The sequence below is a fragment of the Ruegeria sp. CJ2 genome (genome assembly GCF_056536745.1).
In genome coordinates this window covers 335,968-388,205 of sequence record NZ_JBQFQF010000004.1, presented here as the reverse complement: position 1 = coordinate 388,205, position 52,238 = coordinate 335,968, and the positions used below count along the sequence as shown (strand labels likewise).

Annotated in this window: 57 protein-coding genes and 1 pseudogene (1 of these 58 running past the window's edge); 31 read left to right on the top strand and 27 right to left on the bottom strand. The window is 57.4% G+C overall.

Features of this window, described 5'->3' with window-relative positions:
- Together ACR0MS_RS08545 and ACR0MS_RS08540 are read right to left on the bottom strand one after the other, a co-directional pair.
- Positions 1–244: pseudogene (locus ACR0MS_RS08545) on the bottom strand (hypothetical protein); the annotation flags it as partial.
- Between the two features lie 54 nt (positions 245–298).
- Entirely contained in the window at positions 299–1,012 is a 714-nt protein-coding gene (locus ACR0MS_RS08540; RefSeq protein ID WP_480570901.1) for a uroporphyrinogen-III synthase, read from the bottom strand.
- A 96-nt stretch (positions 1,013–1,108) separates the two neighbouring features.
- Here ACR0MS_RS08540 and tsaD point away from each other — a divergent pair, with 96 nt between their 5' ends.
- From tsaD to ACR0MS_RS08520, 4 genes are read left to right on the top strand one after another with little or no spacing between them, the layout of a single operon-like run.
- A complete protein-coding gene (gene tsaD, locus ACR0MS_RS08535) occupies positions 1,109–2,206 on the top strand; it encodes a tRNA (adenosine(37)-N6)-threonylcarbamoyltransferase complex transferase subunit TsaD (protein ID WP_480570904.1) in 1,098 nt (365 codons plus the stop codon).
- On the top strand, positions 2,203–3,165 hold the full coding sequence (locus tag ACR0MS_RS08530) for an NAD(P)H-dependent glycerol-3-phosphate dehydrogenase (protein ID WP_480570907.1): 963 nt from the start codon (positions 2,203–2,205) through the stop codon (positions 3,163–3,165). The genes tsaD and ACR0MS_RS08530 overlap by 4 nt, the downstream gene beginning before the upstream one ends.
- Before the next feature lies 1 nt (position 3,166).
- Positions 3,167–3,436, top strand: a complete 270-nt coding sequence (locus tag ACR0MS_RS08525) for a YciI family protein (protein WP_170386865.1) — start codon at positions 3,167–3,169, stop codon at positions 3,434–3,436.
- A complete protein-coding gene (locus ACR0MS_RS08520) occupies positions 3,436–3,858 on the top strand; it encodes an EVE domain-containing protein (protein ID WP_480570910.1) in 423 nt (140 codons plus the stop codon). Before ACR0MS_RS08525 ends, ACR0MS_RS08520 begins: the two co-directional genes overlap by 1 nt.
- Before the next feature lie 200 nt (positions 3,859–4,058).
- Here the strand turns inward: ACR0MS_RS08520 and ACR0MS_RS08515 are convergent, their stop codons facing one another.
- On the bottom strand, positions 4,059–4,400 hold the full coding sequence (locus ACR0MS_RS08515) for a DUF2853 family protein (protein ID WP_480570913.1): 342 nt from the start codon (positions 4,398–4,400) through the stop codon (positions 4,059–4,061).
- Between the two features lie 178 nt (positions 4,401–4,578).
- On the opposite strand from ACR0MS_RS08515, the gene ACR0MS_RS08510 reads away from it, so the two are divergent.
- A complete protein-coding gene (locus ACR0MS_RS08510; RefSeq protein WP_480570917.1) occupies positions 4,579–5,226 on the top strand; it encodes a DUF899 family protein in 648 nt (215 codons plus the stop codon).
- 63 nt (positions 5,227–5,289) lie between these two features.
- Here ACR0MS_RS08510 and ahcY read toward each other — a convergent pair whose 3' ends face one another.
- Together ahcY and ACR0MS_RS08500 are read right to left on the bottom strand one after the other, a co-directional pair.
- Positions 5,290–6,678 carry an adenosylhomocysteinase gene (gene ahcY / locus ACR0MS_RS08505; RefSeq protein WP_480571940.1) on the bottom strand — a complete coding sequence of 463 codons (1,389 nt, stop codon included), beginning with the start codon at positions 6,676–6,678 and terminating at the stop codon, positions 5,290–5,292.
- 101 nt (positions 6,679–6,779) lie between these two features.
- Positions 6,780–7,100, bottom strand: coding sequence for a hypothetical protein (locus ACR0MS_RS08500; protein WP_480570921.1), 321 nt, complete (start codon positions 7,098–7,100; stop codon positions 6,780–6,782).
- A 205-nt stretch (positions 7,101–7,305) separates the two neighbouring features.
- On the opposite strand from ACR0MS_RS08500, the gene ACR0MS_RS08495 reads away from it, so the two are divergent.
- Positions 7,306–7,899 carry an HD domain-containing protein gene (locus ACR0MS_RS08495; RefSeq protein ID WP_480570923.1) on the top strand — a complete coding sequence of 198 codons (594 nt, stop codon included), beginning with the start codon at positions 7,306–7,308 and terminating at the stop codon, positions 7,897–7,899.
- Here the strand turns inward: ACR0MS_RS08495 and ACR0MS_RS08490 are convergent.
- The 9 genes from ACR0MS_RS08490 to ACR0MS_RS08450 form a co-directional block, all read right to left on the bottom strand.
- The gene (locus tag ACR0MS_RS08490; protein WP_171124018.1) at positions 7,896–8,267 is read right to left on the bottom strand and encodes a VOC family protein; all 372 of its coding nucleotides are present in this window, start codon (positions 8,265–8,267) and stop codon (positions 7,896–7,898) included. The two genes, ACR0MS_RS08495 and ACR0MS_RS08490, sit on opposite strands and share 4 nt — an antisense overlap.
- 84 nt (positions 8,268–8,351) lie before the next feature.
- The gene (locus ACR0MS_RS08485; protein ID WP_170771283.1) at positions 8,352–8,906 is read right to left on the bottom strand and encodes an ActR/PrrA/RegA family redox response regulator transcription factor; all 555 of its coding nucleotides are present in this window, start codon (positions 8,904–8,906) and stop codon (positions 8,352–8,354) included.
- Positions 8,907–9,154: 248 nt separating this feature from the next.
- A complete protein-coding gene (locus ACR0MS_RS08480) occupies positions 9,155–9,793 on the bottom strand; it encodes a TadE/TadG family type IV pilus assembly protein (RefSeq protein WP_480570929.1) in 639 nt (212 codons plus the stop codon).
- Position 9,794: 1 nt separating this feature from the next.
- Positions 9,795–10,409: a TadE/TadG family type IV pilus assembly protein gene (locus ACR0MS_RS08475; protein WP_480570932.1), complete on the bottom strand. Its 615-nt coding sequence runs from the start codon at positions 10,407–10,409 to the stop codon at positions 9,795–9,797.
- 21 nt (positions 10,410–10,430) lie between these two features.
- Positions 10,431–12,086, bottom strand: coding sequence for a TadE/TadG family type IV pilus assembly protein (locus ACR0MS_RS08470; protein WP_480570935.1), 1,656 nt, complete (start codon positions 12,084–12,086; stop codon positions 10,431–10,433).
- A gap of 411 nt (positions 12,087–12,497) precedes the next feature.
- Positions 12,498–12,869, bottom strand: a complete 372-nt coding sequence (locus ACR0MS_RS08465) for a cupin domain-containing protein (protein WP_480570938.1) — start codon at positions 12,867–12,869, stop codon at positions 12,498–12,500.
- A 92-nt stretch (positions 12,870–12,961) separates the two neighbouring features.
- A complete protein-coding gene (locus ACR0MS_RS08460; protein WP_480570941.1) occupies positions 12,962–13,474 on the bottom strand; it encodes a toxin-activating lysine-acyltransferase in 513 nt (170 codons plus the stop codon).
- Positions 13,471–14,436, bottom strand: a complete 966-nt coding sequence (locus ACR0MS_RS08455; protein ID WP_480570944.1) for a Hint domain-containing protein — start codon at positions 14,434–14,436, stop codon at positions 13,471–13,473. The genes ACR0MS_RS08460 and ACR0MS_RS08455 overlap by 4 nt, the downstream gene beginning before the upstream one ends.
- Positions 14,437–14,590: 154 nt before the next feature.
- Positions 14,591–15,211, bottom strand: coding sequence for an SCO family protein (locus ACR0MS_RS08450; RefSeq protein ID WP_480570947.1), 621 nt, complete (start codon positions 15,209–15,211; stop codon positions 14,591–14,593).
- A 92-nt stretch (positions 15,212–15,303) separates the two neighbouring features.
- Between ACR0MS_RS08450 and regB the strand changes: the two genes are divergently transcribed.
- The 10 genes from regB to ACR0MS_RS08400 all read left to right on the top strand — a co-directional run bounded on the left by regB (position 15,304) and on the right by ACR0MS_RS08400 (position 27,903).
- Positions 15,304–16,701 carry a sensor histidine kinase RegB gene (regB, locus tag ACR0MS_RS08445; protein ID WP_480570950.1) on the top strand — a complete coding sequence of 466 codons (1,398 nt, stop codon included), beginning with the start codon at positions 15,304–15,306 and terminating at the stop codon, positions 16,699–16,701.
- Between the two features lie 64 nt (positions 16,702–16,765).
- Complete coding sequence (locus ACR0MS_RS08440) at positions 16,766–18,274, top strand: PAS-domain containing protein (protein ID WP_480570953.1); 1,509 nt, start codon at positions 16,766–16,768, stop codon at positions 18,272–18,274.
- Positions 18,275–18,315: 41 nt separating this feature from the next.
- Positions 18,316–18,789: a tRNA (adenosine(37)-N6)-threonylcarbamoyltransferase complex ATPase subunit type 1 TsaE gene (gene tsaE, locus ACR0MS_RS08435; RefSeq protein WP_480570956.1), complete on the top strand. Its 474-nt coding sequence runs from the start codon at positions 18,316–18,318 to the stop codon at positions 18,787–18,789.
- The gene (locus tag ACR0MS_RS08430; protein WP_480570959.1) at positions 18,786–19,790 is read left to right on the top strand and encodes an aminoglycoside phosphotransferase family protein; all 1,005 of its coding nucleotides are present in this window, start codon (positions 18,786–18,788) and stop codon (positions 19,788–19,790) included. The genes tsaE and ACR0MS_RS08430 overlap by 4 nt, the downstream gene beginning before the upstream one ends.
- Entirely contained in the window at positions 19,787–20,473 is a 687-nt protein-coding gene (locus ACR0MS_RS08425) for a nucleotidyltransferase family protein (RefSeq protein WP_480570963.1), read from the top strand. The genes ACR0MS_RS08430 and ACR0MS_RS08425 overlap by 4 nt, the downstream gene beginning before the upstream one ends.
- Complete coding sequence (gene addB, locus ACR0MS_RS08420; RefSeq protein ID WP_480570966.1) at positions 20,466–23,393, top strand: double-strand break repair protein AddB; 2,928 nt, start codon at positions 20,466–20,468, stop codon at positions 23,391–23,393. Before ACR0MS_RS08425 ends, addB begins: the two co-directional genes overlap by 8 nt.
- Positions 23,390–26,749, top strand: coding sequence for a double-strand break repair helicase AddA (addA, locus tag ACR0MS_RS08415; RefSeq protein WP_480570969.1), 3,360 nt, complete (start codon positions 23,390–23,392; stop codon positions 26,747–26,749). Before addB ends, addA begins: the two co-directional genes overlap by 4 nt.
- A 60-nt stretch (positions 26,750–26,809) precedes the next feature.
- Positions 26,810–27,130 (top strand): thioredoxin, encoded by a 321-nt coding sequence (gene trxA, locus ACR0MS_RS08410; protein WP_039542610.1) that lies wholly within the window; start codon positions 26,810–26,812, stop codon positions 27,128–27,130.
- Between the two features lie 66 nt (positions 27,131–27,196).
- The gene (locus tag ACR0MS_RS08405) at positions 27,197–27,547 is read left to right on the top strand and encodes a Lin0512 family protein (protein WP_480570972.1); all 351 of its coding nucleotides are present in this window, start codon (positions 27,197–27,199) and stop codon (positions 27,545–27,547) included.
- A complete protein-coding gene (locus ACR0MS_RS08400; protein WP_480570975.1) occupies positions 27,544–27,903 on the top strand; it encodes a Lin0512 family protein in 360 nt (119 codons plus the stop codon). The genes ACR0MS_RS08405 and ACR0MS_RS08400 overlap by 4 nt, the downstream gene beginning before the upstream one ends.
- 58 nt (positions 27,904–27,961) lie before the next feature.
- Here ACR0MS_RS08400 and ACR0MS_RS08395 read toward each other — a convergent pair whose 3' ends face one another.
- Positions 27,962–28,156, bottom strand: a complete 195-nt coding sequence (locus ACR0MS_RS08395) for a DUF1127 domain-containing protein (protein WP_480570978.1) — start codon at positions 28,154–28,156, stop codon at positions 27,962–27,964.
- 197 nt (positions 28,157–28,353) lie between these two features.
- On the opposite strand from ACR0MS_RS08395, the gene hslV reads away from it, so the two are divergent.
- Positions 28,354–28,914, top strand: coding sequence for an ATP-dependent protease subunit HslV (gene hslV, locus ACR0MS_RS08390; protein ID WP_480570982.1), 561 nt, complete (start codon positions 28,354–28,356; stop codon positions 28,912–28,914).
- Here the strand turns inward: hslV and ACR0MS_RS08385 are convergent.
- Positions 28,903–30,144, bottom strand: coding sequence for an MFS transporter (locus tag ACR0MS_RS08385; protein ID WP_480570985.1), 1,242 nt, complete (start codon positions 30,142–30,144; stop codon positions 28,903–28,905). The two genes, hslV and ACR0MS_RS08385, sit on opposite strands and share 12 nt — an antisense overlap.
- 179 nt (positions 30,145–30,323) lie before the next feature.
- On the opposite strand from ACR0MS_RS08385, the gene hslU reads away from it, so the two are divergent.
- The 3 genes from hslU to ACR0MS_RS08370 all read left to right on the top strand — a co-directional run bounded on the left by hslU (position 30,324) and on the right by ACR0MS_RS08370 (position 34,045).
- Positions 30,324–31,631: an ATP-dependent protease ATPase subunit HslU gene (gene hslU, locus ACR0MS_RS08380; protein WP_170777173.1), complete on the top strand. Its 1,308-nt coding sequence runs from the start codon at positions 30,324–30,326 to the stop codon at positions 31,629–31,631.
- Between the two features lie 99 nt (positions 31,632–31,730).
- Complete coding sequence (locus ACR0MS_RS08375) at positions 31,731–32,828, top strand: alpha/beta hydrolase (protein WP_480570988.1); 1,098 nt, start codon at positions 31,731–31,733, stop codon at positions 32,826–32,828.
- Complete coding sequence (locus ACR0MS_RS08370) at positions 32,825–34,045, top strand: MFS transporter (protein WP_480570991.1); 1,221 nt, start codon at positions 32,825–32,827, stop codon at positions 34,043–34,045. Before ACR0MS_RS08375 ends, ACR0MS_RS08370 begins: the two co-directional genes overlap by 4 nt.
- Here ACR0MS_RS08370 and ACR0MS_RS08365 read toward each other — a convergent pair.
- The 3 genes from ACR0MS_RS08365 to ACR0MS_RS08355 are packed head-to-tail and all read right to left on the bottom strand — an operon-like array spanning position 34,042 to position 36,322.
- Entirely contained in the window at positions 34,042–34,629 is a 588-nt protein-coding gene (locus ACR0MS_RS08365; RefSeq protein WP_480570996.1) for a Smr/MutS family protein, read from the bottom strand. The two genes, ACR0MS_RS08370 and ACR0MS_RS08365, sit on opposite strands and share 4 nt — an antisense overlap.
- Positions 34,629–35,663 carry a murein transglycosylase A gene (mltA, locus tag ACR0MS_RS08360; protein ID WP_480570999.1) on the bottom strand — a complete coding sequence of 345 codons (1,035 nt, stop codon included), beginning with the start codon at positions 35,661–35,663 and terminating at the stop codon, positions 34,629–34,631. Before mltA ends, ACR0MS_RS08365 begins: the two co-directional genes overlap by 1 nt.
- A complete protein-coding gene (locus ACR0MS_RS08355; protein ID WP_171123768.1) occupies positions 35,660–36,322 on the bottom strand; it encodes a Tim44/TimA family putative adaptor protein in 663 nt (220 codons plus the stop codon). Before ACR0MS_RS08355 ends, mltA begins: the two co-directional genes overlap by 4 nt.
- A gap of 108 nt (positions 36,323–36,430) precedes the next feature.
- Between ACR0MS_RS08355 and ACR0MS_RS08350 the strand changes: the two genes are divergently transcribed.
- Positions 36,431–36,922: an FxsA family protein gene (locus ACR0MS_RS08350; RefSeq protein WP_170564535.1), complete on the top strand. Its 492-nt coding sequence runs from the start codon at positions 36,431–36,433 to the stop codon at positions 36,920–36,922.
- A 64-nt stretch (positions 36,923–36,986) separates the two neighbouring features.
- The gene (gene secB, locus ACR0MS_RS08345; RefSeq protein WP_480571004.1) at positions 36,987–37,484 is read left to right on the top strand and encodes a protein-export chaperone SecB; all 498 of its coding nucleotides are present in this window, start codon (positions 36,987–36,989) and stop codon (positions 37,482–37,484) included.
- Between the two features lie 27 nt (positions 37,485–37,511).
- Here the strand turns inward: secB and dnaQ are convergent, their stop codons facing one another.
- From dnaQ to ACR0MS_RS08325, 4 genes are read right to left on the bottom strand one after another with little or no spacing between them, the layout of a single operon-like run.
- On the bottom strand, positions 37,512–38,234 hold the full coding sequence (dnaQ, locus tag ACR0MS_RS08340; RefSeq protein ID WP_480571007.1) for a DNA polymerase III subunit epsilon: 723 nt from the start codon (positions 38,232–38,234) through the stop codon (positions 37,512–37,514).
- A complete protein-coding gene (gene coaE, locus ACR0MS_RS08335) occupies positions 38,227–38,820 on the bottom strand; it encodes a dephospho-CoA kinase (RefSeq protein WP_480571010.1) in 594 nt (197 codons plus the stop codon). The genes dnaQ and coaE overlap by 8 nt, the downstream gene beginning before the upstream one ends.
- Positions 38,817–39,650 (bottom strand): shikimate dehydrogenase, encoded by an 834-nt coding sequence (locus tag ACR0MS_RS08330; RefSeq protein ID WP_480571012.1) that lies wholly within the window; start codon positions 39,648–39,650, stop codon positions 38,817–38,819. Before ACR0MS_RS08330 ends, coaE begins: the two co-directional genes overlap by 4 nt.
- The gene (locus ACR0MS_RS08325; RefSeq protein ID WP_480571015.1) at positions 39,647–40,246 is read right to left on the bottom strand and encodes a Maf family protein; all 600 of its coding nucleotides are present in this window, start codon (positions 40,244–40,246) and stop codon (positions 39,647–39,649) included. Before ACR0MS_RS08325 ends, ACR0MS_RS08330 begins: the two co-directional genes overlap by 4 nt.
- Positions 40,247–40,650: 404 nt before the next feature.
- Here ACR0MS_RS08325 and ACR0MS_RS08320 point away from each other — a divergent pair, with 404 nt between their 5' ends.
- The 7 genes from ACR0MS_RS08320 to ACR0MS_RS08290 all read left to right on the top strand — a co-directional run bounded on the left by ACR0MS_RS08320 (position 40,651) and on the right by ACR0MS_RS08290 (position 48,035).
- Positions 40,651–41,100 carry a CopD family protein gene (locus ACR0MS_RS08320; protein ID WP_480571018.1) on the top strand — a complete coding sequence of 150 codons (450 nt, stop codon included), beginning with the start codon at positions 40,651–40,653 and terminating at the stop codon, positions 41,098–41,100.
- A 148-nt stretch (positions 41,101–41,248) separates the two neighbouring features.
- On the top strand, positions 41,249–42,520 hold the full coding sequence (gene rho / locus ACR0MS_RS08315) for a transcription termination factor Rho (RefSeq protein ID WP_170771337.1): 1,272 nt from the start codon (positions 41,249–41,251) through the stop codon (positions 42,518–42,520).
- 30 nt (positions 42,521–42,550) lie between these two features.
- Positions 42,551–43,837 (top strand): tRNA uridine-5-carboxymethylaminomethyl(34) synthesis GTPase MnmE, encoded by a 1,287-nt coding sequence (mnmE, locus tag ACR0MS_RS08310; protein ID WP_480571021.1) that lies wholly within the window; start codon positions 42,551–42,553, stop codon positions 43,835–43,837.
- Positions 43,838–43,849: 12 nt separating this feature from the next.
- Entirely contained in the window at positions 43,850–45,718 is a 1,869-nt protein-coding gene (mnmG, locus tag ACR0MS_RS08305; protein WP_480571024.1) for a tRNA uridine-5-carboxymethylaminomethyl(34) synthesis enzyme MnmG, read from the top strand.
- Positions 45,715–46,329, top strand: coding sequence for a 16S rRNA (guanine(527)-N(7))-methyltransferase RsmG (rsmG, locus tag ACR0MS_RS08300; RefSeq protein ID WP_480571027.1), 615 nt, complete (start codon positions 45,715–45,717; stop codon positions 46,327–46,329). The genes mnmG and rsmG overlap by 4 nt, the downstream gene beginning before the upstream one ends.
- Complete coding sequence (locus ACR0MS_RS08295) at positions 46,322–47,122, top strand: ParA family protein (protein ID WP_480571030.1); 801 nt, start codon at positions 46,322–46,324, stop codon at positions 47,120–47,122. The genes rsmG and ACR0MS_RS08295 overlap by 8 nt, the downstream gene beginning before the upstream one ends.
- Before the next feature lie 19 nt (positions 47,123–47,141).
- Positions 47,142–48,035, top strand: coding sequence for a ParB/RepB/Spo0J family partition protein (locus tag ACR0MS_RS08290; protein WP_480571033.1), 894 nt, complete (start codon positions 47,142–47,144; stop codon positions 48,033–48,035).
- Here the strand turns inward: ACR0MS_RS08290 and ACR0MS_RS08285 are convergent.
- Genes ACR0MS_RS08285 through rph form a run of 4 tightly spaced genes read right to left on the bottom strand, consistent with a single transcriptional unit; the run spans position 48,025 to position 50,850 of the window.
- Complete coding sequence (locus ACR0MS_RS08285) at positions 48,025–48,378, bottom strand: YbaN family protein (RefSeq protein WP_480571036.1); 354 nt, start codon at positions 48,376–48,378, stop codon at positions 48,025–48,027. The two genes, ACR0MS_RS08290 and ACR0MS_RS08285, sit on opposite strands and share 11 nt — an antisense overlap.
- 3 nt (positions 48,379–48,381) lie before the next feature.
- Positions 48,382–49,536 carry a radical SAM family heme chaperone HemW gene (gene hemW, locus ACR0MS_RS08280; RefSeq protein ID WP_480571039.1) on the bottom strand — a complete coding sequence of 385 codons (1,155 nt, stop codon included), beginning with the start codon at positions 49,534–49,536 and terminating at the stop codon, positions 48,382–48,384.
- On the bottom strand, positions 49,526–50,140 hold the full coding sequence (gene rdgB / locus ACR0MS_RS08275; RefSeq protein ID WP_480571043.1) for an RdgB/HAM1 family non-canonical purine NTP pyrophosphatase: 615 nt from the start codon (positions 50,138–50,140) through the stop codon (positions 49,526–49,528). Before rdgB ends, hemW begins: the two co-directional genes overlap by 11 nt.
- Positions 50,137–50,850 carry a ribonuclease PH gene (gene rph / locus ACR0MS_RS08270; protein ID WP_170412685.1) on the bottom strand — a complete coding sequence of 238 codons (714 nt, stop codon included), beginning with the start codon at positions 50,848–50,850 and terminating at the stop codon, positions 50,137–50,139. The genes rdgB and rph overlap by 4 nt, the downstream gene beginning before the upstream one ends.
- Before the next feature lie 112 nt (positions 50,851–50,962).
- On the opposite strand from rph, the gene hrcA reads away from it, so the two are divergent.
- Entirely contained in the window at positions 50,963–52,027 is a 1,065-nt protein-coding gene (hrcA, locus tag ACR0MS_RS08265; protein WP_480571045.1) for a heat-inducible transcriptional repressor HrcA, read from the top strand.
- 10 nt (positions 52,028–52,037) lie between these two features.
- A protein-coding gene (locus ACR0MS_RS08260; RefSeq protein ID WP_480571048.1) for a nucleotide exchange factor GrpE crosses the window boundary here: on the top strand, positions 52,038–52,238 show its beginning. Its footprint extends 363 nt past the window's final position; 201 of the gene's 564 nt are visible here — the first part of the coding sequence; the start codon lies at positions 52,038–52,040; the stop codon falls past the right edge of the window.

Sequence of the window (52,238 nt, the reverse complement as noted above, 5' to 3'; positions counted from 1 at the left end):
CGGCTTCGGCTTCGGCTTCGGCTTCGGCTTCGGCTTCGGCTTCGGCTTCGGCTTCGGCTTCGGCTTCGGCTTCGGCTTCGGCTTCGGCTTCGGCTTCGGCTTCGGCTTCGGCTTCGGAAACAGGCTTTTCTACAGGCTCAACGTCGTCAACCGGTGTTTCTTCGGTGGCCGTAACAGCATCGGTTACCTCGTCGACCTTGGGGTCATCCACCGGCTTTTGATCGGTTTTCTTACTACCAGCCAACGCAATATTCCCCTTATCGAATCCGAAATGACCTGAACTACAGACCCAACTAAGTTAATCTGTGGCCTCGTCGCCCTCAACCCGCAACGCATGTTTCACAAGCTTTTTAATGGCTTTCCGCATTTTCTTCGGAGTCGGTTCCTTGGCAATCTTCAGACGCTCATAGCCCAAGGAATAAAGGGGTTCAGCCGTCGCAGCGCTGATGGCAGCCAGCATCAAAGGCGCTGATCCATGCCAAATGTCGGCAAAATGTCGCGCTGTTCGGGGCGAAAAAATAGGGGCTAAGACCGGCGCTTTTCCCAACGCGGCGGCCTCGGCTTCGGATGTCAGCGGTAACAATCGCTGCTGATACACGGGCAGTTCGCGCACGGTCAGGCCGGATTCGGTCAACCGCTCGGCAACATTTCCGCGCGTATGCTCTCCGCGCAGGTGAAGAAGCGGGCTGTCGGGTCTGGCTTGCAGCAGGGCCGCAACCAGTTCTTCGGCGGTCTGGCCCACCATCTGCGCCTGCCACCCCGCACCTTTGGCCGTTCCGGTGGTCGCAGGACCAACGCAGTAAGCAGGCAGATCACGATCCACGCCCATGGACGCCGCGGCATTGACCGCGTTGGCCGACGTGAAAATCAACCCGCGCACATCCGTGTCGTTTGCCTGAACCGGCAAGGGCTTGATTTCGAGGATCGGGGAATAGATGACCTGAACCCGTGACCTGACCCGGGTTGGCAATTGCGCAACGAACCTTTCCGAGGCGGCGCGAGGGCGGGTCATCAACAAATACAACGGCGGTGCCCTTGGCCTTGGGATTGTTTGCATCCGCGCAGGGTGATACCCCGCTTTGCAATCAAGGTGTAACGGATCAGGCCAATGGTGCAAACACTTACTGTCCTCGGGCTGGAAAGCAGTTGTGACGACACAGCCGCCGCAGTCGTGCGCCAACGTGATGGTGCCGGGGCCGAGGTGCTGTCATCAGTTGTCTATGGCCAGACAGATCTGCACAGCGCATATGGCGGTGTCGTCCCCGAGATCGCCGCCCGCGCCCATGCCGAAAAGCTGGATACCTGCGTGTTGCAGGCGCTCGAATCCGCGGGAATGACCCTGAAGGACGTCGACGCCGTTGCCGTGACCGCCGGTCCGGGTCTGATCGGCGGGGTCATGTCCGGGGTCATGTGCGCCAAGGGCATCAGCGCGGCAACCGGCCTGCCCCTGATCGGAGTGAACCATCTGGCCGGTCACGCGCTGACACCGCGGATGACAGACGGGATCGCGTTTCCGTATCTGATGCTGCTCGTGTCGGGTGGGCATTGTCAGTATCTGATCGCCCATGGCCCGGAAAAGTTCACGCGGCTTGGCGGTACGATTGACGATGCACCCGGCGAAGCGTTCGACAAAACCGCGCGGCTTCTGGGCCTGCCGCAGCCCGGCGGCCCTTCGGTCGAAGCCGAAGCGCGGACAGGTGACCCGAAACGGTTCCGCTTTCCCCGGCCTTTGCTGGATCGGCCCGGCTGCGACCTGTCCTTTTCTGGCTTGAAAACGGCCCTTATGCGTATGCGCGACCAGATCGCCGCGGAAAAAGGTGGGTTGACCCGACAGGATCGGGCAGACCTATGCGCCGGATTTCAACAGGCGGTCGTGGACACGCTGGCCGAGAAAACCCGCAGGGCCATTGACCTTTACCTGCAACAAAGCCCACCTGACCCCGTTATCGCCGTTGCGGGCGGGGTCGCGGCCAATTCTGCCATTCGGTCCGCGTTAGAGACTGTTGCGGTCGAAAACGGCGCCCGCTTTACCGCGCCTCCGCTGCGCTTTTGCACCGACAACGCTGCAATGATCGCCTATGCCGGGATTGAACGATTTCGCACCGGTGCCCGCGATGGTCTGGACCTGACCGCGCGTTCGCGCTGGCCTCTGGACCAAACCAGCCCTGCCATGCTGGGCAGCGGTAAGAAAGGTGCCAAGGCATGAGTATTTCGGTTCTTGGGTCTGGTGCCTTTGGGACAGCGCTGGCGATTTCGTTAGCCGGGAACGGGCCAGTCACACTTTGGGCGCGCGACGTGGATCAAGCGCGTTTGATGCAAAGAGACCGCGAAAACGCGGCGCGTCTGCCGAATGTGCCGTTGCCCAGCGCAATCACCATTACCTCTGACATCGCAGAGGCGGCGCAGAACGAGATTCTGCTGATTTCCGTGCCCATGCAGAAACTGCGCGGGGCCCTATTGGACCATGCCGCTGTGGTGTCGGGAAAGACCTTGGTCGCTTGCTGCAAAGGTATTGAATTATCGACAGGGCTTGGGCCGATCTCGGTCATTCAGCAGGCCATCCCAGATGCGCGCCCTGCCCTGTTGACCGGTCCGAGTTTCGCCGACGATATCGCGCGCGGCTTGCCGACGGCCCTGACACTGGCCAGTGCCAACCACGAACTAAGCCAAACCCTGCAACACGCCCTGACAACATCCAACCTGCGCCTGTATCGCACGACGGACGTTACCGGGGCCGAACTGGGCGGGGCATTGAAAAACGTGATGGCCATCGGATGCGGGGCCGCCATCGGTGCGGGGCTTGGGGACAGCGCCCGTGCCGCGCTATTGACGCGGGGCTTTGCTGAAATGCAGCGATTTGCGCTTATGCGCGGCGCGCAAGTCGACACGCTGATGGGGCTGTCCGGTCTGGGCGATCTGGTCCTGACCTGCTCGTCCGAATTGTCCAGAAACTACCGTTTTGGCCTGTCTTTGGGTCGAAATCTGCCTTTTGACACAGCGACCACCGTGGAAGGCGTCGCCACCGCACGCGCGATGTCCGACATCGCGATACAAGAAGGGCTGGATATGCCCATAAGCGCAACAGTGGCGGACCTGAGCCGTGGCGCCTACAGTGTACCCGAGGCCATTCAATCCCTGCTAAACCGACCCCTGAAGGAGGAATAATATGCTCATTGCCCTTATCGCCCGCGACAAGGACGGCGCACTGCAAACCCGTCTGGACAACCGCGCCGCGCATCTCGGCTATATCGAGGAAACCGGCGTTGTCGCACAGGCTGGGCCTTTGCTGGACGGGGACGCGATGATCGGTTCGTTGATCATTCTCGAGGTCGAGGACATGGCCGCCGCCCAAGCCTGGGCCGACAATGACCCCTATGCCAAGGCCGGTCTGTTCCAGTCCGTTGACCTGATCGCCTGGAAAAAGGTCGTGGGCTGATGGCATATTGGCTGTTCAAATCCGAGCCATCGACCTGGAGCTGGGACCAGCAGGTTGCCAAAGGGGACGCAGGTGAAGAATGGGACGGCGTGCGCAACTATCAGGCGCGCAATTTCATGCGGCAGATGGCGGTCGGCGACAGGGGGTTCTTCTACCACTCGCAAAAAGACAAGGCGATCGTCGGCATCGTCGAGGTCTGCGCCGAGGCCCATCCCGACAGCACCACGGATGACGACCGCTGGGAGTGTGTGGACATCAAGGCGGTGCGGCCGTTCACGACACAGGTGACCCTGGACGATATCAAAGCGGATGAGCGTTTGGGCGAAATGGTATTGGTCAAGAACTCTCGACTGTCCGTTCAACCGGTCACCGAGGCGGAATGGCAGGTGATCTGCGATCTGGGTCAAACGCAAGCGGACTAATAAAGGGAAGGCTCTGACGGATGCAGAACCTTCCCTACCCCGCGTGCTCCCTACTCACCACACGCGTATGGAAATGTCTGGTTCTGACCGTCCTGGTCACACCCTGACACTAGCCGAAGTGCGGGGCTGGGTTCAAACCTCAAATATCTAAAATTTAAGTCGCCCTTTTGGTACGGCGGGCGCGACCGTGTCGCGGAAACTTATCCGTAAACAGACTCTTTCCCGAAATGCTTGGTCAGCATGTAATAAACGACCGCGCGATATTTATTGCGCTCGGACGTGCCGTAGGTTTCCAGAACCTTGTTGATGCCTTCCATCAATTCGGGGCCATCGGACAGGCCCAGTTTCTTGACCAGAAAGTTGTTCTTGACCGTTTCAAGCTCACCTTCCTGGGTGGCCGCTACCGTTGACGCGTCAGCGTCATAGATGGCCGGGCCGCAGCCGATGGTGACTTTGGTCAGCAAATCCATGTCCGCGTCCATGCCGCATTTGGATTTCAGGTCCTCTGCATACTTGGCGATCAGCTCATCGCGTTTTCCCATGGTCGTCTCCTGAATTGGGTAGATTTCAAATTCCCCATCACCCCAATCACGGTAATGGGCAGGGGGATTTGCACAAAGGGAAAAATCACCGGCTTTCCCCCCAAAAGGCAGTCCGGTCTTGATTTCAACTCATCCTTTATTTAACATTTAAGTTAAATTTATAAATCGGGAGTTTGCCATGACCGTTTCCTTGCCCAACGAAAGCCCCGCATATCGAGAAGCGCGCAACCGACTGCTGGCCGCCGAAGTGGAATTGCGCGCCAAGATAGAAAACGTCGCCAATCTGCGCCGCCAACTTCCATCGGGCGGCCAGATCCCACAGGACTACGCGTTTCGAAACCTTCAGGGCGGTGAGGCGCCTCTGTCCTCGCTCTTTGGCGAACATGACACGCTTGCCATTTATTCGCTGATGTATGGCCCAAATGCAGAGTTGCCCTGCCCGATGTGTTCGGCCTTTCTGGACGGGTTGAACGGGCAGATTGCTCACCTTTCAAAAAAGATCAGCTTTGCGGTGGTTGCCCAGAACACGCCGGAAAAACTGGCGGCACTGCAAGCAAAAATGGAATGGCACGACCTGCCGCTTTATTCCGCGCTGGGCACCGAATATCAGAGAGACTATCTGGCCGAGGCCGAAGACGGAAGCCAATTGCCCATCCTGAACGTCTTTCGACTCACGCAAGACGGGATTTGCCATTTCTGGAGTTCCGAACTTTTCTTCCAGCCCAGTGACTGGCACCCACGGCACGTAGATTCCGCATGGCCGCTTTGGAATATTCTGGACCTGACGCCCGAGGGTCGCGGCGATTTCTTTCCAGCCTTGCGCTGAGTATCAGGCACAAAAAAACGGCGGCCTGACAGACCGCCGTTTCACTTCCGTTTTTCGCCAAAATCAATAGCGGTAATGCTCCGGCTTGTACGGGCCTTCGGGTTTTACACCGATATACGCGGCCTGCTCGCTGTCCATCTGAGTCAGCTTCACACCGATACGGTCCAGATGCAGCCGGGCGACTTTTTCGTCCAAGTGCTTAGGCAGGATGTAAACCTTATTCTCGTACTCATCACCCTTGGTGAACAGCTCGATCTGCGCCAGCACCTGATTGGTGAAGGACGCCGACATCACGAACGAGGGGTGACCGGTGGCGTTGCCGAGGTTCAGCAGACGGCCTTCGGACAGCAGGATAAGACGATTGCCCGAGGGCATCTCGATCATGTCCACCTGTTCCTTGATGTTGGTCCATTTGTGGTTCTTCAGGCTGGCCACCTGAATTTCATTGTCGAAGTGGCCGATGTTGCCAACGATGGCCATGTCCTTCATCTCGCGCATATGCTCGATGCGGATCACATCCTTGTTGCCGGTGGTGGTGATGAAGATATCCGCGCTGGCAACTTCGTCTTCCAGCAAGGTGACTTCGAACCCGTCCATCGCGGCCTGCAGCGCGCAGATCGGGTCAACTTCGGTCACTTTCACACGGGCGCCTGCACCACGCAGCGAGGCCGCCGAGCCTTTGCCCACGTCGCCGTACCCGCAAACCACAGCAACCTTACCCGCCATCATGGTGTCGGTGGCGCGGCGGATACCGTCGACCAGCGATTCCTTACAGCCGTATTTGTTGTCAAATTTCGACTTGGTGACCGAGTCATTGACGTTAATCGCCGGGAACGGCAGGTGGCCGTCTTTGACCAGTTGATACAGACGGTTCACACCGGTGGTGGTTTCCTCGGACACGCCTTGGATCTGATCGCGCATCTTGGTGAACCAGCCCGGGCTTGCGGCCATACGCTTGGCGATCTGCTTCTTGATCACCTCTTCCTCTTCCGAACCGGGAACAGGGATAATGTCCTCACCGGCTTCGGCGCGGGCTCCCAGCAGGATATACAGCGTCGCGTCGCCGCCATCGTCCAGGATCATGTTCGGGCCTTCGTCGAACAGGAAGGACTTGTCCAGATAATCCCAATGCTCTTCCAGCGTCTGGCCCTTGATGGCGAAAACAGGAATGCCAGCCTCGGCAATCGCGGCGGCGGCATGGTCCTGGGTAGAGAAGATGTTGCACGACGCCCAGCGCACATCCGCGCCAAGTGCTGTCAGCGTTTCAATCAGAACGGCTGTTTGGATGGTCATGTGCAGCGATCCAACGATCCGCGCACCTGACAGAGGTTTGCTGTCGCCGTATTCCGCGCGCAGGGACATCAGCCCCGGCATCTCGGTTTCGGCAATATCCAGCTCTTTGCGGCCGAACCCGGCCAGTGAAATGTCTTTGACGATATAGTCCCCGGCCATCAGGTACTCCATTCCGGTAAATCTTGGTCCGGGTTGCCCCTAACATCCCTTTCGAGACGTGGCAACGCAGATGGCCGGAAACGGGATTTATAACGCCATACTCAGCTTGGCGTGCCGTCTACCTTGATCTTGGGAATGGCTTCGAAAAAGTCGGTGCCAACAGAGACGATGCAACTGACGCCATTTGCATGCGTCACCAGAACGGTAAAGCTTCCCGTTTCCTCGGAGGTCCAGACCTCCATCACCGATTGCGCGCCGCGCGATTTCTGCAATCCGCCAAAGGCCAGCTGTTCCGAATAGCTGTCCTGTAGCTTGGCGATCACGTGTTCACGCTGCGCACAGGTGTTTTGCTGGGCAAATACAGGGGGCGCAGTGGCGGCCATTCCAAAGGCCAGTGCAATTCCAAACAAACGCTTGAACATAGCAAGCTCCTTTCGATACGTGTTACGATCGAGAGGGGCACACCGGGAGGAGCATGCGCCCCCCTCGGTACTAGATGTCGGTATCACCGCGCACTTGTTCAAAGCACGATCGCTCAAGAAAAAGTTGGCAGCTGGTGATCTTGACAGGTAAACCATACCACAAAACCGCAGCGCAATCGCCGCTGTTGAAATCGGGCATGGTATAATGGCAACACAACCCAGAGCATGGCAGAGAATGCTGTCCGGTCGCAGGCTGGATCTGCTGGACCCGACGCCGGTCGACATTGAAATCGAGGATATCGCGCACGGTCTGGCATTTGTGGCGCGCTGGAACGGTCAGACCGCCGGGGATTTTGCCTATTCGGTTGCCGAACACTCCCTGCTGGTCGAGGCGCTTTTTCGCCGGATCGCCCCCAAAGCGCCCGTCAAATGGCAGCTTGCCGCTTTGTTACACGATGCGCCAGAATACGTGATTGGCGACATGATTTCGCCAGTCAAATCCGCGGTTGGCCCGGATTATGGCGCGCTGGACGACCGGTTGGCGGCAGCGATCCACATCCGGTTCGGCCTGCCCGCCGCAGTGCCCAAAACGATCAAGCGCCAGATCAAGAAGGCCGACAAGATCAGCGCCTGGATGGAAGCCACGCAGATCGCCGGATTTTCCGAAACCGAGGCGACCAAGTTCTTTGGTCGCCCAGATAAGACAGTGATGGAGGGGCTTGAGATCGTTTTACGCCCACCGGTCGAGGTGCGGCGGGCGTATTCGGACCGGCATGCGGCCCTGCTCAGTCAGCTTTAGCCGAATACGAAGAAACACAGCTTGTTTCCATCCGGGTCGCGCACATACGACCCGTAGAAACGGTCAGGCACACGTTGACCGGGCTCACCTTCATCAGTTGCGCCCAGGCTGATGGCCTTGTCGTACAACGCCTTGCTTTCCTCTTTGGACTGAGCGGCAAAAGCGACCATGCTGCCATTGCCCACCGAGCACTCGCCACCGTCATAGGGTTCGCAAACAGCCAGCATCGGCTCACCAGGTTTGCTGCCGATAAAGGCAATACGCCCTGCGTCGATAATCACCTTCGCGTCACGATCCGAAAAAAGGTCGGTATAAAATTTCTTTGCGCGCTCCATATCCGAGACGCCGATGGTCACATAGCCGATCATAAGGTGTTCCTATCTAGTAACTGATTTTTCAAAGGCGAAACTCACCAAAGAGGTGAAAGGGATCAAGTCAAGAAGCCGTGACCACTAGCGTGGACTGCGCTTCGCCAAAATCCGCTGCAAGGTTCGGCGGTGCATGTTGAGGCGGCGGGCGGTCTCGCTGACGTTGCGGTCGCACAGCTCATACACCCGCTGAATATGCTCCCAACGCACCCGGTCCGCGCTCATGGGGTTTTCGGGCGGCGGGGGCAGTTCGTCATCTTTGGTCAGCAGCGCGTTGGTGATGTCAGTGGCGTCGGCGGGTTTCGACAGGTAGTCGGTCGCACCTATTTTGACGGCGGCCACGGCTGTGGCGATGGCACCGTACCCGGTCAGCACCACAACCCGGCTGTCGGGGCGCTTTTCGCGCAGCACTTCGACCACATCCAGCCCGTTACCATCCTCAAGCCGCAAGTCCACAACCGCATAGGCTGGTGGACGGGCGGTGGAAATGGCGCGCCCTGCGGCGACCGAGCCTGCGGTCTCGACCTCGAAGCCGCGTTTTTCCATGGCCTTGGCCAGACGTCTCAGAAATGGCTCGTCATCATCTACCAGAAGCAGGGATTTATCCGGGCCGATATCCAGGTCAGAGCTGTCCGCCATATTCTATTCTTTCCGCTATTTCACGCCTTTGGCTTGAGTATGAGTAATAGCAGCGCCATGAGAAAGGTCAAACAGACCTTAGGTCGTAGCTTTGACAGGCTCACCGCCGCAAATTGCGGAACGCCATCCGCCAGTGAAAACAGGCTGTTTGTTATCCAGCCCACGCACACGCTCAAATACCTATGCTGGCGCGCAAAAGCGACGCGCAACACCCGCCGCGTTGCGCTTACCTAAAGGCTTACGGCTCTTCAGTTGTTGAAGCAGTCTCGGACAATTGTGTTGCCATCTGCATCCACAGCACCGGTATCAAATTTGATCTGCCCGGCGATCCGCGGACGCGTAAACGCGACAGACCGGTAGGTTTGAGGCGACAAAATGAAATCACCGAACAACGGCGTATAATCCAGAAACGCTTCGGTCATAAGAAGCGTGTCACCTGACGAAAACAGCGGTGTTTGCGCTTCGTAACTCGCGATCTGATCATTGGTCAGAGCCGTCAGTCCCGACGAAGGGTGCGACCAACAGAATTCGAGCACGCGCTGTGCCTCATCGTCACAATCCGCCGTGCATTCAATCGTTGAAATCCGCAACTCGCTAGGGTGCTGGGGCCCCACGATATACCGGAACACGCTGTTCAGACCATCAAAGTAATCCGAGTCGATAAAGGCGTCTTCACGGCTGATCATGTCGGATACAGTATAGGTCGCCTTGGACCGCAGATAGGACATGCGAACCGCATCCTGTACCACCAGCGCTCCCGTCGTCAGCAGGATCAGAATAGGCAGCGCAAACCCCATTTCAACAAGGGCCGCGCCGCTTGTGTCACGTGCAAATCGGCCAATTGCGCGCCGTACCCGGACCTTAAAATCGTTAAACAAGAAAAACATATCAAAATGGCTCGTTCACAAATGCTGACCGCGAGACGAGGGCGAAATTGCCCAGATCATCGTAGCGCGGAAGCGATGCCAGCATTGGCATCGGCGGGAAAAGTGACCTCTGGACAAGGCACGCGCGGGCGATCATCAGCTGGTTTTCTGTCCCTTCCGTGAAGTCGATCGGAGGCTCATACCCATCCGGAGGCGAAGTATTGATGCAGTTCGCACGGCCATTGAGATTGAATTGCCAATCCGACTTTTCGACCTGACGCACTTCCAGCAGCAGGTTTTCGTCGCAATCCCACAAGGACACTTGCGCCAGGGACTTGGCGCAGATTGCGGTCTTTACCTTGTCATGATCCGGGTCCGAGATCAGGCCCAGCCGCAACTCGCGGAAGGTTTCGTCAGTCGCACGATCCAGCGCAACTTGTCGCACGACCAGATAGCTGAACTCGAGCGTTATGAAGAGAAACAGCAGAAGCAGTGGCAGGCAAACAGAGAACTCCACAAGCGTGGTACCGGTTTCGTCCTGCCACCCGCTTCGCACGCGCCGGGCTAGTCCGGAAATGGCTCCGGCGCGCTTCGCTGGTGTCTTTGCAGCGTCGGTTTTTGTCAGATATCGCGTCATCAGATCAATCCCCCGCCCAAGTTACTGCGTAAGCCGCAGCTTGTTGATCTGACGTGCGATGGACGCAAAGGCATCATCAATATCCAATCCATCGACATCGTAGAAATGCGAGGGCGAGGACGCACAGTCAGCCAAAGTTGCATCGCCTTGACCATAGGTATCCATTCCGATCGTAAAGACGATAACGTCGTTGTCCTTGGCGGCTTGGCAGATGGCAGAGGTACGGTTGTTTTTCCAAGTGCCCGAGCGTGTGCGAACAATCCGGTTATAGTGGCCATTCGCGCTGCGGCTGGTGTCGGCGCGTGACAAGATGCTGTCGACAAACCTGTCTACCGGCATATCGGCCCAAACCTCTGGCCATGTCATCTGTACCGCGCCGCTACCGGGTGTGAAGCTCCAGAAGCCGCTCGAAACCCGATAAAAGTCCCGGCCCGTTCCGCTACGGTTCCGGTAGTAGCTATAGTTGTTCGTACCCGGCAGACGGAACAGTGGCGAGTTGCCCTCGCGATAGGGCGGTCTGATATCGAAGTTCAGAGTATTCGCACCATCAGACATCACGATCAGGTATTTAATAGCGTCGGGATTATCGAAATCATAAGGCATACCGCGCCCGGCAGGGCCAGACAGGTGCTCATAGCCTGTCACTCCAGACAGCGACGACAAAACCGGACGCATGGTTGGGTCCAACATGGCCGCACCCCACTTTGTCGCCATCTCGATGGATGTATAGCCATAAGGCTGCATCGCCCGGATACGGGTTTTCAGCACTTCCGGGTCTTCCGACCATGCAACGATATCGCGGCGCGCTGAATCCGTTGGGCAAACCGTGTTGTATGTACTCAGGTCCCATCCCGTACTGGACGGGTCGTGATGCGCCGTCCGGTTCAGCAACGTATTCGTCGGAACCGCCGTGGTGGTATAGTCTGCGGTGGAGTTGAACGTCACGCAGTGCGAAGTCGAATGTTCAGCCGACACCGTGAAGTTATTCAGCAAATCCTCACCCACAGAGACTTGTGTGGCAAAAGGGACAAGAGAAATCGTCGTTGTGCCAGGCTGTCCGGGTTTCGGCTGAACCGCGTCGACAAAAGCCTCGGCCGCGGGAATGAGCAGGTCCATGCGGGACGGGTTTGCAGCAGGCCCGCTGGTCGATCCGGGCGCCCAGGACATAGAACCGGAATTATCCAGTGCAACTGCGATTTCAAGATCGCGACGGGATTCAGTCGCGGCACCCACAACCGGAACATCCCAGCCGTTGCGCCCAACCACCCTGGTCAGCAAAGCAGGAACAAAGGCATCTGACTCAACCGCCACCGTTCTTTCGGTCGCCGTGTTTACAATAGTGACGTTCCGGAGATTATCGCCTAGTCCTGCTTTTGCGAAAAAGTCGTTTACAACGTCTTCTGGGTCCAGAACCTGTTCAAGGTCCGCTGACGCAAGACTGGCTGAATCCGATGTATTCTGAAGCTTGACCCGAATGTCTTCTGTCAGCGCCAGTTCCATGGCAAGCCCGACAAAAACCATCATGGGGATCAGGAAGACCGCAAGCAGAACAAGCACCGCACCTTCGGAGTCTTCGCGAAAGCGCGACAACAGATGACCGGCGGTGTATTTCTCTGAGCAATCTTCTTCAGAATTCGACTCGGAAATTGAGTCCTTGGGCGGCTGAATATACGTCATAACCATTTTCAACACTCACAAACTCTGGGCTCATTCACACAACAAGGCGAGGCCAGAACACCTAAAATCTTTCGATTCGTTACTGCAAAGTTAACCGAAAATGAACCAAAAATGAACGAAGCAGGACAGATTCTGAACACATTTTTGCCATTGAGTCAAAATTCCGCACAGGGTTGGCAAACCTGCACGGATTGGAATAGCACTCTTAAGGCTGAATAATTTGTATACTTTTCAGCTAGTTATACTAATCGTGCCGCAAATCTACTGGCCTGCTTAACCAATCGGAACTTGCACAGGCCAACAGGAGCCCTGTCCTGACTCAGAGAGCTTTATTAGCACCTAAACTCAATCCGATAGGCCTGATGTTAATCTACTGTTGCCGGATTCGACCCCTCAGCGGGTGAGGAATTTTCAATAGCCGTCTTGCTTTTGCCCGAAGAAAACTTTGGTGACCTCTTCGGTGACGTTCCATTCGACCCGACTGCCGTCCCGAATGAAAAGACTGTCTCCGGCGCGCAGGGTGCTGACCTCACCTGTGGTCTTGTCGGTCAACCGGCATTTGCCCGACAAAATGGTCATCAATTCATCGCCTTGTTCGGTGCACTCAAACACGCCCGGCGTACAGCGCCAGATACCGGCCCGCATTGTATGACCTGACCCGCCAGCATCCATGCGTCCGAAGACAGTGGGCGACCCCTCTTTAATGACATAGTCACTTTCGGGGTTGTCAAAAGGCCACGGTTCAAGCGAGCCCACATCTTCATCTGGCTTGTACTCAATCATGCTGAAATCCGGTTCCGAATGTCTCTTTTCTGGCGAAAGGGGTCTTTAGTCTGTTGCGGTTCAGCGTCATCCGCCAATCCCATTCCGTGAAGTCACGAGAAATCCTGCTCGGTCAGAATCCGCTGCTTTCGGTCCTTGCGGGCAAAGTCGATGTCTACAATCTTGCGCGTCCTGTCCTCGGACGGATGGCGACAGAAACGAAACCCTTCATCGCTGACATTCCCCGGGATCATGGCCCAGCTCCAGATGCTTGGCATCAGTTTGCGGTATGGAGCGATCAGATCAATCACCCACAGCCGCCCACCTTCGGATTTCCAATCCTCCGGCATCAGCGGTTCACCACGGATGTGTTTCTTTTCCGCGTCCTCCGACAGAAAGGCCCAGGTAAATATTGCGCGGGGGACCTCATCGAACCGGAATATCCTGTACTGGCCCAGCACAAGAGGCGGTTCAAACGCCAGCCGCAGGGTCGCAACACTCATCCGATTGTGATAGCTGCTGCGAAAGGCCAGAAACATCGCGTCGCCATAGGCGCGCAGAAGTTTTGCGTCGGGCACCTCTTCACGGGGCAGCGGTTTGCCGGAGGCATCAAGGATCTGTTTCATGCCACTTTCGAGGATTTACTGAGCAACGCGGCTTCCCACGGCTTAAGCCCCGGCAGCGCTGATGGGCCAAATCCGTCGGCGCTGAACCTCAGGGCGGGAAAAATCTCGTACAACTCATTGGCCGCGTCCCGATCAATTCCCTCCAGGCTGGTTGGCCCGGGGTGGAAGCTTTCGGTTGCAAGCCCGTTGGTCACGATGACTTCGTGCTGATCGAAGGCCAGATGGAAATACTCGACCTCGGAGACCGAGCGATCAACGGTTATCGTTGACTCGTTCAGCAAGCCTTTGGCCGGGGCCAAAACAGCAGGATGTCCAAAAAGCATCTCTGCCAAGGGTTCCTGAACCTGAATACGGTGCTGAGGGGAAACCAACAGGTCGCCTTTGGGCAATTCGGGACCAAACGCGTTGCCCTGTATCCTTACAGGAAACAGGCTGTCATTTTGGTCAAGTTCATCGGCGTCAATGCGACGGCTACCGATCCAGCGCACTTGTTCCGTCCGGCCATCGGCCGTCAGGATGTCATCCCCGATCATCAGGTCCTCAACCGGACGCTCACCGTCCGGAGTGGCAATCAGCGTGCCTCGGGTCACGCAGATCAGAAGCTCAATGACGACCGTATCCGTGTCGCTGGTGCCACCGGTTCCGGTCGCTGTGACCGTAAAACTGACAACCTGATCCGACCCGGACGCAATTACCGCAGCCCGGTCGATAATGAAGGTGAATTCACCAGTGGTGGAATTCGTAACCAACGTACCATACGGGGTTACAAGCGAGCTGAAGACGTATCCGCCCGCCGGGTCAGACCCCCCAGCCCCATCCAGATTGTTGTCCAGATCAAAGTCACCGGTGACGGTAGTCACGCTGGGATCGCTCAGGTCGGCACTTGTGGTCCAGATGTCCAGACCTTGCGAACCGCTGCCGGTGAACCCTGTCACCTCACTGATGTTGATTACGAAACCCATATCACGACATATCCCGATTGGCCGTCACTCGTTATCGGGCAAATATACGTTGCCTTGACGGGTAACTGTCAATGAAGCCTGATCGGTTTTATGCGAATGTGTGCATGGAGTGAGGCGTCGAAATGAAACGCGCCGGTCGGCGACTTGCTAAATCTCAAAGCTGATCCAGAAAACAGCCCACCTTATCCGCCATCTGTTCAGCCGTATCATTGCGATTGAAAAACTCGATAAATCCGTCATCCGGTGTCACCAGATAGGTAAAGGTCGAGTGGTCGACCAGATAGAACTCATCGCTTTTGTCATGTGCCTTGTAGTACGTCTTGTAGGCTTGGCTGGCCGCCTTGACCTGCTCGGGCGACCCGGTCAGGGCGATGGTTTTTCCACCAAGGTTGAACGCATAGTCACTCACCACCTCGGGCGTGTCGCGGTCCGGGTCGATCGAGATAAACAACGGCGTGACCGACTGGCCGCGCTCGGCCAGAATGTCGACGGCTTCGGCATTACGTGACATGTCAAAAGGGCAGACATCGGGGCAGAACGTATAGCCGAAGTAAACCAGCGCCGGCTCGGTGATCACATCTGTGTCGGTGACCGTTTCGCCCTGCCCATTGATCAGCTCGAACGGCCCGCCGATCGCGGCAGACCCCCCGGCAATCTGACTGGACCGGCATTGAGCAAACTTATCATCCGACCCACCGCCTTGTGTCAGCAGCCACATGGCACCAATGCCGATGGCCAGAACGACGGTCGCAAGAATGGCATACAGGCGGGTCATGACGGGTTTCCTGAAAGAAAAGGGGTTGTTGATCGTTTCGGTCGGGACACCTATCAAGATGAACAGCCGATGCAACAGGACATAATGGACCAATGGCAAATTCCAACATCACATTATGGCGCGGTCAGGAACGCAGTAGCTGGATCCGCCTGCGCACCCTCATCCTGTTGCGGTGGGTTGCCATCATCGGGCAGATCACGGCAATCACCGTCGCCCAGCAGACCTATCAGGTGCAGTTGGATGCCACGCTGTGTTACCTGGCAATCGGCGTGTCGATCATGGGGAACCTGACGGCAATCCTCGTCTTTCCGCGCAACAAACGGCTGTCAGAGTTCGAGAACTTTCTGATGGTTCTGTTCGACCTGCTTCAGCTCACTATCCTGCTGTATCTGACCGGCGGGTTGAACAACCCCTTTGCGTTGTTGCTGGTCGGGCCGGTGACGATTTCCGCAAGTGTCATGAGCACCCGTTCGACGATGATCATCGGTGGCGTCGCCATTGCCCTGACCACGCTGCTGGCGGAATTTCACGTGCCGCTGCGCACGGCGGTGGGCGTCGATCTGGACATCCCCGATATCCTGCTGTTTGGAAACTGGGCCGCCATCGTCATCGCGATTGTCTTTCTTGGCGCATATTCCCACCGCGTCAGTACCGAGGTGCAGTCCATGTCCGAGGCGCTCTCGGCCACGCATATGGCGCTGGCCCGTGAACAGAAACTGACCGATCTGGGTGGGGTCGTGGCCGCAGCCGCGCATGAGCTTGGGACGCCGCTGGCCACGATCAAACTGACCAGTTCAGAGCTGATTGAAGAGCTTGAGGACCAGCCCGACCTCAAGGAAGATGCCGCGCTGATCCGCGAGCAGGCCAATCGTTGCCGGGATATTCTGCGGGACATGGGACGCGCGGGAAAAGACGACCTGCATCTTCGGCAGGCCCCCTTGTCCACTGTCATTCATGAGGCAGCCGAGCCGCATATCAACCGTGGCAAAATCGTTCATTTCGCTGAAGGTCCCGCGGGCGAAGGTGACGTGCAGCAGCCGTCAATCCTGCGAAAGCCCGAGATCATCCACGGTCTGCGGAACCTGATTCAGAACGCCGTGGATTTTTCGCGCGCCAATGTCTGGGTCGAGGCCGAATGGACCCCTGATCAGATCACGGTGGGCATAATGGATGACGGGCGCGGTTACCCGTCGCAAATGATTGGCCGGATCGGAGACCCCTTCATGCGCCGTCGCCGCGCCGAGACCGAGCAGCGCGCGCGGCCGGAATACGAAGGCATGGGCCTGGGCCTGTTCATCGCCAAAACCCTGCTGGAGCGGAGCGGCGCTGAACTGGAATTCGCCAACGGGTCGGATCCCTACCAGAGCCTGTCCGATAACCCCGAGCGCCGGGGCGCGATCGTCAAAGTCTCGTGGCCCCGCAAACTGGTGGATGCCCAGATCGGAGACACCCCTGTCCCGTCCGGTGCAAACCAGCGCTTTCAGGTCTGAATTAAGACCCCGTTAACCATTGGTAACCATAATCCGAGGCAGTATTTTCTGCTGCGGAGCATTCATGGTCGACTGGATTATTCTGGCCATTATCAGCCTGGTATCTGCCAGTCTCGGCGTACATTGGTTGTTGCCGCGCCGCAGGCACCGGGGCGACAATTTTGGTCTTTCGTCGCCGTCCTCCCTGTTCGACTCGGTCTTTCTGTTCGATGGAGACCGTCTGATCAGCCATTCGGACATTGCGCTGGATGGGTTTGAAGAAGTTCGGCATTGGCCTGACTTGCGACGGCTGTTGAAACGGGGTTTTCCGACCTTTCCAGAATCTCCGGACCAGATTCAAAAGGAAGGCAACCTCGTTGTCCCGGCGATAGATTGTACCGTTAAGCGCGACGTTCTGTGTGAGTGGATCGACGGAATTGTCCGGGTTCAGCTACGCGACGGCGCAGAACGCCCGGAGACCATTCATCGGGACGCGAGCGATCCTATCCGGCAGGCCATGGATCGGGCGCCCTATCCGGTCTGGCTATTGGATCATCATGACAATGTCCGTTGGTGCAATGCGGCCTATGTCTCGTTGGTCCGCAAGGTGCGCGGCCCGGATACCGACCTCACGGCGCCGCTGTTTCCCGGATCGGACGAAGACACGCGCCTCAGCGCGAAGACGCGCGTTTCAATCGCGCCCGAGGAAAGTGAAAACAAGCTGTGGTTCGACCTGACATTTGTAGACCACCCCGAGGGGCATCTGTGCTACGCGGTGGATATCAACGCGATTGTCGACGCTGAGACGGCCCAGCGCAAATTCGTACAGACCATGACCAAAACATTTGCCCAGCTTTCAATCGGGCTGGCGATATTTGATCGCAATCGTCAATTGGCGCTGTTCAATCCGGCCCTGATCGACCTGACCACCCTGCCCCCCGATTTCCTGAGTTGCCGCCCGAGCCTGTCCAGCTTTTTCGATCGGCTGCGCGACCAGCACATGATGCCCGAGCCCAAGAACTACCGGACCTGGCGCAGTCAGATGAATGATCTTCTCGAGGCCGCCGAAGACGGAAATTACCAAGAGACGTGGTCCTTGCCGTCAGGCTCTGTCTACTCGGTCAGTGGCCGCCCGCACCCGGATGGTGCCGTGGCCTTTCTGTTCGAAGATATCACGGCCGAGATCACGTTGACCCGCCGCTTCCGCTCGGAAATGGACCTGATGCAATCCATTCTGGACAAACTGGCCGACGCGATCGCCGTGTTCGGCGATGACGGAACCCTGGCTTTTACCAACTACGCGTACCAGCAACTCTGGGGGGAAAGCTCGGATGCCGGGTTTGACTCGGATTCAGTGCTGGAAGTGACGCGCGGGTGGCAGGCACAATGCGCCGCAACGCCCATCCTGGGTGAAATTCGTGATTTCGTGGCAATGCGAGACAACCGCGCCGAATGGAGTGGTGACCTGAGGATGCGTGACGGCACATTTTTAACCTGCACCGTCAGCCCTTTGCACAACGGGGCCACGATCATACGCTTTTCCAAGGACGCCGACGTCATCCAACCGGCAGAGATACAGCAGATCAGCGCCTGAACCGGGTTGCAGCCAACCGGACACAGGGTCATTGTGGCGCCATGACGACTGCGCCGCTGACGATTGCCCTGAATTCCCCGGAAGAAACAGCCGAGTTTGCCGCTCGATTGGGCTCCGGACTGCGGCCCGGTGACATTGTGCTGCTTGAGGGCGAGATTGGAAGTGGCAAAACCCATTTTGCGCGCAGCCTTATCCAGTCATTGATGACAATTCCGGAAGATGTGCCCTCACCAACATTTACGCTGGTGCAGGTGTACGACACACGCGCTGCCGAAATCTGGCACTGCGATCTCTACCGCCTGTCCTCGGTGGAGGAGGTGGAAGAACTCGGCCTGACCGAAGCTTTCGACACGTCGATCTGCCTGATCGAGTGGCCCGACAAGCTGGGTCCGCTTTGGCCCGAAAATGCCCTCACTCTAAAGTTCGAAACAGACCCTAATACAATGGAAAAACGAATTCTAACCCTGACGTGGTCGGACCCAAGGTGGTCGGAAAAGCTGGAGTCCCGCTCATGACAAACCGGGCGGTTCTGGCCGAAGCCCTGATTGCCCAAACGCCATGGGCAAATGCAAGGCGCGCGCCTTTGGCTGGCGATGCGTCCAACCGCAGGTACGAACGTCTGACGGATCCCGAAACCGGAAAAACGGCAGTGCTGATGGATTCCCCTCCCGGTCAGGCCGAACCGGTGGAAGCTTTTGTGCGCATGGCCGAACACCTGCGGTCAATTGGCCTGAGCGCGCCCAGGATCTATGCGGAAGACACCGAGTTCGGGTTCTTGCTGCTGGAAGATCTGGGTGACGATCTGTTTGCGCGCGTTCTCGCACGCCATCCTCAGCAAGAGCGTGAACTCTACGAGGCCGCCACGGACGTTCTGATCACCTTGCACAACGCGCCCACCTTGTCCTTACCGTCTTACGGGCCCTCCCTGATGACCGAACTGGCCGCGCTGTCTTTCACAAAATACGCGCAAGCCGTTCAGGGGGCTTATGACGAAGATGCGCGAACCCGCTTTGAAAACCGGTTCGCCGATATCCTGCACGCCACGACATCGGGCCAAAAGGTGGTGATCCAGCGCGATTACCATGCGGAAAACCTGATCTGGCTGCCGGATCGCACAGGGGTTCAGCGCGTGGGCCTGCTGGACTTTCAAACAGCTATGCTGGGTCATCCGGCGTATGACCTGATGTCTCTGCTTCAGGACGTTCGTCGTGACGTGGCACCCGGCACCGAGATGCGGATGGTCACACGCTATATCGCGGCCACAGGTGTCAACGACCATGATTTCCGAACGGCCTATGCGGTACTGGGCGCCCAGCGAAATCTGCGAATTCTGGGTGTCTTTGCACGGCTGGCGACGGAATATGGCAAGCCCCAGTATGTTGACCTGATCCCGGCAACTTGGGCCCATCTGATGCGTGATCTGGAACACCCGGCACTGGTTACAATCGCTGATCTGCTGCGACACGCCCTACCCGCCCCGACATCCGAGGCTTTGGAAAGGCTCAGACAGGCATGACCCGAACCCCCGAAGCCGTCATGCTGTTCGCAGCCGGGTTTGGCACCCGAATGGGCGCGTTGACCAGCACGACGCCCAAACCGCTGATCGAGGTCGCGGGGCGGCCCTTGATTGACTACGCGCTGGACCTGATCAACGACGTTCATCCCAAAAGAATTGTCGCAAACCTGCATTACCTGCCCGATCAGCTTGAGGCGCACCTGGCCCCCAAGGGTGTATTACTGTCCCGCGAAGACACCGAGATTCTGGAAACCGGTGGCGGATTGCGCGCGGCCCTGCCGCTGTTGGGCACAGATCCGGTATATACGGCAAACTCGGATGCGATCTGGGCCGGCCCGAACCCGCTGGCGCTGCTGCGCGACGCATGGGACCCGGACAAAATGGACGCCCTGTTGATGTGTGTGCCTGTTGCTCGGACCATTGGGTATACCGGGACAGGAGATTTCACGAACGACGCGTCGGGCCGAATTACGCGGGGGCCGGGGTTGATCTATGGCGGAATTCAAATCACCAAGACGGATGGGTTGATGCGGTTTCAGCAAAAATCCTTTTCTTTAAACTTGTTATGGGACCAAATGCACAGCCAAGACCGTCTGTTTGCCCTGTCCTATCCGGGACGATGGTGCGATGTCGGAAGACCCGAAGGGATCGCCCTCGCCGAGGAGCTACTGGCAAGTGTTTGAGCCCAGCGCCCTGCCCCGTGTCTTTGCGGTTTCCCCCGGGACGGACTTTCCCAAGGCGTTGGTTCAGGGGCTGCATACCCGCCATGAGGGTGCCCCACCCGAGGCCCTTGCCCGGGTACAACTGGTGGTTAACACACGACGGATGGCCCGCCGTGTACGCGAGCTGTTTGATCAAGGGCCGCCCTGTCTTTTGCCGCGTCTGTCGCTGGTTACCGATCTGGGTGAAAGCGTTGATCTGGCGCAGGTTCCGCCCGCAATCCCGCCTTTGCGCCGGCGTCTGGAGCTGACGCAACTGGTTTCCAAGTTGCTGGACCAGCAGCCGGATTTGGCGGCGCGATCCTCTGTGTTTGACCTCTCGGACAGTTTGGCCGCTTTGATTGATGAGATGCAGGGCGAAGGCGTGTCACCTGACGCGATCCGAAATCTGGACATCAGCGATCTGTCCGGGCACTGGGCGCGGGCGCAGGCGTTTATCGGAATCGCGGATAGTTTCATAGACACCGGGGCGGATGCGCTTGATATGCAGGCCCGACAACGGCGCGTGGTCGTGAACCTAATCGACCGCTGGACGGCAGAGCCGCCGCAGCACCCGGTTATTCTTGCCGGGTCCACGGGGTCGCGCGGTACGACCCTGATGCTGATGGAGGCTGTCGCGCGATTGCCGCAGGGCGCGTTGATCTTGCCGGGGTTCGACTTCGATCAACCTGCCCATGTCTGGACTGATCTGGATGATGCGCTGACCTCGGAAGATCACCCGCAGTACCGGTTCCGCAAACTGATGACGCAACTGGGGTTGGAACCCGACCATGTTACGCCATGGACGCAGGATATCCCGCCTTCACCTGCCCGTAACAGGCTGGTTTCATTAGCTTTACGTCCCGCACCAATCACGGATGCATGGATGTCCGAAGGTCCGAAACTCAGCGATCTGGGCGGCGCGACTGCGGATCTGACTCTGGTCGAGGCCCAATCCCCGCGCGCCGAGGCTTTGGCGATTGCCCTGCGCCTGCGCGAGGCTGCGGAATCGGGCCAAACCGCTGCGCTGATAACCCCAGACCGGATGCTGACGCGTCAGGTCAGCGCCGCGCTGGACCGCTGGGACATCCTGCCCGATGACAGCGCCGGCCTGCCCTTGCAGCTCTCGCCGCCCGGCCGATTCCTGCGGCACGTTGCGAACCTGTTTGCGCGGCGACTGGACGGCGAGGCTCTGCTGACCCTATTGAAACACCCTCTGTGCCATGATGGTGGTGATCGGGGTGCGCATCTGCTGCATACCCGGGATCTTGAGCTCGATCTGCGTCGCAATGGCCCGCCATTTCCGGACGGCCGCAGCCTGACCGATTTCGCCGTCCGAAAAGAAGCGCCAGACACATGGATGCGGTGGCTTGTGCGCCATTTCTGTAACCAGCAAATCGGTGAAGAGCTTGCGTTGCCGGATTGGGTGGCGCGTCTGCGCGATCTGGCCGAAAGCATTTCGGCTGGAAGTGCAGGGGGCATCGGTACGCTGTGGGACAAGAACGCCGGGCAAAAGGCACTGTCCGTTCTAAGCGCGCTGGAGGCCGAAGCGCATCATGGCGGGTCAATGAATGCGCATGATTTTGCTGATCTTCTCGGCGCTTTGCTGTCCGGGGAAGAGGTTCGTGACAGGGACGCGCCGCATCCGCATATCATGATCTGGGGCACGCTTGAGGCGCGCGTGCAGGGGGCCGATCTGCTGATCTTGGGCGGCCTGAACGAAGGCAGTTGGCCCGAAGCCGCTGCGCCTGACCCGTGGCTGAACCGGCAGATGCGCGACAAGGTCGGTCTATTGCTTCCGGAACGGCGGATTGGGCTGTCGGCCCATGATTTCCAACAGGCGATCGGCGCACCCGAAGTCTGGCTGACCCGCGCGACCCGGTCTGATGATGCTGAAACCGTGCCATCCCGCTGGTTGAACCGTTTGACGAACCTGTTGCAGGGATTGCCGGATCAGGGGGGGCGCGAAGCGCTGTCCCAAATGCGTGCCCGTGGCAGGACATGGCTAGGCTGGTCGGAACAGCTTGAAGCTGCGCCTCGGATTGAACCCGCCCCACGTCCTTCTCCGCGTCCGCCGGTTGCTGCGCGACCGCGCCGCCTGAGCGTCACGGAAATCAAGCGGTTGATCCGTGATCCATACGCGATCTACGCCAAGCACGTGCTGCGCCTACGGCCCCTTGATCCGTTGGTTCAGGCCCCCGACGCCTTGCTGCGGGGGATCGTGATTCATGAAATTCTGGAGCATTTCGTCAAGGACAGCGTTCTGGATACAGCCCTGCTGACACGCGAGAATTTCCTGAAACGCGCCGAAAGCCTGCTTGCGCAACATGTCGCGTGGCCGACAGCGCGCAAACTGTGGCTGGCGCGGCTGGACCGGATCGCGGATGACTTTCTAAGTGCAGAAACCGCACGGCACGGGGATGGGGGACCGGTTTCGTTCGAAGCCAAGATGAACCTCGTTCTTGCTCCTTTGGACTTCGCAATCGTGGGCCGCGCCGACCGGGTCGACCTGAACAGCAGGGGCGCGGTGCGTCTGATAGATTACAAGACCGGCGCACCTCCGAGTGAAAGCCAGCAGGCGAAATTTGAAAAACAATTGTTGATCGAGGCAGCCATCGCCGAACAAGGCGGGATCGAGGGGCTGAATCCTCTGCCCGTGGCCGAAGCCGTGTTTGTGGGGATGGGCGGAGTGTATAAAGAGGTCCTTGCGCCCTTGGCAAAAGAACCGCCGGACAAGGTCATCGCAGAGTTAAAAGAACTGATTTCCGCCTATTTAGAGCCTAATCAGGGCTTCACAGCGCGGCGGATGCTGCACAAGGATACAGATGTCGGCGACTATGACCATCTTGCCCGCTTTGGCGAATGGGACCGGACCAGCGACACAGCGCCTGAGGTTCTGACATGAGCCAACGCAACGACGCGACCGAACGGCAGGTGCAGGCCGCAAGACCCGATGCATCCACCTGGCTGGCGGCAAATGCGGGTTCCGGTAAAACGCGGGTTTTGACGGACCGGGTGGCGCGCCTGCTGCTGGATGGCGTGCAGCCCCAGCACATCCTGTGCCTGACCTACACCAAAGCCGCCGCCAGCGAGATGCAGAACCGCCTGTTCAAACGGTTGGGTGAATGGGCGATGCTGGGCGATGACGCTTTGCGCACGCAACTGACGGAGCTGGGTGTACCCGGCGCAATTGACCCTGATCGCCTGGCGCAGGCGCGAACGCTGTTTGCACGCGCGATTGAAACACCGGGCGGGCTGAAGATTCAGACGATCCACTCGTTCTGCGCCTCATTGCTGCGACGGTTTCCGCTTGAGGCCGGGGTCAGCCCACAATTCGCGGAAATGGAAGACCGCGCTGCTGCGCTGCTGCGCGAGGAAATCGTCGAGGATTTTGCAGAAGGTCCGCAAGCCGCATTGATCGACGATGTGGCCCGGTTTGTAACAGATACCGGGTTCGACAATCTGACGGCTGCGATAACCCATAAACGCAACCTGTTTGCACAGCCGCTGGACTGGGCGGAAATTCAAAGACGATTTGATCTTCCCGAAGGGTTTGACGAAGACGCGCTGCTGGAGCGGGTGTTTCTGGGCGGCGAAGTTGAATTGATTCAATCAATCCTGCCTGCGCTTTCCGAAGGTGGTAGCACCAACGCCAAAACAGCGGCGAAACTGGTGGCGTTCAGCGCACCTCGGCTGGCCAGTTTGCCGATGTTGGAAAACGTGTTTCTGACCGGAAAAGGGGCAAAAGAGCCGTTCTCGGCCAAGATCAACAGCTTTTCGACCAAGGCGCTGCGCGAGGGCGCATTGGCCGATCGAATGCCCCAGCTAGTGGCGCTGATGTTACGTATCGAGGCCGCGCGCGAGCTGCGTCTGGCCTTGGTCGCCGCACGCAAGACCCATGTGCTGCATCGCTTTGCGACCGCTTTCCTGCCGGAATATGAGCGCCGTAAGCAACTGCGCGGCTGGCTGGACTTCGATGACCTGATCCTGCGCGCGCGACGGGTGCTGAACGACCCGGCAGTGGCCGAATGGGTGCTATATCGGCTGGATGGCGGCATCGACCATATCCTGGTGGACGAAGCACAGGATACCAGTCCGGATCAATGGGACGTGGTCGAAAAACTGGCGCAGGAATTCACCAGCGGGGAAGGGGCCCGATCCGGGGTCGAGCGCACGATCTTCGTGGTCGGGGACAAGAAACAGTCGATCTATTCCTTTCAGGGGGCCGATCCCGCAGCCTTTGACCGAATGCAGCAGGAGTTTGGGCGGCGACTGAGCGATTCAGGCTCTAAATTGGAGAGTTTGGAGCTGGAATACTCTTTCCGCTCGTCCAGTGCGATCTTGTCTTTGGTGAATATCCTGTTTGAAGGCCACGCCGAGGCAGGGTTTCAGGACAAAGCCCTGCACCGCGCCTTCAAGTCCAGCCTGCCGGGTCGCGTAGACCTGTGGCCTGCGATCGAAAAGGTGACCGACGATGACGAATCCGACTGGACCGATCCGGTAGACCGCCCCGGCGCACGGCATCACACTGTCATTCTTGCCGAAAAGATAGCCGCTTCGATCAAGTCGATGATCGACACAGGCGAAACGATCCCCGAGGATGGCGAAACCCCTGGTACGTTCGTTCGCCGCAAGGTGCAGCCTGGGGATTTTCTAATCCTTGTGCAGCGCCGCTCGGACCTGTTTGCCGAGATCATTCGTGCCTGCAAAGCCTTGCGCCTGCCCATCGCCGGGGCCGACCGGTTGAAGGTCGGCGCGGAGCTGGCCGTGAAAGACCTTGCGGCGTTGCTGAGTTTTCTTGCGACGCCCGAAGACAGCCTGTCGCTGGCCACCGTGCTGAAGTCGCCGCTATTTGGGTGGACCGAGCAGCAGATTTTCGATCTGGCGCATCGGCGGCAGGAACAATTCCTGTGGGCAGCGCTGCGTACCCGCGCCGAGGAGTTTCCCGAAACGCTGGCCGTGCTGAATGACTTGCGCAGCCAGATCGACTTTCTGCGCCCCTATGACCTGATCGAACGGATACTGACCCGCCATCACGGGCGGCGTAACCTGCTTGGCCGGTTGGGGGCCGAGGCCGAGGATGGCATCAACGCGCTGCTGTCGCAGGCGCTTGCCTATGAGCGGGCGGATATTCCCAGCCTGACCGGTTTCCTGGTCTGGATGCAGACAGATGATCTGGAAATCAAGCGGCAGATGAGCGGCGTGGGCAACATGATCCGCGTGATGACCGTGCATGGGTCCAAAGGCCTGGAGGCACCGATTGTCATTCTGCCGGACACCGGCAAGCGGCAAGCCCCGCGCGATGCTGAAATCATGGTGGCCGAGGGCACGCCTCTGTGGAAAGTTTCCTCGGATGCGTCTCCCAGCCTGATCGCACAGGCCCGGGCCGAGGCGCGCGCACGGGAAGAAAATGAACGCCTCCGGCTGCTATATGTGGCGCTGACGCGGGCAGAGAAATGGCTGATCGTCGGGGCCGCCGGGGATGTCGGAAAGGACGGAACCAGCTGGTATCAGATGGTCGAAGCCGCGATGGGCCGGGCAGGGGCCACGCAAGAGCCGGGATCGGATACGCTAAGGCTGTCACATGGGGACTGGACCGGGTTGCCGCTGGTCTCTCATGCAGAGGAATTGGTTGAGGACACCGATTTGCCTGCCGCGTTTCTTGCGGCGGCTACGGCCCCGTCCCCGGTGCAAAATACACTCAGCCCATCGGATCTGGGGGGTGCAAAGGCTTTGCCGGGTGACAGCGGTCAGGACGAAGACGCCGCCAAACTTCGCGGCACGCGCCTGCACCTGCTGCTGGAGCATTTGCCGACGGTGCCACGGGACAACTGGCCGCAGCTCTGCGCTCGCGTTCTTCCCGATATGCAAGAAATGGACCGACAAGAGCTGTTTGACGAAGCCCATACTGTCCTGACGGCCAAACACCTTCAGGACATATTCGGCCCCAATGCACTGGCAGAGGTTCCGATCACCGCGGACCTGAACGGCCACCGGATGCATGGGGTCATAGATCGGCTGGTCGTCACAGCCAACACTGTACAAGCCATTGATTTCAAATCCAATGCCACCGTCCCTGAGGATGCAAACGCCTGCCCTGAGGGGCTATTGCGTCAGATGGGCGCTTACGCGCAGGCCCTGTCGCAAATATACCCGGACCGGGACATCCGAACCGCAATCCTCTGGACCCGAACCGCAGGGCTGATGTGGTTGCCACACGATCTTGTGACGGATGCGCTGGCCCGTGCGCCGATGCCTTGACCTTGGAAAACCTCGCACCTAGGTTCAGTGACCAAGCATTCCCCATTCAGGAGACAGAATATGTCGACCGTAGCCGTAACTGACGATACCTTTGACGCCGAAGTCAAGAATTCCGACATCCCCGTTGTTGTCGATTTCTGGGCCGAATGGTGTGGCCCCTGTAAACAGATCGGCCCCGCTCTGGAAGAGCTGGCCACTGAATATGGCGGCAAGGTCAAGATCGCCAAGGTAGACGTGGACAGCAACCCGAACGCCGCCGCCGCCATGGGCGTGCGCGGTATTCCGGCGCTGTTCATCTTCAAGGACGGTCAGGTTGTTTCGAACCGCGCAGGTGCCGCGCCGAAGGCCGCACTGCAAAGCTGGATTGACGAGTCCATCTGATCTGGCTGGACAGACTGTTTTCAAAGGCGTCCCAACCGGGGCGCCTTTTTTTCGCCGGGAGGACAAATGACAAAAACTCGGGTTCTTGTTGAATTTGGAATGGGAACCTCGCTGCGCCGCGAGGACTATACCGAAGCAGCTTTGCGCGCGATCAAGGATGCGCTTTGGCACAACTCAGTCAACATGGCAGAGCTGTTCGATTTCCCGAAAGAGGCGATGGTCATTGATGCTGAAATCGGCGTCCAGAAACCTGATCAAGTGGACCGGGAGGCGCTGAAAGCCGTATTTCCCTATGGCCAGCCAAATGTAACCGTCACCGAGGGTGGGCTGGATATCGACAAACCGCACGGCGAAGGGCGCACCGTCATCGCAAACGCGGCCATTATTGTCTCGTTCGACATGGAGCCCGCGACATGAGCGAAAAACGTATCATTCTGGAAATGGGCACCGGCAACGATCTGTATGGGCAGGATTACACCAAGGCTGCGCGCCGGGCCGTGCAGGACGCCTTGCATCACTCGTCGATTACACTGTTTTCCAAGCTGGGTGTGGATCACCGTGAGATGCGCGTTCAGGTGACGATTGGCGTTCAAAATCCCGAAGCCGTGGATTGTGATCTGGTCGCTGCCGACCTTCCGCGAGGACGGGCCAAAGTTCGCGCCGTCAAGGGCGGGCAGGATATCGACGACAATGACGGAACGCGGCATGTGGTGGCCACCGCTGCGGTCGAGGCATTTCTGCCGGACCTTTCCGGCCAATACAAATTGTCCTGACAAAGAAAAAGCCGCCCAGGTCTGAGCGGCTCATCTAAACTTGGCGTGGTCGTGCGGATCAAATCTTGTCGATATCCGCACGGCACAGACCGACATCGTCCAACTGGGCGTCGGTCAGGTTCGACAAAAGCTTGCGTGTCTTGCGGGTTTCATTCCACACAGTCGCTTTTTCGAAGGTTCCGTAGATCGCGTCCACTACATGCAGGATGGTAGCTGCTCCGAGCGGCGCATGGATATTAGCAGTAGTTGCCATTTGCGCATTTCCTTGTAACTGAAACAGCCGACCTGTTGTCGGTTGTGAGGCTCATGTAGGAGCATTGCCTGAGTCTCACAATTGCTAGTCCGGTAACCCCGAATTGCATTTACTGCATATCTTTTGGGCGGTTTGTGAACTGTTGCGCTGCACGCGCGCCCGGCCCATATAGGGGACCAGACAAAACGGAGGCTTCCATGGCAGACAGCGATTTTCCCGGCTGGCACGGCACGACAATTATTGGCGTCAAGAAAGGCGGCCATGTGGTGATTGCCGGGGACGGTCAGGTCAGTCTGGGCCAAACCGTGATCAAGGGCACCGCCCGCAAGGTGCGCCGCCTGTCGCCCGGTGGGTTTGAAGTTGTCGCCGGGTTCGCCGGATCAACAGCCGATGCCTTCACCTTGCTGGAACGGCTGGAAGCCAAGCTTGAGGCCACGCCGGGCCAGTTGGCCCGTGCCTCGGTCGAATTGGCGAAAGACTGGCGGACGGATAAATACCTGCAAAAGCTTGAGGCGATGCTGATTGTCACCGACGGCAAGGATCTGCTTGTGATCACCGGGGCAGGGGATGTGCTTGAGCCTGAACACAACGTCGCCGCCATCGGTTCGGGCGGCAATTTCGCCTTGGCCGCTGCCCGCGCGATGATGGACAGCGACAAGCCCGCCGAAACGGTGGCGCGTGAGGCAATGGCGATTGCCGCTGATATCTGCGTCTATACCAACGGCAACCTGACGGTTGAGGAAATCTCAGGCCAGTAGCGCCTTGATCTCTTTCCCTTTCCACCGCAGGTGCATCCCGATCAGGCCCAGTATCGCGGCGAGTATGACGATGTAGTAGGGCACGCGGATGTCGATGCTCATCAACCCGCCGCCGATCAGGGACATAACCCCTCCGGCCAGACAGAAGACAGCCGTGGTCACGCCCATGACCCAACCCTGATCGGTTTCGCTGACGGCGGATGAAAACAGGCCCAGCAAGGTTGGGTAGGACACGCCAAAGAAGAAGTAGAAAAAGAAGACGGGGATGTAACTCAGCACGCCGCTGGGACTGAAGGCAAAGCCAAAGCCGCAGATCACCATGACCACCAGCGATGTGTAGATGATCTGATGCTTGCTGAACCTTTCTTGCGCCGGTTTCACCAGAAAAGTGCTTGAGAAGGCCAGCGCAAAGCCGATCACCACCATCGCCATGCTGCCGCCGATCACGCCATAGCCCCAGGCAGATGTCAGGAAATTGTCGACGAAGACGTAGAAGGTGACATTCGCGATCATGAACAACGCATAGACCGGCAGGATTTTCAGAACCATCGGATGCGTGCGGACCGCGATCAGGCTGTCGGTGATATCACGGGGGCGAAAGACAAAGGCTGCGCGTTCCGTGCGGGTATCCTTGAAAAAGAACGTCACAAGGAAAATCGCAATCAGTACCAGAGCGAAGGCACCGTAGAACGGTGTTTTCAGCGTTGCATAACCGCCCAGCAGGTTGGCATCGGACAGGACCGCGCCAATGATCGGGCCACCGACAAGGCCAAAGCTGACGCCGGTTATGATATATCCCATATTGCGGTCGCGGTCGGCGGCGTCGGTGCTGCCGTCAATCATTGCCGCCTGTGCGATAGGTTGGTTCCCGGCGGTAAAGCCCGTGATCGACCTGCCGATAATCAACAGGATCAGACTGTTGAGATACAGCGCCGTAATGGTCAGCGCATAGCCTGCCAACGCTCCACCAAGACAGACCAGCAATGCATTCTTGCGCCCGATCGAGTCCGATACTTTCGAGACATACACAACGCCCAGAAACCAGGACAGAAAGAAACAGCCGATCACCAGCCCATAGTACAGGTGCCGCATACCCATGGCCGTGCTTTCGGGCAGGAAGTTGGATTTTGTCTCCATGATCAGCGAGTTGACGATCGGGAAAACCAGCCCTTGCCCAAGCAGGTCCACAAACACCACAAACAGAAGGGTGATCTTGGCAATTTTCGTCATCCGCGCGCTCCTGACCCTCAACACCTTGAAATCACTGTATCAGAGGGGATGCGTTTCACCTACGGAAAGCAATTGCAAACCGGATAGGGCATTGCTAACCAACGCTGCCGCTGTTGTTTTCGATCCAGCGGTGATTACCTAAGCCCAAGTTTACATAAGCCGACCGAAAGGACTGCGCCTTGACCGACCTGACCCCGCGCGAGATTGTCTCGGAACTGGACCGTTTCATTATCGGGCAGAAGGATGCCAAACGCGCGGTCGCCGTCGCGCTGCGCAACCGCTGGCGGCGCAAGCAACTGGCTGATGACATCCGGGATGAGGTCTACCCCAAAAACATCCTGATGATCGGCCCCACCGGTGTTGGCAAGACCGAGATCAGCCGCCGCCTGGCAAAACTCGCCCGTGCGCCGTTCATCAAGGTCGAGGCCACCAAGTTCACCGAAGTCGGCTATGTCGGGCGCGACGTGGAGCAGATCGTGCGTGATCTGGCAGATGCCGCGATAATCCAGACCCGCGAATATATGCGCGAGGATGTCAAAGCCAAGGCGCATCAAGCCGCCGAAGATCGCGTGATCGAAGCCATCGCCGGCACCGATGCACGCGAAGGCACGCGCGAGATGTTTCGCAAGAAACTGAAAGCGGGCGAACTGGATGATACGGTGATCGAGTTGGAATTGTCCGACAGCTCGAACCCGATGCCGATGTTCGACATTCCCGGTCAACCGGGCAGCCAGATGGGGATGATGAATCTGGGCGACATCTTCGGCAAGGCGTTTGGTGGACGCACCGTCAAGAAGAAGATGACTGTCGCCGAAAGTTATGACGCGCTGATCGGGGAAGAGGCCGACAAGCTGCTGGATGATGAAACCGTCAACCGCGTGGCGTTGGAATCGGTCGAACAGAACGGCATCGTTTTTCTGGATGAGATCGACAAGGTCTGCGCCCGCTCCGATGCGCGCGGCGGCGATGTCAGCCGCGAGGGGGTGCAGCGCGACCTGCTGCCGCTGATCGAGGGCACCACCGTGTCCACCAAGCACGGCCCGGTGAAAACCGACCACATCCTGTTCATCGCCTCGGGCGCTTTCCACATCGCCAAACCCTCGGACCTGCTGCCGGAACTGCAGGGACGTCTGCCGATCCGTGTGGAACTGCGGGCGCTCACCGAAGAGGATTTTGTCCGCATCCTAACCGAGACCGACAACGCCCTGACCCGTCAGTATACCGCCCTGATGGGAACCGAAGAGGTCACTGTCAGCTTCACCGAAGATGGCATCGCAGCTTTGGCCAAAATCGCGGCGGACGTGAACCAAAGCGTCGAAAATATCGGAGCACGGCGTTTGTACACCGTGATGGAGCGCGTGTTCGAGGAACTTTCCTTCACTGCCCCTGATCAGGCCGGTGCCGAGATCACGGTGAACGCGCAATTCGTCGACGACAATCTGGGCGAGCTGACCAAGTCCACGGACCTCAGCCGGTACGTCTTGTAAGAGGTCCAGCCGGTTTCCGCCGGTTATTCTGCGCGGCACCGCTGGACCTGAGGCAAAAATCCGATAGCGTGGGCGCATATTGTCCCGAGGGCTAAGCCTGTGCTGCGCTATTTTTTCATTTTCCTGTTGGCGGTGCCCCTGACCGCCTGTGTCGACCGCACGATATCCGAAACGGTGCCAACGGCGCTGTCTGTAGGAAGCCCCGAAACCGTTTTTGCAACGACCACACGCGCGAGAGAGCCGGACGGTTCTTACGGATTTCAGCGGGGCGAGGCGTTGCAATATCTGGAAATGACGGTTTCGATCCCGCCCAATCATACCCCCGGCACCCTTGATTTTTCCTATGCCAATCCGGACCCCGAAAAACAGTTTGTCATGGCCAGCGTCGACGAGTTGCAAGGGCCAGGTGAAATGAAGGCGCGATTGGGGGGCAAGGATGAGGTGTCCATCTTTATCCACGGCTACAACACGACCCAGTTCGAGACCACGTTCCGCGCGGCACAGCTAAGCCGCGACATCAATATTCCCGGCGCGATCATGGTATATTCCTGGCCAAGTCAGGCCCGTGGTGCCGGGTATGCCTATGATCTGGACAGTATGCTGTTTGCGCGGGACGGGTTGGAACAGACCGTGCGCCAACTCAAGGATATGGGTGTAAGGCGCGTTATTCTGGTGGCGCATTCCATGGGAACCGCCCTGACGATGGAGATGATGCGACAGGCTGAATTGCGCGAACCCGGATGGGCCAGCAAGAATATCGAAGGTGTCGTTCTGATCGCCCCTGACCTGGATGTCGATCTGTTCCGGTCGCAAATGGACACGATCAAAACGCCGCCCGACCCTTTCATCGTGATGGTGTCGCGGAAAGACAAGTTGTTGAATATCTCAGCACGGCTGCGCGGCACCACTCAGGGCGAACGGCTTGGCAATATCAGTTCCGTTGATGCGTTGGCGGATTACAAGATCAACATTCTGGACACGACGGCGTTCAACAGAGACGCGGATTCCTCGCATTTCGTGGCAGCAACGTCGCCCGCACTTTTGGCCATCATCAATTCAGCGCGCAGGGTCAGCCGGACCTTCGACCCGGACGGGCGCGGGTTTGATGTAATAGCCCCGAACAGCGTTCGAAACCCGTCAGGTGCAACCGAAATCGTACTGAGCGAAACGGGGCAGGCGCGGGTTAGCTCTCCGTGACCCGGTTCCGCTTGGGGCAATATCTTCGGGACAATGCGACGTGGTTAAGTGCCGGAGTCCTTCTGACCTTCATGTCCAGCTTTGGGCAGACCTTTTTCATTTCGATCTTTTCCGGGGAAATCCGCACCGCCTTTGGCCTTAGTCATGGCGCTTGGGGCGGTCTGTATTCGCTTGGAACCACTGTCTCGGCTGTTGTGATGATCTGGGCCGGAGGTCTGACCGACATCTTTCGAGTCAGGGTTCTGGGTCCTGCGGTTCTGGCAGGTCTGGCACTGGCGACTTTGGCAATGGCTATGAACACCTGGCTTGTCCTGCTGCCCGTCGTGGTATTTCTGTTGCGGCAATTTGGACAGGGGATGAGCACCCATCTGGCGCTGGTGGCCATGGCGAGATGGTTCACCGCCACACGGGGCAAGGCGCTGGCGATCGCGTCGGTCGGATTCTCGGTGGGCGAAGCATTGCTGCCGGTCACTTTCGTGGCTGCAATGGCCTTTCTGGACTGGCGTTGGCTTTGGGTGATTGCAGCAGGAGCCACCCTGTTGGGTATCCCGGTCCTGTTGCGGCTGCTCCGTCAGGAAAGAACCCCGCAAAGCCTGTCCAGCGAATATTCGGCAACGGGTATGGAAGGCCGCCATTGGACCCGGAAAGAGGCAATCTTTCATCCGCTGTTCTGGTTCATGGCACCAGCCTTGTTGGGCCCTTCCGCCTTTATCACAGCCTTTTTCTTTCATCAGGTCCATTTGGCGGACACAAAAGGCTGGCAGCATATCGAGCTGGTTGCCCTGTTTCCGATTTTCACAGGCGTTTCCCTGCTGTCGATGTTTGCGGCGGGTTGGGCATTGGATAAATGGGGCACGGCAAGGATCATGCCATTTTATCAACTGCCGATGGCCGTTGGGTTTGGGATCGTGGGGGTGACGTCGTCGATCGGGGGCGCAACACTGGCCTTGATGTTTCTGGCGCTGACGGTTGGCGCCAACAGCACCCTGCCCAGCGCGTTCTGGGCCGAGTTCTATGGCACCCGGCATATCGGCGCGATCAAGGCGATGGCAACGGCGGTCATGGTTCTGGGATCAGCCATCGGACCGGGGTTAACCGGCGTGCTAATTGATCTGGGTATGCCGCTGGACATCCAATTTCTGTGGATCGGCGGCTTTTTCGTACTGGTCTGTGTCCTTGCGCGCCTTGGCATCGCAAGGGCCGTTCAGACACTTTAGCGCATGCGGCGCAGATACACGTAATAAGCCCCGTCACCGCCATGGCTGATATGGGCAGGCGTCACTTGCAGAATAGCCTGCGCCAATGGTGGCAGGGACAACCATTGCGGCACTTGATTGCGCAACACGCCGCGCGGAGTGGGAATGGGGCCCGGCTCATCCCGATCTTTGCCTTTGCCGGTCACGACCAGAACCAGGCGCTTGCCAGATGCCTGCGCCGACAGGATGAACCGGGTCAATGCCGGGTGTGCTGTATCTACGCGCATCCCGTGCAGATCCAGCTTGCCTTCGGGCTTCAACTTGCCCCGTTTCATGCGACCGAATGCCTTGGTGTCCATCTGGACCGGCGTCGCGCGCAGGCTTTCGGTCACCGTGGGCTTCAACGCATCTCGTGCGGGCTTGCCCAAGGCATTCTGCCCGACCTCGAACCGCTCAATCCGCACCTTGGGCGTCTTGGTTGGCTTGGGCTTGGGCAGCGTGGTCGGGTGCACGGTTTGCGGTATCTCGGGGTGCAGGCGCTCGGCCTGATTGGTCACCTTGCGCCACAGCTCAATCTCTTCCGCTGTCAGTTTTCGGCGTGTCATCAGAACTCATCCGGCAACAGCGCATAAGCGCGTTGGATCGGCAACAAAAGCACCATCCGTCCGGGATCTTTCAATCGGCCGGCGGCTTCGCCGGCCTCATCCCCGGTGCCAAAAAATATGTCTGCACGTTGCGCCCCTTTGATGGCGGCGCCTGTATCCTGCGCGATCATCAATCGGCGTAGCGGCGACTTGCCGTTTTTCTCAACCCAGACCGGTGCGCCCAGAGGCGTATAGGCCGGATCAGCCGCAATGCTGCGCAGTGTAGTGACCGACCGGTTCATTGCACCCAACGGACCCAGCTCTGGCGCAACGCGGTTTACCTCGCGGAAGAACACATATGACGGATTGTGGAACAGCAGTTCAGCACCCGCTTCGGGGTTCTTGCGCACCCACGCCCGGATCATCTGCGCACTGACCTGATGCGCGCCCAGCGCACCACGGCGGATCAGTTCCGTCCCGATGGACCGATAGGGATGGCCATTCGCCCCGCCATACCCGACGTGCACCGCGCCCCCATCCGGCAGACGAATACGGCCAGAGCCTTGAATCTGTAGAAAGAACAACTCAACCGGATCATCGACCCAGGCAATTTCCAGACCCCGGCCGGTCATGCTGTCGCCGGTCAGTATTTCCCGGCGGCTTAGCCACGGACCTTCGGCGCGTGCTTCTGGCGGCATCTTGTAAATTGGATATCTGAAACGCTCGGATCGGGTCAGGGATCCGTCCAGCTCGGGCTCGAAATAGCCGGTGAACAAGGCGTCTTTGCCGTCTTCGACCAGAACAGGACGAAAAAACAGCTCAAAGAACGACCGGGCCGCATCTGCTTCATAGGCTTGGGCCACAGCGCAGAGCGCACGCCAATCCGGGTCGTCCAGATCACCGCATGTGTTCAGAAAAACCGAAAGGGCTGCGCCGTGGTCATCCTCGGCCCAGCCATCAAGATCGTCAAAGGTCAGAATGGAGCGCGTCGCTTCGGCGCTGGCAGAGGTTGCCATCACAGCCCCCAGCAATAACGACCGAAGCGCAGCAATCATGCGTCCGTGGCGACAAGCAGCCAGTTCGGATCGTCCGCGCCCATAACGCGGGCAAAGGTCCAGCTGTCCTTCTGGCGTTTGACGGTGTTGGGGTTGCCTTCGATGATATCCCCGCCGCGATCACGCACGACCGAGGTCAGCTCACCCACAAACTTCATGGTGATCTCGGCCTGGTTGGTATCCTTGTCGAATTTCACATCGGCCAGAGAGGTTTCGCGCACGCCGATAAACTCGGCCTCGATCGTAAGACCCTGATCTTCGCGGGCGGCGACAACCGATACGAACGTGTCGAACACCTCTTCGGACAGGAAGGGCTGGATCTCATCCAGATTGCCCTTTTCGAACCCCATGACGATCATCTCATAGGCACCGCGCGCACCCTGCACAAACTCGCTGACGGAAAAGCTGGGCTCGACCCGCTTCATCGCAGTCAGGGTTTGCGCCTGTTCGCTGTCTTCGGCGACGTGGTCGGTGATGTCGTGATCCGGGCCGCCTTCGATCACCTCGAAGTCACGGCGCGACTTGTGCGCCTCTGGTTGCTGCTGAACCGGAGGTTTTTCAAACCCCTCACGCGTGCCCAGAACGCTTTTCAAGCGCAGGATCAGGAAAACGGCAATTCCGGCCAGGACCAGCAACTGGATCATAGGGTTGTCGCTCATTTCATTCTCTTTTCAGTGCCGGGACTTTGTGTACGCGGCCTCAAGCCACTATGTAGGTGACACGAGGCGGCAAGTCCACAGTCCGCCCTGCTGTAAAGGATAGCGCAAATGTATCTGTTCTTGGCTTTTTTATTGGTCCCGATCATCGAGATCGCCCTGTTCATTCAGGTTGGCGGCTTGATCGGCCTGTGGCCAACACTTGCCATTGTAGTCCTGACGGCCGTTCTGGGCACTGTTTTGGTACGGACACAAGGTCGCATGGCACTGGAAAACCTGCAGCGGTCATTTGCTGAACTGGACGACCCGACCGAGCCGCTGGCCCATGGCGCAATGATCCTGCTGTCGGGCGTTTTGCTGTTGACGCCGGGGTTTTTCACCGATGCCGTTGGTTTTGCTTTGCTAATACCCGGCGTTCGGGTTGCTGTATTCCGGTATCTGAAATCCAAAGTTACCATCACTCAGTTTCAAATGGGAACCGGGGCGCAATTCCGCACCGGGCCTGATCCATTTCAACAAGACGATGTGATTGACGGCGAATTTACCGAAGTTCGGCCGCGTCAGGACCCATCAAAGCCATCGAAATGGGTCGAAGGGCCGTGACCTGCATTGAGGTGTCTGCCCCAACTTGTTAAGCAGTGACGAATTTTATTTTCGGAGTAGATCCATGGCCGAAGAAGACGCCAAAGAAAACACCGCGGCCCAGGCCGCCCCGCAAATCCAGATGCGCGTTCTGGGACAATTCATTCGTGACCTGTCTTTTGAAAACGTGATGGCCCAAAAGGGCGTGTCAGGCGACGTGCAGCCCGAGATTTCCGTGCAGGTCAACCTGGATGCCAAAAAGCGCCCGGCGGACCATCAGTACGAAGTGTCGATCAAGCTGAACCTCAAGTCCAAGTCCAAGGGTCTGGAAGACATCCTGTTCCTGTGTGAGCTGGACTATTGCGGCCTGTTCCACGTGGAAGGTGTTGCCGAAGATCAGCTGCATCCGTTCCTGATGATCGAATGCCCGCGGATGCTGTTCCCGTTCCTGCGCCGCATCGTCAGCGATGTGACCCGCGACGGTGGCTACCCGCCGGTAAATCTGGACAATATCGACTTTGTCAGCCTGTACCGCAACGAACTGATGCGCCGTCAGGCCGAGGCTCAGAAAACCGAAGCCTAAAGCTCCGGACCCGCGCCGGGATGGTTCTCAGGCGCGGGTCCACAAGGCGTTTTCGCCCAGTTTTTCCACGAAAGCATCATGCGCGGCGCGTTCGTCCTCGGTAATACGCGACGCAAGCGCGTTTGGACGCGCCGATGGCCGCCATTCCTCGCCGCCGCCCGCAGATGAGGACGCCGCGGTCGACAATCCGAAATCCGGCTGTCGCCCCCCGATCAGTTCCAGATAAACCTCGGCCAAAATCTCGGAGTCGAGCAGCGCCCCGTGCAGTGTTCGGTTCGAGTTGTCGATATTGAACCGGCGGCACAACGCATCCAAAGAAGCAGGCGAGCCGGGAAAGCGTTTGCGCGCAATGGCCAGCGTGTCCAACGCCTGATCCATCGGGATCGGGGGCAGACCCATCCATTTCAGCTCGGCGTTCAGGAATTTCATATCGAACGAGGCGTTGTGAATGACCAGCTTCGAATCCTTGATGAAATCACGAAATCCCTGACCGACCTTTGCAAAGACCGGCTTGTCCTTCAGTGTCACCTCACCCTTTTCCGGCGGGCGCGGGCTCTCGAGCAGGTCAGGGCCGATGCCGTGTACACCAAAGGCTTCTTCCGGCATGGAGCGTTCAGGGTTGATATAGACGTGATAGGTTTCGCCCGTGGCCACATGGTTCCACAGTTCGACCGCGCCGATTTCCACGATCCGGTCACCGCTTTCGGGATCGAACCCCGTGGTTTCGGTATCGAGTACAATCTCACGCATCTGCCAGCCCCGCTCGTATCTGTTTGACCACATCCTGCACCTGCGCGCGAGCATGGTCCAGACTGTCTGTCACGATCACAAAATCTGACCGTGCACATTTTTCTTCGTTCGGCATCTGCTTGGCGCGGATCTGTTCAAACTGCGCCTCGGTCATCGTGCCGCGATCCATCACCCGGCGTTTTTGTTCATCAGCCGGGACAGACACACAGGCCACGGCATCCATTGCTGTTTGCCCCCCGGTTTCAAACAGTAAAGGGATGTCGAATACCAAAATATCCGTAGTCGCGTTTTGTCGAAACGCAGCCCGATCCGCAGCAACAAGCGGATGAACAATGGCCTCGATCTGTTTCAAGGCGGACACGTCCCGCGCAATGATCTGTTTCAACGCATCACGGTTGACGGCGCCATCGACAATAGCCTCGGGAAATGCGGCCTGCATCGGCTCAACAGCCGCTCCACCCCTTGAATAGAGTCTATGTACGGCGGCATCCGCATCCCATAGCGCACAGCCTTCGTCGACGAACATCTGGGCCGTCGTGCTTTTTCCCATCCCGATCGAACCAGTCAGGCCCAGTGCGAAACTCATGACAAAACGGCCGCGCGCAGGTCCAGATTTACCTCGGGCCGGACCCCGAACCAGCTTTCAAATCCGGGAACCGCCTGATGCAGCAGCATGCCCAGCCCATCCACAACCGTGCATCCGGCTTCTTCGGCCGTTTGCAAGAGATGGGTTTTCAGCGGTGCGTAGACCAGATCGGTGACAACAGCGCCCGGCTGCAACCCATCCAGAGGAACCCGCAGCTCAAGCTGCCCCTGCATCCCAAGTGACGTCGTGTTGACAACCAGCTCGGCGTCTTCGACCACATTTCCGGCCTGCACCCAGTCGACCACGGTGATAGTCTGGCCAAATTCGTCCTTCAGCTTGTCCGCCCTGGCCCGTGTTCGGTTGGTCAGCATGATTTCGGGCACTCCGGCCTCGACCAAGGCTTGCAAAACGGCGCGCGCCGCCCCGCCAGCGCCAAAAACCACGGCTGGCCCGTCGCCCGGCGTCCAGTCCGGTGCCCCGCTGCGCAGGTTTTCCATGAAGCCGTAGCCATCGGTATTGTCAGCATGGATCGTGCCATCGTCGCGAAAGACCAGCGTGTTTGCGGCTCCGATTTTCCGTGCCCGATCCGATACGTCATCCGCCAACCGCAGGGCGGCTTCTTTATGAGGCACCGTTACATTTGCCCCAACAAATCCGGCCTTGGGCAAACTGCGCAGGACAACCTCAAGATCATCCGGGGCAACATCCATTGGAATATAGTGCCCTGCCAACCCATAGGATTTTAACCAATGCCCATGAAGGGTCGGGGATTTGGAATGCGCAACCGGGTGTCCAATCACACCTGCCAGAGGAATACGGTCTTCACTCATTGATCAATCACCCCTTTGACCGCCAGAAAATTCAACAGCTCCAATAGGGGCATACCCAAGACGTTAAAATGGTCTCCGTCAATGGTTGCGAACAGGCGCACGCCTTCTTCTTCCAATTTATATGCCCCGACCGCGTGGCGGATACTGTCCCAGTTGCGATCAACATAATCGCGCAGATACGCGTCCGAGCTCATCCGCATCCGCAATCGCACCTGACCCACATGTCGCCAGATGGGTTCCCCATCCTGATAGATCACCGCGGCAGACAACAGCATATGGCGCTTGCCGCGCATTGCCCTGAGCTGGGCCAGTGCATCCGCCGCCGTTTCGGGCTTGGACAACAGCCGCCCATCGAAATCCAACACCTGATCACAGCCCAGCACCATCGCGCCCGGAGTTTTATCGCTGACTTTACGCGCTTTCATTTCGGCCAGCGTATCCGCAATATCGCGCGGGCTTGCATCCTCGGCCAGCAACGCTTGCTTGGCTGTCTCCTCATCCACGCGCGCGGTTTGCACGGTGAAGGGCACGCCAGCATTCTCAAGAAGCTGCGCTCGTATCGACGACCCAGAGGCCAGAATGATGGGGACAGACATGTGGAAAACCCCTTGAGTAAACCGTTAACTGTTCCGGGATGGTTTGTATGGTTTTCCAGTTGACACGCAAGCCCGGGATTTTCGCGCCAAACTTCCCGGATTCGCCCGAATGGTATCCAGCAGGGACAAGGATAAGTCCAAGACCGGGAATAACCCGGTTTTCCAAGGTTACCCAAAGACTTATCCCCAGCAATTCATACTCGGTTAATATATAAGACATTGAAATTATAGTGAAATTTTTTCCTTCAACAGAATCGGTCCCTTTAAACCGGATTCCATCCACCTGTGGAAAACAGATGTGTAAAAAAGTAATCCACGGAAATTGTTCACCCTACAAAACCATCTTCCTTTTTCTTTTCTTATTTTTTTATTAGGGAGGGTTCCGAACAATCTTTGGAGCAAAGATGACGGATTTTCTTTTCACGATTTACCCATGGGTGAAATCTCTTCACATCATGGCGGTGATCTCGTGGATGGCTGGTCTGTTCTATTTACCCAGACTGTTCGTCTATCACGTCGAAAAGGCGCAGGCTGTCGACGGGTCAGAACCGATCTTCTTAGAAATGGAAGAAAAGCTGCTGCGTGTCATCATGCGCCCTGCCATGATCGTGGCTTGGGTCTGTGGCCTGATCATGGTGTTTACACCTGGCATCGTTGGTTGGGATTTTGCCTGGCCATGGGTCAAGGGTGCAGCCGTGATTGGCATGACCTGGTTTCATCACTGGCTGATGGCCCGGCGCAAAGACTTCCTTGAGGGGAAAAATAAGCTCACTGGGCGGCAGTATCGCATGATGAACGAGGTTCCGACCGTTTTGATGGTGATCATCGTTCTGGCGGTCATTCTGAAGTTCTGAGGGCGTTTTTGCGCCTAAGGGTCAGACGGGCGGTTTGACTCCACCTGACGCCACGCTTATGTAGGGATCAACACGCCCGTCCGGGCGGCGTATCTTCCGTACTGAAATTCCACTTCGTGCCGCGCTGACAGCGGTGAAGGTTTGTATCATGTCCAATGAATCCCTGAATCTGGCCGATCTGAAAGCCAAAAGCCCCAAAGACCTTCTGGCGATGGCCGAAGAGCTGGAGATCGAAAACGCCTCGACCATGCGCAAGGGCGAGATGATGTTCCAGATCCTGCGCGAACGCGCGGATGAGGGCTGGACCGTTGGCGGCGATGGCGTGCTGGAAGTGCTGCAAGACGGTTTTGGCTTCCTGCGTTCGCCCGAGGCAAACTATCTGCCGGGTCCTGACGACATTTATGTCTCGCCTGACATGATCCGCCTGCATTCGCTGCGCACTGGCGACACCGTTGAAGGTGAAATCAAGGCGCCCGATGACAACGAACGGTATTTTGCGCTGACCAAGGTCACAAAGATCAACTTTGAAGACCCCGAGAAAGCTAAGCACAAGATCCTGTTCGACAACCTGACACCTTTGTACCCAGACGAACGTCTGAAGATGGAGATCGAAGATCCCACCATCAAAGACAAGTCCGCTCGCGTGATCGACCTTGTTGCACCAATTGGTAAAGGACAGCGGTCGCTGATCGTGGCGCCTCCGCGGACGGGTAAGACGGTGATCCTGCAGAACATCGCGCACTCGATCGAACAGAACCACCCTGAGTGCTATCTGATCGTCCTGCTGATCGATGAACGTCCCGAAGAGGTGACGGACATGCAGCGCTCGGTGAAGGGTGAGGTCGTGTCTTCGACCTTTGATGAACCGGCGACGCGCCACGTGGCCGTTTCGGAAATGGTGATCGAAAAGGCTAAGCGTCTGGTTGAGCATAAACGAGATGTTGTGATTCTTTTGGACTCGATCACAAGACTTGGTAGGGCGTTTAACACTGTGGTCCCATCTTCGGGTAAGGTTCTGACCGGTGGTGTGGATGCGAATGCTCTGCAACGACCCAAACGGTTCTTTGGTGCGGCCCGGAACATCGAAGAGGGCGGTTCGCTGACCATCATCGCCACAGCGCTGATCGACACCGGCAGCAGGATGGACGAGGTGATCTTTGAAGAATTCAAAGGCACGGGTAACTCGGAAATCGTGTTGGACCGCAAAATCGCCGACAAGCGTGTGTTCCCGGCCATCGATATCCTCAAATCCGGTACACGGAAAGAGGATCTGCTGGTCGACAAGGGCGATCTGGCCAAGACCTTTGTTCTGCGCCGCATCCTCAACCCGATGGGCACGACCGATGCGATCGAATTCCTGCTGTCCAAGTTGAAACAGACGAAGACAAACGGCGAGTTCTTCGATTCGATGAACACCTGATACAGGTCTTAACTGACGCGAGGCCTTCGAATGGATACGATATTCGCCTTGGCCAGCGCGCAAGGCAAAGCTGGGGTGGCGGTCATCCGCCTCTCGGGACCTTTGGCGCATTCCGCGGCGGCCGAGTTGACGAGGGATACTCTGCCAGCTCGTGGTATGTGTGTCCGTTCTCTGCGTGCGCCTGACGGCTCAATTCTGGATGAGGGTCTGGTGCTTACATTCCAGGCCCCTGCGAGCTTTACCGGCGAAGATGTGGCAGAGTTTCAGATTCACGGAAGCACGGCATCTGTGAATGTGGTGATGCGCTGTCTTGGCGATACCGAAGGTTTGAGGCTCGCCGAGCCGGGGGAATTCACGCGTCGCGCGCTTGAAAACGGCAAGATGGATTTGACGCAGGTCGAAGGTTTGGCCGACTTGATTGACGCCGAAACAGAAGCGCAGCGCAAACAGGCACAGACAATATTGGCGGGTGAATTGGGTTCCCTTGCCGAGCGCTGGCGTCGTGATTTGATCCGAGCCGCGTCCCTGTTGGAAGCTGTCATTGATTTTGCTGACGAAGAGGTCCCGACGGATGTTACGCCAGAAGTTCGTTCTTTGATCACACGCGTCATGACCGATCTACAGCGCGAAGCGGACGGAGTTCGGATAGCGGAGCGAATCCGCGCCGGATTTGAAGTTGCGATCGTCGGTCTTCCAAATGCAGGGAAGTCCACCTTGCTGAACGCTCTTGCCGGGCGTGATGCTGCGATAACGTCGGAATATGCCGGAACGACCCGTGACGTGATCGAGGTGCGAATGGATCTAGAAGGGTTGCCGGTTACGCTGCTGGACACGGCCGGGCTTCGCGAAACCCAGGATCATGTTGAAAGCCTTGGAATCGAACTGGCGATTAAACGGGCTGAAGCCGCGGACTTACGGGTCTTCCTGACCGAGGACCCGATGTCTTTGGGCGTATCAATGCGCGATGATGACATTCAGGTTTTTCCGAAAGCCGACCTCAGAGATGACGGTGAAGGTGGGATATCGGGTAAAACTGGTATGGGGCTGGACCAGCTAATATCCGATATATCGTGTGTATTAAGTAATCGAACCACAAGTTATGGTATCGCAACGCGCGAAAGACACCGTGTATCGCTTAACAACGCTCGAGAAGCACTGCGTGCAGCAATGTCTGTTCTGGAATCAGGCCCGGACTTGTATGATATCGCTGCCGAAGAACTGCGCACAGCCATTCGTGCGCTTGAATCCTTGGTTGGCAGGATAGGGGTGGAAGATCTTTTGGATGAGATATTCTCGAGCTTCTGTCTGGGAAAATAGGGAGTGTTTCACGTGAAACATTCAGACTTTGATGTTGTCGTAATCGGTGCTGGTCATGCCGGAACCGAAGCTGCCCACGCTGCTGCACGCATGGGTGCGCAAACGGCACTGGTTACATTGTCTTCTTCTGATATTGGAGTGATGTCCTGCAACCCGGCGATTGGGGGCCTGGGAAAAGGCCATTTGGTAAGGGAGATTGACGCCCTTGATGGCGTCATGGGGCGCGTTGCTGATCAAGCCGGAATTCAGTTCCGTCTGCTGAATCGACGCAAAGGACCCGCAGTTCAGGGGCCAAGAACGCAAGCAGACCGCGCTTTGTATCGCGCGGCGATGCAGTCTGAGACAGATGCACAGCCAAGTCTTTCCGTTGTCGTTGGGGAAGTCGTAGATTTTCTGATGGATGGGCAAACTGTGCGCGGAGTCAAATTGGCAGATGGATCAGACATTCGTGCCAAGGCTGTCATTCTCACTTCGGGTACGTTTCTTCGCGGCGTCATACATATCGGGGATGTCTCGCGCCCCGGCGGACGAATGGGTGATAATCCGTCGGTAAAATTGGCGCAACGGTTAGACAGTTTTGAGTTTCCGTTGGGAAGGCTGAAAACAGGTACTCCCCCCCGGCTTGATGGCCGCACGATCGACTGGACCGATCTGGAGCGCCAGGATGGGGACGATGAGCCTACATTGTTTTCATTCCTGTCGACATCCGTTGTGGCCCCGCAAATTTCCTGCGGTATTACACATACAAATGCGGAAACACATGAAATTATTGAAAAGAACTTGAGTCTCTCTGCGATGTACGGCGGACATATTGACGGGGTTGGCCCAAGATACTGTCCGTCAATTGAAGATAAAATCGTCAGGTTTGCCGATAAGGATTCTCATCAGATCTTTCTTGAGCCAGAAGGGGTCAATGATCATACGATCTATCCGAATGGGATTTCGACATCCCTTCCTCAGGACGTACAACTGCAATCTGTCAGGTCCATCAAGGGACTGGAGAAGGCAGAAATACTGCAACCGGGATATGCAATTGAATATGACTACGTCGATCCTCGGATACTAACATCGTCTTTGTCCGTGCCAGAGATTTCGGGGCTATTTCTTGCTGGTCAGATCAACGGAACAACCGGATATGAGGAAGCTGCAGCTCAGGGTTTGGTTGCAGGGTTGAATGCTGCCTTGTTTGCATTTGACCGGGAGCCGGTTCATTTCACCCGCGCGGACAGTTATATCGGCGTAATGATAGATGATTTGACGACCAGAGGTGTTGCTGAACCCTATCGAATGTTCACGTCCCGCGCAGAATTTAGATTGTCACTGCGCGCGGATAATGCGGACCAAAGATTAACACCGATTGGCTTGAATATAGGTTGCGTTGGGGAAGTTAGGGAACGCAACTTTTCTGAGAAGCTTGAAAAGTTGACGGCGGCAAAGTCGATACTTACAGACCGCACCTATACGCCAAAAGAAATGCGATCAGTTGGTATCAACGTCAATCAGGACGGAAATCGGCGCAATGGGATGGATATTCTTGCATTCCCGGATGTTTCCTTTGGCGATCTTATTCCGCTGGTCCCAGACTTGTCAGGCACAAATATTGAAATCCAAAAGCAGGTTGAAAGAGACGCCCTATACGCAAACTACATTGCACGCCAGCAAAGAGACGTCGAAGCCATGAAGCGTGACGAATCCCATGAGATTCCACGAGATTTCGACTATTTTGCTTTGGACGGCCTGTCTTCTGAGATGAAGCAAAAGCTGTCGAATGCGCGGCCCGCGAATATCGCGCAAGCCAGCCGCGTTGAAGGAGTGACCCCGGCTGCTTTGACGCTTGTTCTTGCGAAGCTGCGGCGCGAACAAAAGGTCCGCAAGGCATGAGTGAGGAGCATTTTGGCGAGTTGAATGTTTCACGTGAAACATTCGAGCGTTTGGCCAAATATGTTGAACTGGTAGAGCGGTGGAATCCGAAGATTAACCTGGTTTCCCGAAACAGCCTGAATGAGATCTGGACGCGGCATATCAAGGATTCTGTCCAGGTGTATCGCTGCCCTGAATCCTTTCAGAATTGGGCAGATTTGGGGAGCGGGGGCGGGTTCCCCGGTATGGTCTGCGCGATCATGGCAATAGAAGAGAATCCGAGTGCACGGTTCACTTTTGTTGAGAGTGATCAAAGAAAATCTGCCTTTTTGCGAACAGTGGCACGGGAATGTGGTGCAAATTGTTCCGTTATTTCCAAACGAATCGAAATGGTGGATCCATTGGGGGCGGACGTCTTATCTGCCCGGGCTTTGGCAGACCTGACTGCATTATTGTCCTTTTGTGACAGGCATTTAGGCAGTTCCGGATTGGCGCTGTTGCCGAAAGGCGCAACGTGGAAAAAAGAACTGGAAGACGCGCGCAGGGAATGGAATTTCCACGCCGAGCCGATTACAAGTTTAACTGAACCTCAAGCCGTTATCCTTAAAATAAGAGGAGTATCACGTGGTTGATCTGTCTCGTCCCGCAGGGCCCCGGATTATTGCGGTAGCCAATCAAAAAGGTGGGGTTGGAAAGACGACGACTGCGATAAATCTTGCTGCGGGATTGGCCGAGGCTGGCTGCCGGGTCCTTGTGGTTGATCTGGATCCGCAAGGAAACGCATCGACCGGTTTAGGTGTGGAAGACAGGGATTGGACGACCTACGACCTGATTTTGGACGACGCGCCCTTAGAAGCTGTCATTCAGGAAACTGAAATTGGCGGTCTGTACGTGGTTCCTGCGACAGTTGACCTAAGCTCGGCCGATATCGAACTTATTTCCAATGAAAAGCGAAGCTATTTGTTACATGACGCCCTGCGGCAAACATCGGTTGATCAGTTTGAGCTGGACTATGTCCTGATAGATTGCCCGCCATCCCTTAATTTGTTGACCGTCAACGCGATGGTTGCAGCGCATTCTGTGCTTGTTCCATTGCAGAGTGAATTCTTCGCGTTGGAAGGGTTGTCCCAGTTGATGCTGACCATTCGCGAGGTTCGCCAAACCGCGAATCCTGAGTTGCGGATCGAAGGTGTTGTGTTGACGATGTATGACAACCGCAACAACTTGTCCCGCCAAGTCGAAAAAGACGCGCGTGACAATCTGGGAGAGATGGTATTTAAAACCAAAATACCCAGAAACGTGCGGGTCAGTGAGGCACCGTCTTACGCGTTGCCCGTCCTTCAATATGATTCCGGATCTCTGGGGGCGATGGCGTACCGACATTTGGCGCGCGAAGTCATGCACAAGAACAAGAAAGCCGCATAAGCGGCAGTAGGAGGGTCCAGTGGCAGCCAAGAAAACAAAACCAAGGGGATTGGGCCGTGGTCTGTCCGCTTTGATGGCTGATGTAACGCAGGAAACGGAAGGGTTGCGCCCGTCTGAACCCCGACGCGCGGACATGAAGGTTCCGATCGAAAAGCTGCATGCAAATCCGAACCAGCCGCGCCGTACCTTTTCGCGTGAACAACTGGATGAACTTGCGGCCTCGGTGAAGGAAAAGGGCATTATCCAGCCGCTGATCGTCCGAGAGAAAGCGGAAGGCGACTATGAGATCGTCGCGGGTGAGCGCCGCTGGCGTGCAGCGCAAATGGCGCAACTGCATGATATTCCGGTCATTGTCCGTGATTTCGACGATACCGAAGTGCTGGAAGTCGCGATTATCGAGAATATTCAGCGTGCCGACCTGAATGCAGTTGAAGAAGCGGCCGGCTACAAGCAGCTTATGGATCGTTTCGGGCACACACAGGAAAAGCTGGCCGAAGCCCTTGGCAAAAGCCGCAGTCATATTGCGAATCTTCTGCGTTTGCTGTCGCTGCCCATGGATGTTCAGCAATTGGTGGTCGAAGGCAAGCTTTCTGCCGGCCACGCGCGGGCGTTGATCACCTCAAGCAACCCCTCTGAATTGGCAAAGATTGTCGTACGCGACGGATTGTCGGTTCGCGCAACCGAGGCGCTTGTCAAAAAAGAGCAGGCGGACCCGGTCAAATCCGCGCCGAAGTCCAGAAATCTGGATGCAGGAAAAGACGCCGATACCAGAGCGCTTGAGAAAGATCTTTCTGCAATTCTGGCAATGAAGGTGGCCATCAACCACAAGCCCGGAACAGAAACAGGGCAGGTCGTTCTGACATATGAAAATCTGGACCAGCTTGACGATCTTTGCGCAAAGCTCAGCCGTTAGGACGTGTCCAGATAAAGGTTAGAACACCCCCCAAGACGACCGCCTGGATTACCAAGACGTAAACCGGGACCGTGAGGAAAATCGAAATTCCAAAGACGGCGGCAATCGAGAGAGTTGCCGCCTTTTTTGCTGCGGGGCGGATGGCACCGGAGTTTTGCCAATCCAGGATCATCGGGCCAAAGACTCGGTGCGTGATCAGCCAATTGTGAAGTCGGGAAGAAGAGCGCGCAAAGAAGAAAGCGGCCAATAGCAAGAACGGAACGGTCGGCAGCAAGGGAAGGGCAATGCCGATGACGGCAAGCGCAACGCTCAACAAACCCAATGCGGCCCAGAGGTAGTGCATACTTTACCCCAGCAATTCGCGAATGATGGAATTCAATACCGCGCGCCCGTCCTTGGTGGCGATTACTCGTCCGTCTATCTGTTCGATCATACCGATCGCACTCAGATCGTCCAATTTTGCCTGAGGTAATGAGACACCGGCTAAGGCCTCGTATCTATCTATATTTAGTCCTTCAGTGATCCGTAAACACATCATAAGGTATTCGTTCGCCTGATCCTGGTTTGAAAGCTCGGTTCTTTCCCGCTCTCCACTTCCGTTTTGAACAGCGTCCAGCCAAGTGTTCGGCAATAGGTGGGTTTCAGTCGCCAATTTTCTATCGCCAAGCGTAATTCGGCCATGCGCACCGGGCCCGATGCCTACGTAATCGCCATAGCGCCAATAAATCAGGTTGTGTCGGGATTCCGCGCCCGGTCGGGCGTGATTGGAAATTTCATAGGCGGGCAGACCGTGGGCTTCGCAAATTTCCTGTGTTGCAAGATACATGTCGGCCGCGCTGTCATCCTCGGGCAGGCCGCGCAGTTTTCCAACGGCGTATCTGTCGCCGAAAGCGGTGCCTTCCTCGATCGTCAGTTGGTACAAGGACAAATGGTCAACGGCCATAGATAAGGCGTCAGACAGTTCAGCGCGCCAAGCGGCCAGGGTTTGGTGCTGGCGGGCGTAGATCAAATCAAAGCTGACCCTGTCGAAACACGCTCTGGCGATATCAAACGCTGCCCGCGCTTCGGCGACCGTGTGGATTCGACCCAATCGGCGCAGGTCATCGTCATTCAGCGCCTGAACACCCATCGAGATCCGGTTCACCCCTGCTTCGCGATAGGCGGCAAACCGCCCCGCCTCGACCGAGCCGGGATTGGCCTCAAGCGTGATTTCCATGTCATTGGCGGGTCGCCACAGGCTGCGGGCCTCATCAATAATGGCGGCCACGGTGTCCGGGTGCATTAGCGAGGGCGTGCCACCGCCGAAAAAGATCGTATTCAGCACCCGATCCGGCGTGTCCAAAGCGGAGCGGCGTAGCTCGCTTAGGTAGCTATTAAGCCATTGTTTTTGATTGATATTTTTAGAAACATGGCTGTTGAAATCGCAATAAGGGCATTTGGCCTCGCAAAAGGGCCAATGCACATACAGGCCAAAGCCCCCGTTGCGCCAATCATCCGCCAAAGCAGCCTTTCACGAACATCTCCACCGCGCGACCGCGATGGCTGATCTTGTTCTTTTCCCAGCGATCCATCTCGGCAAAGGTAATGTCATGCCCGTCGGGGACAAACATCGGGTCATAGCCAAACCCGTCCTTGCCCCGGATTGGCCAGACAAGATGGCCCGGGGCGATGCCCTCGAACACTTCGTCATGGCCGTCGGGCCAAGCTAAAACCAGAGTGCAACGAAACTGGGCTGTTCGGGGATGGGCTGCGTCTTTTGCTTCCAGCTCATCATGCGCGCGGGTCATGGCCATCAGGAAGTCGCGGCCATTTCCGGTTTCGGCCCAATCCGCCGTGTAAACGCCGGGTGCACCGTCCAGCGCATCAATCGTGATCCCGGAATCGTCCGACAGGGCAGGCAGGCCGGTGGCCTTGGCCGCGGCATGGGCCTTAATCCGGGCGTTTTCGACGAACGTATCCTCAGTCTCTTCCGGTTCGGGCAGGTTCATCTCTCCTGCGCCGACAACGCTCACGCCAAAGGGTTCGAGAAGATGCGCCATCTCCTCGAGCTTGCCTTTGTTATGCGTGGCCACCAGCAGCCTGTCACCGTCGAACTTGCGGGTCATGCGGTTGCGGCCTTTTGCGCTGCGGCCAGTTCGCCGACGCCTTTTTCGGCCAGATCCATCAGTTGATCCATCTGCGCCCGGCTAAAGACCGAGCCTTCGGCACTCATCTGCACTTCGATCAGTTTGCCGGAACCGGTCATGATGAAATTGCCATCAACACCGGCTTCGCTGTCCTCGGGATAGTCCAGATCCAGCACCGGCTGACCGGCATAAATGCCACAAGACACGGCGGCCACCGGATCGACCAGCGGGTCAGAGATCACATCGCCGGCTTTCATTAGCTTGTTCACCGCCAGACGCAGCGCGACCCAGCCGCCGGTGATCGAGGCGCAACGGGTGCCGCCATCGGCTTGGATCACATCGCAGTCCACAGTGATCTGGCGTTCGCCCAACGCGACCCGATCCACACCGGCGCGCAGGGCGCGACCGATCAGGCGCTGGATTTCCACGGTCCGACCACCTTGCTTGCCCGACGCAGCCTCACGCCGCATCCGTGTGTTGGTCGCCCGGGGCAACATGCCGTATTCCGCCGTGACCCAACCCAGGCCCGAACCCTTGATGAAGGGCGGCACGCGATCCTCGATCGTAGCGGTACACAGCACATGGGTGTCGCCCATTTTGATCAGGCAGGAACCTTCGGCATGTTTGGTAAAGCCTGTCTCGATTGAAACGGCGCGCATTTCGTTTAGATCACGTCCTGAGGGTCGCATGGAAAATCCTTTGTTTGCTGGGTTGGGGATACCGCCCCGTGGCGTTACGATGCAACCCCGATTGACCTTTCATTTGCCTGCGATTTAATGACGACCCAGCAGGGGACCGCCGATGAGCGAAGCAAGCAAAATTCTGAACGAGATGAACGACCGCTCGCGCGAGGTGTTTCGGTTGATCGTCGAAAGCTATCTGGAAAGCGGAGAGCCGGTGGGCAGCCGCACCCTGACTCGCACCCTGTCGGAAAAAGTCAGCGCCGCAACCGTGCGCAACGTGATGCAGGATCTGGAGTTTCTGGGCCTGCTGGACAGCCCCCATGTGTCTGCGGGACGGATTCCGACGCAGCAGGGGCTGCGGATGTTTGTCGATGGATTGCTTGAGGTCGGCGATCTGGGGGCCGATGATCGACAGAAGCTGGATGAGACATTAGGCTCTAACGCAGGCGATGTGGGTGGAATGCTGGATCGTGTGGGATCGGCCTTGTCACATGTGACACATGGCGCCTCACTGGTTTTGACCCCCAAGCAGGAATCCGAGATCAAGCATATCGAGTTTGTCTCGCTGGCCCATGACCGCGCGCTTGTCGTGCTGGTCTTTGCTGACGGAACTGTCGAAAATCGTCTGTTCACCCCTCCGCCGGGGCAGACGCCCAGTTCCATGCGCGAGGCCGCGAATTTCCTGAATGCCCTGATCGAGGGTCGGACGCTGAGCGAAGTGCGTCGTCAGATGCAGACGCAGATTGACGCCCGCAAGCAGGAAATCGACATATTGGCGCGCGCGATGGTCGAGAGTGGCATGGCCGCATGGGACGGAGACGGAGGCGATTCAGCCCGGTTGATTGTGCGTGGACGCGCGAATCTGTTGAATGAACCCGGTCAAACAGAAGAGCTGGACCGAATCCGCACCTTGTTTGATGACCTGGAACGTAAGCGCGATATCGCCGAATTCCTCGAATTAACCGAAGAAGGCGAAGGTGTTCGCATTTTTATCGGCTCTGAGAACAAACTTTTCTCACTTTCGGGTTCCTCTTTGGTGGTGTCTCCATATATGAACGCTGATCGAAAGATAATCGGTGCGGTCGGGGTTATTGGGCCCACACGACTGAACTATGGACGGATCGTGCCGATCGTGGATTATACGGCGCAACTGGTCGGCAAGCTGATTTCCGACCGGAGCTAGAGGGTAAGAGATGGCAGAACCCAAAAACGAAGATTTTCTGGACGATATCGCAACAGCCGAGGCCGAAGAGTTGGCCGAGGAATTTGCCGAAATCAGCGAAGAGGCGCTGGAAATTGATGCGTTGCGCGCTGAGCGGGATGATTTCAAAGACAAATTCATGCGTGCCTTGGCCGACGCTGAAAACGCGCGCAAACGGGGCGACAAGGCACGT

Excerpts from the sequence above, each read along its gene's own strand:
- ACR0MS_RS08500 (WP_480570921.1), bottom strand. The coding sequence starts at position 7,100 with ATGTTCAAGCGTTTGTTTGGAATTGCACTGGCCTTTGGAATGGCCGCC.
- addA (WP_480570969.1), top strand. The coding sequence starts at position 23,390 with ATGAGCCAACGCAACGACGCGACCGAACGGCAGGTGCAGGCCGCAAGA.
- ACR0MS_RS08470 (WP_480570935.1), bottom strand. The coding sequence starts at position 12,086 with ATGACGTATATTCAGCCGCCCAAGGACTCAATTTCCGAGTCGAATTCT.
- ACR0MS_RS08405 (WP_480570972.1), top strand. The coding sequence starts at position 27,197 with ATGACAAAAACTCGGGTTCTTGTTGAATTTGGAATGGGAACCTCGCTG.
- ACR0MS_RS08395 (WP_480570978.1), bottom strand. The coding sequence starts at position 28,156 with ATGGCAACTACTGCTAATATCCATGCGCCGCTCGGAGCAGCTACCATC.
- ACR0MS_RS08450 (WP_480570947.1), bottom strand. The coding sequence starts at position 15,211 with ATGACCCGCCTGTATGCCATTCTTGCGACCGTCGTTCTGGCCATCGGC.
- mltA (WP_480570999.1), bottom strand. The coding sequence starts at position 35,663 with ATGATTGCTGCGCTTCGGTCGTTATTGCTGGGGGCTGTGATGGCAACC.
- ACR0MS_RS08350 (WP_170564535.1), top strand. The coding sequence starts at position 36,431 with ATGTATCTGTTCTTGGCTTTTTTATTGGTCCCGATCATCGAGATCGCC.
- ACR0MS_RS08330 (WP_480571012.1), bottom strand. The coding sequence starts at position 39,650 with ATGAGTGAAGACCGTATTCCTCTGGCAGGTGTGATTGGACACCCGGTT.
- ACR0MS_RS08485 (WP_170771283.1), bottom strand. The coding sequence starts at position 8,906 with ATGGCGGACAGCTCTGACCTGGATATCGGCCCGGATAAATCCCTGCTT.
- tsaD (WP_480570904.1), top strand. The coding sequence starts at position 1,109 with ATGGTGCAAACACTTACTGTCCTCGGGCTGGAAAGCAGTTGTGACGAC.
- rdgB (WP_480571043.1), bottom strand. The coding sequence starts at position 50,140 with ATGACCCGCAAGTTCGACGGTGACAGGCTGCTGGTGGCCACGCATAAC.
- ACR0MS_RS08480 (WP_480570929.1), bottom strand. The coding sequence starts at position 9,793 with ATGTTTTTCTTGTTTAACGATTTTAAGGTCCGGGTACGGCGCGCAATT.
- ACR0MS_RS08425 (WP_480570963.1), top strand. The coding sequence starts at position 19,787 with ATGACCCGAACCCCCGAAGCCGTCATGCTGTTCGCAGCCGGGTTTGGC.
- ACR0MS_RS08490 (WP_171124018.1), bottom strand. The coding sequence starts at position 8,267 with ATGATCGGCTATGTGACCATCGGCGTCTCGGATATGGAGCGCGCAAAG.
- ACR0MS_RS08325 (WP_480571015.1), bottom strand. The coding sequence starts at position 40,246 with ATGTCTGTCCCCATCATTCTGGCCTCTGGGTCGTCGATACGAGCGCAG.
- ACR0MS_RS08355 (WP_171123768.1), bottom strand. The coding sequence starts at position 36,322 with ATGAGCGACAACCCTATGATCCAGTTGCTGGTCCTGGCCGGAATTGCC.
- dnaQ (WP_480571007.1), bottom strand. The coding sequence starts at position 38,234 with ATGCGTGAGATTGTACTCGATACCGAAACCACGGGGTTCGATCCCGAA.
- ACR0MS_RS08385 (WP_480570985.1), bottom strand. The coding sequence starts at position 30,144 with ATGACGAAAATTGCCAAGATCACCCTTCTGTTTGTGGTGTTTGTGGAC.
- ACR0MS_RS08515 (WP_480570913.1), bottom strand. The coding sequence starts at position 4,400 with ATGGGAAAACGCGATGAGCTGATCGCCAAGTATGCAGAGGACCTGAAA.
- rho (WP_170771337.1), top strand. The coding sequence starts at position 41,249 with ATGTCCAATGAATCCCTGAATCTGGCCGATCTGAAAGCCAAAAGCCCC.
- mnmE (WP_480571021.1), top strand. The coding sequence starts at position 42,551 with ATGGATACGATATTCGCCTTGGCCAGCGCGCAAGGCAAAGCTGGGGTG.
- ACR0MS_RS08540 (WP_480570901.1), bottom strand. The coding sequence starts at position 1,012 with ATGACCCGCCCTCGCGCCGCCTCGGAAAGGTTCGTTGCGCAATTGCCA.
- tsaE (WP_480570956.1), top strand. The coding sequence starts at position 18,316 with ATGACGACTGCGCCGCTGACGATTGCCCTGAATTCCCCGGAAGAAACA.
- ACR0MS_RS08465 (WP_480570938.1), bottom strand. The coding sequence starts at position 12,869 with ATGATTGAGTACAAGCCAGATGAAGATGTGGGCTCGCTTGAACCGTGG.
- rsmG (WP_480571027.1), top strand. The coding sequence starts at position 45,715 with ATGAGTGAGGAGCATTTTGGCGAGTTGAATGTTTCACGTGAAACATTC.
- ACR0MS_RS08510 (WP_480570917.1), top strand. The coding sequence starts at position 4,579 with ATGACCGTTTCCTTGCCCAACGAAAGCCCCGCATATCGAGAAGCGCGC.
- ACR0MS_RS08530 (WP_480570907.1), top strand. The coding sequence starts at position 2,203 with ATGAGTATTTCGGTTCTTGGGTCTGGTGCCTTTGGGACAGCGCTGGCG.
- ahcY (WP_480571940.1), bottom strand. The coding sequence starts at position 6,678 with ATGGCCGGGGACTATATCGTCAAAGACATTTCACTGGCCGGGTTCGGC.
- ACR0MS_RS08285 (WP_480571036.1), bottom strand. The coding sequence starts at position 48,378 with ATGCACTACCTCTGGGCCGCATTGGGTTTGTTGAGCGTTGCGCTTGCC.
- ACR0MS_RS08430 (WP_480570959.1), top strand. The coding sequence starts at position 18,786 with ATGACAAACCGGGCGGTTCTGGCCGAAGCCCTGATTGCCCAAACGCCA.
- coaE (WP_480571010.1), bottom strand. The coding sequence starts at position 38,820 with ATGAGTTTCGCACTGGGCCTGACTGGTTCGATCGGGATGGGAAAAAGC.
- ACR0MS_RS08365 (WP_480570996.1), bottom strand. The coding sequence starts at position 34,629 with ATGACACGCCGAAAACTGACAGCGGAAGAGATTGAGCTGTGGCGCAAG.
- ACR0MS_RS08455 (WP_480570944.1), bottom strand. The coding sequence starts at position 14,436 with ATGGGTTTCGTAATCAACATCAGTGAGGTGACAGGGTTCACCGGCAGC.
- ACR0MS_RS08475 (WP_480570932.1), bottom strand. The coding sequence starts at position 10,409 with ATGACGCGATATCTGACAAAAACCGACGCTGCAAAGACACCAGCGAAG.
- ACR0MS_RS08320 (WP_480571018.1), top strand. The coding sequence starts at position 40,651 with ATGACGGATTTTCTTTTCACGATTTACCCATGGGTGAAATCTCTTCAC.
- ACR0MS_RS08525 (WP_170386865.1), top strand. The coding sequence starts at position 3,167 with ATGCTCATTGCCCTTATCGCCCGCGACAAGGACGGCGCACTGCAAACC.
- regB (WP_480570950.1), top strand. The coding sequence starts at position 15,304 with ATGGCAAATTCCAACATCACATTATGGCGCGGTCAGGAACGCAGTAGC.
- trxA (WP_039542610.1), top strand. The coding sequence starts at position 26,810 with ATGTCGACCGTAGCCGTAACTGACGATACCTTTGACGCCGAAGTCAAG.
- ACR0MS_RS08400 (WP_480570975.1), top strand. The coding sequence starts at position 27,544 with ATGAGCGAAAAACGTATCATTCTGGAAATGGGCACCGGCAACGATCTG.
- ACR0MS_RS08440 (WP_480570953.1), top strand. The coding sequence starts at position 16,766 with ATGGTCGACTGGATTATTCTGGCCATTATCAGCCTGGTATCTGCCAGT.
- hslV (WP_480570982.1), top strand. The coding sequence starts at position 28,354 with ATGGCAGACAGCGATTTTCCCGGCTGGCACGGCACGACAATTATTGGC.
- ACR0MS_RS08520 (WP_480570910.1), top strand. The coding sequence starts at position 3,436 with ATGGCATATTGGCTGTTCAAATCCGAGCCATCGACCTGGAGCTGGGAC.
- ACR0MS_RS08495 (WP_480570923.1), top strand. The coding sequence starts at position 7,306 with ATGGCAACACAACCCAGAGCATGGCAGAGAATGCTGTCCGGTCGCAGG.
- hrcA (WP_480571045.1), top strand. The coding sequence starts at position 50,963 with ATGAGCGAAGCAAGCAAAATTCTGAACGAGATGAACGACCGCTCGCGC.
- ACR0MS_RS08460 (WP_480570941.1), bottom strand. The coding sequence starts at position 13,474 with ATGAAACAGATCCTTGATGCCTCCGGCAAACCGCTGCCCCGTGAAGAG.
- rph (WP_170412685.1), bottom strand. The coding sequence starts at position 50,850 with ATGCGACCCTCAGGACGTGATCTAAACGAAATGCGCGCCGTTTCAATC.
- secB (WP_480571004.1), top strand. The coding sequence starts at position 36,987 with ATGGCCGAAGAAGACGCCAAAGAAAACACCGCGGCCCAGGCCGCCCCG.